The following is a 57,671-nucleotide window of genomic DNA, read 5'->3' as shown; positions in this document are numbered from 1 at the left end:
AGAACTTCATGCATCAGCGGATGAGATAGCAAGGATGGCAGAATGTTTGTATAAATAATCTAATATGTATATATTAGTTATGAATAAGTCTTATGAGGAGGATAAGCAATATGAAAAAAAGAATTGTAGCAACAATGTTATGTCTGATGGTAGGAATAACCGGCTGTAGCAGTGCGACTCCGGATACCAATTCAGGACCGGGTACAGCCGACAATACTCAGTTGGTTGATCCTGCAGAAGAAGCAAGTACTGATAACGCAGAAAGTGACAGTGCTGAGGCAGAGAGCAGTGAGGAAGCAGAAGAAGCCACTGCTACGGAAGAGGCAGCTGATGCAGAAGCTCAGTCCGGTAAATATTCAAACAAAATATTTGAGATCACAATTCCTGATGAACTTAAGGATATTGTCAAGGTTGATGTAACAGATGACAAGATAGACGTTTTTCATAAGGAATCACTTGATGCCGGATTCGGAGGATATGAGGTAGGAATCTGGGCTGTTGCAGATCCGAAAGAGTATGCGGGCGGCCCGTTTACAAAACTCGGTGAGATTTCAAATGAAGATGGTGAAGTCTATGATGTGATAAAATGCATGCCGTCTGAAATTCAGTGGGATTATAACCTTGAAGATGAGCCGGAGGATTTCAAAAAGCTTGACGAAGCCGAAAGTGCTATTCTAAGCTCCATTACAGGTGTTAACGGCTTTACTTATGCTGAAGGCGCAGGAATGAAGGGAGCGGATCTCTATAATACTGTTCTTGCAAAGTATGTGAAGGCTGTTACTGAAGGATGGGATGCAGACAAGCTTGAGAGAGAAAATATTTCTCCTGAATTTTACAATATTGCCATTGCTGATGACGGACAGGGACTTGATGGAATCGGCTATGCTTTTGCGGATGTAAATGTTGACGGAATTGATGAGATGTTTATTGGACCGTTAGATGGCGGAGATAACACCATTGCTTACGACATTTATACAATTGTTGACCACAAGCCTGCCTTTGTAGTATCAGGCGGAGCAAGGAACAGATATTATAACGATGATAATCATTTCATAGCTAATGAATGGTCAGGCGGAGCAGCACAGAGCGGTTTTGATCTGTATGGTATTTCATCCAATGATACAGAGATGATTCTTCAGTACAGCTATAAATATGATGGATACGAAAACGAGAACGAGCCATGGTTTAAGGCATATGAGCCAGATAAATATGAGAGCATCACAGAAAAAGAATTCGATGAAGGTGTTGCAGGTATAACAGATAATTATGTGAAATTCGACTTTACGCCGCTTTCAAAGAATGAGGATGCTAAGGGACTTGCGGAAAATGAAGAGGCTGTAGAAGCATCTGAGGCAAAAATTCCCGCTTATGAATATCCGGGACCGGAAGCATTTTATTCTGTATTATACAAGTACATAATAACTACCTTTTCAGGTGATTATGAAAAGGCTGATGTGGGTATTCCCTGCCCCATTATTGTAGCAGAGGATGAAAGCGATAAAGATGACATAAAGGTCTATGGTGATTTTAAATACTATAATTATGAGCTTAAGGGAGATACTCTTGAAATGGTATCCGGAGGTTCATATCCCGGATGCATGCATTTAAAGAACACTGATGCCGGATATGAAGTAACCGATATTGAACTCGTTGAAGATGGTTCTGACTTTACACCTTCGGCAAAGAAGATTTTCGGGGATCATTACGACGAGTTTATGAAAGTCTATAGTGACGGTGAAAAGCAGGACGAGATAAGAGCTCAGATAATTGCAAATTACGTTGCTGCAAACAAGCTTTCCATAACACAATTTAAGGATTACGGATGGGATCCTGTTAAGCTTCCGGAAGAGAATATTGATAGCTTTTACAGTCAATTGAACTGATTTTGTTTTTAAAATAGGGTCAAAAGGTCATAACTTTCTTTTGACCCTTAAATTATTTTTTTATGAAAACAGCTTTGGACTACGATGTAGGAAATAACCTTTGTTTGATGAAAGGATGCAGATCGGGGTATTGACAGATGAAAATCCACAGAGCAGAGAATTATCAGGAAATGAGCAGGGCAGCAGCCAACATGGTGCTTGACCAGATAAGTAAAAAAAATAACTCTGTCCTTGGACTGGCTACAGGGTCGACACCTATCGGTATGTATGAGTATCTTATAGAACTGTACAATAAAGGCGACATTGATTTTTCTGAAACAAGAACGGTCAATCTTGATGAGTACGTTGGGCTATCAAGGGATAATCCTCAAAGCTATAACTATTTTATGCACGAAAAATTTTTTAGGCATGTAAATATCAGCAAGGAGAATATCTATATCCCCGACGGTGCAGATACTGATACGGAAAAGGTTTGCAAAGACTACGAGAAAATAATAGAAAATATAGGCGGAATAGATCTTCAGATTCTTGGAATAGGGACAGACGGGCATATAGGCTTTAATGAACCCGGAGAAGCCTTTATACCGTCCACTCATGTAGTTACGCTTGCAGAGAGTACCATTATATCCAATAAGAGATTTTTTGATGACAAAAAGGATGTTCCGAAAAAAGCCATAACCATTGGAATTAAGACTATTTTTCAGGCAAAAAAGATTGTCCTTTTAGCTTCCGGATCAGGTAAAGCTGCAATTTTGCAAAAAGCGCTTCTTTGGCCAATAACCCCGGGGATTCCTGCGTCAATACTCCAGCTTCACTCAGATTGCACGATTATCGGAGATGAGGATGCGCTTTATTTACTTTAGAATAAAAAACAACTAAATCAGTATATCTGTAATTGAATAAATTTCCCACTTGTTTTCTTTGCTTCCTGATAATAAAATTTGTAGTGGTTTTAACAAATAACAAGGAATGGAGATGAACATGGCACAGAGAACAGATATACACAAAGTACTCATTATCGGCTCAGGTCCTATCGTTATCGGACAGGCTTGCGAATTTGACTATTCAGGTACTCAGGCGTGCAAGGCACTTAGAAGTCTTGGATATGAGATCGTCCTGGTGAATTCCAATCCGGCTACTATTATGACTGACCCGGAGATGGCTGACAGGACTTATATTGAACCCTTAAATGTTGACCGCGTAGCGGCTGTAATTGAAAAAGAAAGACCGGATGCCCTTTTGCCCAATTTGGGAGGACAATCTGGTCTTAATTTGTGTTCGGAGCTTTATAAGGCAGGTGTGCTTGATAAATATAACGTCAAGGTTATAGGCGTTCAGGTTGATGCCATTGAGCGTGGCGAAGACAGAACAGAGTTCAAGAAGACCATGGATATGCTGGGAATCGAGATGGCGAGATCAAAGGCCTGCTACAGCATCGAAGAGGCACTTGCTGAAGCAGATGAGCTTGGATATCCTGTTGTGCTGCGTCCCGCTTACACCATGGGAGGAGCAGGCGGTGGCCTTGTTTACAATAAAGAAGAACTTCAGACTGTCTGTGCAAGAGGTCTTGCTGCATCCATCATTCATCAGGTTCTTGTTGAGGAGTCAATCCTTGGCTGGGAGGAGCTTGAGCTTGAAGTAGTAAGAGATAAAGACAACAACATGATCACGGTTTGTTTCATTGAAAACGTTGATCCGGTCGGCGTTCATACAGGTGATTCCTTCTGTACTGCGCCTATGCTCACAATAGATGAAGACCTCCAAAAGGAGCTTCAGAGGCAGGCTTATAAGATTGTAGAACATATCGGAGTAATCGGCGGTACAAATGTTCAGTTTGCTCATGATCCGAAGACAGGAAGAATTGTTGTTATTGAGATAAATCCAAGAACTTCAAGATCCTCAGCTCTTGCAAGTAAGGCAACGGGATTCCCGATTGCGCTTGTATCCGCAAAGCTTGCAACAGGTCTTACACTTGCTGAGCTCCCCGATTCCAAGTTCGGTACTCTTGATAAATATGTTCCAAACGGCGACTATGTGGTTGTTAAGTTTGCGCGCTGGGCATTCGAAAAATTCCGTGGCGTAGAAGATAAGCTCGGCACTCAGATGAGAGCGGTCGGAGAAGTTATGTCCATCGGTAAGAATTTCAAAGAGGCATTCCAGAAAGCCATTAGATCTCTTGAAAAAGGCAGATACGGACTTGGCAATGTAAAAAAATATCAGGATATGGATAAGGAAGAGCTCCTTCATCTTTTAAAGGATGCTTCTTCTGAGAGATATTTCCTTATATACGAAGCCTTTAAAAAGGGTGTGACGGTAGATGAGATTTTTGACATCACAAAGGTTAAACATTATTTCCTTAACGAGATAAAAGAGCTTGTTGATGAGGAAACAAATATTGTTAAGGATTTTGCGGGAAGGGTTCCGTCAAAGGACGTGCTCGTAAGGGCAAAGGAAGACGGATTTGCAGATAAATATCTGTCAGAGCTTCTTTGTGTATCCGAGGATGATATAAGAAATACCAGAGAGGAATTCGGACTCCTTGAGAGTTTTGACGGAGTTCATGTATACGGAACAGAAGGAGCAGCCTATTACTACTCAACCTACAAGACGGATGCTACACTGGAAAATCCCAAGGATATGTCTTCCACGAATAGAAAGATCATGATCCTTGGCGGTGGTCCAAACAGGATCGGACAGGGTATTGAATTTGATTACTGCTGTGTACACGCAGCACTTGCACTTAAAAAGCTTGGCTTTGAGACCATTATTGTAAACTGTAATCCCGAGACGGTTTCAACCGACTATGACACATCAGACACACTGTATTTCGAGCCGCTTACTCTTGAGGATGTTCTTCAGATTTATAAAAAGGAGAAGCCTGTTGGAGTTATTGCACAGTTCGGTGGACAGACACCTCTCAATCTTGCTGCAAAGCTTAAGGAAGAGGGCGTAAATATTCTCGGTACTACACCCGAAGTAATTGATCTTGCTGAGGACAGAGACCAGTTCCGTCTGATGATGGAAAAGCTGGAGATTCCCATGGCAGAGTCAGGTATGGCTTCAGATGTTGAGGAAGCAAAGGCAATTGCTGCAAGAATCGGTTATCCCGTTATGGTACGTCCTTCCTTTGTACTTGGAGGAAGAGGAATGGAAATTGTCCGTGATGAGGAAAGCATGGAGGGTTATATGAGGGCAGCAGTCGGAGTAACTCCTGACAGACCTATTCTTATAGACCGATTCCTTCATAATGCACTTGAGTGTGAGGCAGATGCAATAAGTGACGGAGAGAAAGCCTTTGTTCCTGCCGTTATGGAGCACATTGAGCTTGCAGGCATCCATTCCGGAGATTCTGCTTGTATTATTCCTTCCAAGCACATCTCGGAGAAACATTTAAAGACTATCGAGGAGTATACCAGAAAGATAGCAGTAGAGATGAACGTAGTCGGACTCATGAATATGCAGTATGCCATAGAGGATGATACTGTCTATGTACTTGAGGCAAATCCCCGTGCATCCCGTACTGTACCGCTTGTATCAAAGGTATGCGGAATCAGTATGGTTCCTGTAGCGACAGATATCATTACGGCTGAGCTTACCGGAAGAAAATCTCCTGTTCAGGATCTGATTGATTCAGCAAAGGATACAGAGCCAAAGTACTATGGCGTAAAAGAGGCTGTGTTCCCCTTCAATATGTTCCCTGAAGTAGATCCGGTACTCGGACCTGAAATGCGTTCAACAGGTGAGGTACTTGGTCTTGCTAAGACTCCGGGTGAGGCCTTCTTTAAAGCTGAGGAGGCAGCAGGCGCAGCCCTTCCTCTTGAGGGTGCGGTTCTTATTTCTCTAAATTCCGAGGATAAGCCGAATGCTGCTGAAATTGCAGGTGCATTTGCAGAGGAAGGGTTCAAAATCTATGCGACCGGTCAGACCTATGAGGAAATTATAGGTGCCGGAATAGATGCGAATAGAATCCTTAAGAATTATGAGGGTGGCCGTCCTAACGTTGAGGATCTTATAAAGAACGGAGAGGTTCAGCTTGTGATAAATACTCCTATCGGAAAGGGAGCAAAGCATGATGATGCTTACCTTCGCCGCTCCGCAATAAAAGCAAGACTTCCTTACATAACAACCATCGCTGCCGCAAAAGCTGCAGTTCAGGGAATAAAGGAAGTAAAGAAGGGCGGATGCGGAAATATTAAATCCCTTCAGGAATATCACGATGTGATAAGATAATAAGAAATAAATCACTATAATATGGCTCTTGGAACTGCGCTGCGGTTAAACCAAGGGCTATATTTTTGTCTATTTTCCACAAAAAACGTTTTCCAAATACTAAAACTTTGAATAATTGACAGTTTATGCTCCTCAAAACTATAATTTATATCACGTGAGTTAATCGATTAACAGTATTTGATTAATGAAAATGTGGAGGTAGTTATGAGAAGAGGTAAATATGTAGTAAAACGGTTAATGTCCGTTTTACTTGGGGCATCTCTTGCCATGGGAGCACCCGGATCTGCCCTTGTTTCTGTGGCAAGTGAGGCAGAAGGCATGGAGTCTGCAGAGCTTTTTGACGGGGAGACTGATCTCAACCGGGAAGAGAGTGAAAGTGACGAGACTGCGACAGGGGAAAATGAGTCACAGGCAGGGAAAAATGAGACACAGGCTGAATGCTTCGGGGAACAGACAGACAATTTCAAAGAGGAAGAAATACAAAAATTTGAAAATTTAGAAAACCCTGAAAGTGATGAAAAGACAGCAGATGAAGAGAATGCTGATAATACTGCAGAGACACCAGATCAAGGCATAGAAGAAAATGCTGAAACAACATCTGACGTAGACAATTCTGAAGTACCATCATCTGATGCATCTGCAGATAACATGGAAGATACTTCTGCTGTAAAGGAATCTGAGAACAAGGATGATCCGGAAACTGCGGATGCTACTGATGAAGATGCAGAGTCAAAGAAGCAGGCAGCTAAGGATAAGCAAAAGCACGAAAAGGAAAATATCAATAACAGTGCAAGTGTGAATCGTGAATCTATTCATGACGGAACAATTCTCCATGCTTTTTGTTGGAGCTTTAATACTATAAAGGAAAATATGCAGGCAATTGCAGATGCAGGTTTTACAGCAATTCAGACATCACCTGCAAACGCATGCCTTGATACACACCCTGCATTATCACTAAGAGGTGATCTTAACGGAACCGACGGAATGTGGTATTACCACTATCAGCCTACAGACTGGACTCTCGGTAACTATCAGCTCGGAACAAGGCAGGAGTTTATGGAAATGTGTAACGAGGCTGATAAGTACGGGATCGGTATCATTGTGGACATTCTTCCGAACCATACAACACCTACCGACGAAGCCATTTCACAGAATATGATCGATGCTGTCGGCGGATGGGATAATCTTTTTCACAAGGATTATAAAGCTGGAATGGATTACAACAACAGAGGCAGTGTTACCTACAATGCAATGGGCGGCCTATACGATGTTGATACCGAGAACACAGATTTTCAGGATTATTTCTATGCGTATCTTAACGATTGCATCAACTGCGGCGCAGACGGATTCAGAATTGATACGGCGAAGCATATAGCACTTCCTGATGATCCGGTTCCTTCAAACTACTCTGAGGATGCGGGCAGAAATAATTTCTATCCCAATATGGCAGCAGCAATTGATGCATATTCGGAGGAAACAGGAAACGGAAAAAATTATTCTAATCTTTTTGTATACGGAGAGGTCTTACAGGGAGATGGGGACAGACTTGCTGCATACCAGCAGTATATCGGCGGAACAACAGCCAGCAATTACGGAGGAACAATAAGATCTGCAATTGCCGGAAATAATGTTTCGGCAGGTAAGCTTTCCGGATACGGAATTTACGATGAGACCAATTACAAGGCTGACAGTAACAGGCTTGTGACCTGGGTTGAGTCACACGACAACTATATAAACGATGAGTCCTATAAGACACTTGACGATAAGGATACTATTGAAGCATGGGCTGTCATCGCAGCAAGAAAAGACGGAACACCGCTCTTTTTCTCAAGACCGAGAGGAAGCTCAGCTGAAAATCCTTTTGGCGATAATATTATCGGCATAACAGGAAACGATTTATTTAAATCACCTGAAGTTACAGCGGTAAACAAGTTCAGAACATCTATGAAGGGAAAGGGAGAAACTCTTTCAAATCCCGGTGGTGATGTTCATGTACTCATGATCGAAAGAGGAGATGAGAAGGCAGAAGGCGCAGTTCTTGTAAATACTGCATCATACCCTGTTGCAATTAGCGGAGAAACAACACTTGCAGACGGTAACTATGTAAATACCGTTGAAGGAAAAACCGATCTTTTCAGCGTAAAAGAGGGTAAAATCGATGGAATCATTCAGCAGGAATCTGTAGTTGTCCTCACTAAAGCAACTGATGAAGCTTATACGGCAGTTCATTTCAATAATTCAAATAATTGGAAAAACGTACTTGCATACATCGATGACAATGAGACTCCGGTTATAGCACTTAGTGAAAACGACGGATGGTTCAGAATAAACGTAGCTTCAGAAAACTTCAAAATTGCATTTACAGATGGAAATGAGAAGACAGCTTTCTATGATATAGAAGGCGGAAAAGAGTCCTTTGTAACACCTGAAAAGACAGATGTTTTTGAGTCCAAAAAAGATGCGGATACTGCACTCGGACTTGTTACGGATTCGGTATACTTTTTCAACACTGAGCTTTGGGGTGCAACAAATATCTACTCCTGGTTTGATGATCCGTTTGTGCCTGTAACGGGAGAGTGGCCAGGCAAGAATACTTATGATGATGGAGGCTACTGGATAAGAGCTGACTTAAAGCTACCCAAAGAAAGAGCTGATGATAAGTACAACGTAATTTTCAATACAGAAGGAACACAGACTGCAAATATTTCTGTAACAGGTGATAAGAAGTACATTGTTTTAAACGGTAAGAATGATCAGGGACAGTGGAATGTATTACAGTTTGCATCAAAGGCAGAAGCTGAAGATGCACTTGGAATCTCAGCAAACAGTACAACAGTTTATTTCTATAATAAGAATGAATGGGACGAGGTTTACGCGTATACCTGGGAAGCATACTCTTTTGGAGAATGGCCCGGAACTGCCTGTGAAAACGAAGGTGAGGGATGGTGGAAGGTAACTGTTCCTGCCGCTGCAGGTGCAAACTTTAAGATTATTTTCAACAATAACAATAATGGTAAGCAGACAGGTGATCTTGTAATAAGAGACATTAAGAACAGATTTGTTGTGGGTAACAGAATTTACGGTTCGAAGGAAGAAGCACTGAATCCTCCGGATGAAGAAGATTTTGTTGTAACACCTGCATATCCTGAAGGAACACCTGTTACAAGAATCTACTATTATGATGATAATGACTGGGGAAGAGTTGACGCTTATATCTGGGGCGGTGTAGAGAACAAGTATAACGATGCCCTTGGAAAATGGCCCGGAACACGTATGTACAGTGAAAAGAACGGATGGTATTACACCGACGTTCCAACTGAAGCTATGGAGGGCGGAAGCCTTCACTTAATTCTCAACAATATGGGATCTGGTCAGCTTGAAGATAAGATTATCGACGATACAACAAATGTATTTTTCAATACAACAAAAACAATAGGCTATGGGTCCAAAGAACTTGCCATTGAAGGAAAAGATAAGACAGAAGAACCCGGTAAAGAGGATCCTGAGGAGCCCGGTAAAGAGGATCCCGAGGAGCCCGGCACAGAGGAGCCCGGTAAAGAGAATCCTGAGCAGCCCGGCACAGAGGAGCCCGGAAAGGAAGAACCTGAGCAGCCCGGCACAGAGGAACCCGGAAAAGAAGAACCTGAGCAGCCCGGCACAGAGGAGCCTGCAAAAGAAAATCCCGGAACACCGGTAAAAGAGGAAACAAAGGAAACTGTAAACACAAAGCCTGAAGGAACCGCAACTACTCCTGATACACCTTCAAAGGAGGAAAAAGAGAAGCCTTCTGTAACAGTGCCTGAGACTACTCCGGCTAAAGTCGAAACAGAAAAGGCTGTTTCTGTTACAGGAGTTAAACTCGACAAGCACAAGGTAAAGATCGGTAAGACAGGAACATATAAGCTTACCGCTGATATTTTGCCTGCCGATGCTACAGACAAGGAAGTTACCTGGTCTTCAAGCGACAATAGTATTGCCGAGGTTTCTGCAGAAGGACTTATAAAAGCTAAGAAAAAGGGCAGCTGCATAATAACTGTTACAACCAAAGATGGTGGCTTTAAGGATGATTGTAAAGTTACAGTTACCAAAAAGGTAAAGGTAGAAGGAGTAAAACTTAACAAGTCAAAGAAGACTCTGACTGAAGGAAAAACCTTTGCTCTTAAGGCAACGCTTAAACCTAAAAAAGCTACTATAAGTGATGTAAAATGGAGCAGTAGTGACAAAAATGTTGCCACAGTTGATGAGAACGGTGTGGTCACAGCAGTTTCTAAGGGTACTGCAACAATTACCGTAACAACAGTGGAAGGCAATTACAAAGCAACCTGTAAAATTTCTGTAAAAAAGCCTAAGACCAAAAAGATAAAAAAGACTAATACCCAAAAGGTAAAAAAGGCTAAGAAAAAATAAATAAAACAATGTCTGTACGTGTTGGACATTTGTTGGACACGTACGGATATACTAATTTGTGTAAAGCAAAGCGGCCTTGGCAAAACAAGGATTGACGCTGGGAGGAGCTGTTTGAAAATAGTTTGTTTCAGATGAATCTTTGGAATAGCCAAGGACCCGTATGTTGCAATACCATACAAACTCCTATAATTTTTTCCATATCTTCTTAAATCCAAATTTCTAAAAGGTGGTAAAAGACCGCTTCGATTGACATGTCTCTCTCATTCCGGAAACATGTCATTCGTAAGCGGCCTTTTATTCGTGTAGAGAAATAACCGTGTTTGCTGCTTTGATGAAGCTTTAAACGTGGTAGAGAAGTCTTTTTGAATAGGTATTACGGTAGGCAGTCGGAGAAAGACCCGTCACTTTTTTAAAGCTCCGCGAAAAGTTGTGCATATCTGAGAAACCTAGTGAAGCGGCAATCTCAGAAATGGTTTTATCGGTATCAGTGAGTAAATAGCTGGCTGTTTCTATTTTCTGAGACATAATGAACTGCTTTAGGGAACTTCCGCTTACAACGCTGAAAAGATGCGAGAGATATTTGGGGCTGTAACCGAAAGCATCCGCAATATCCCTGATCTTGATGTTCTCTGAGATATTCCGCCTTATATAATCAGCGATATCGGAATAGATCTGATTATTGCCTATGGGGTCAAGATTTCTTGGTATTTCTGAAATCAGCTGCCCGAAAAGCTCAGCTACAATTGAAGTTATCGCAGCGTTTAAAGTTATGTCCGGGTAGTTGTTCCTTTCAAGATCCTGAAGCTGCTTCATTTGTACTACCATCTTCTCAAGTCTGGGGACGGGCGCAGTTTGAGGTATAAGAAAACAGCCTGCCCTCTCATAAACATAAGCTTCATCCTGAGTAATTCTTGCAGGCAAGGTTTTCATATCAACCGTGAAATGTGACCAATAGAAGGAGCAATACGCTTTTTTGAAGCCGCTTCTTTTACTTTTACTTGGAGGAAGAATGAGATATTCTCCTGCGGATACCGTAAAATCTTCATCCATATATCGAAGAAACAATGTGCCCTCTGTTACAACTATCAGCTCATAGTCAATAAGCAGAGGCAGATTTTCATGCTTCCAATCAGAGGAAAGAGCGACAAACTTTCCTGATCTTAAATAACGAAAAAGCTGTTCTCTTGGAAATACAATTAGTTTATTCTGAACTTTTTTTGGTTTTGCTTTAGTCATTGCTCGATAATCTCCACATATGTAAATGCCTGTTTTCCGGCTCATTATACTATATAAAAGTGAAAAATGACACATAAGATGGAATAATGACACATAAAACAGAAAAATATTACACCTATTACGAAAATCGCCGATAATATCGGGATGTAATGAATGGAAAAATGACACTTATTCTATCTATATACTATTTTTATGTCTTTGGCAAAATGCTAATCTTTTTGCAGAAAACAAAACTAATGAAAGGCAAAAATATCATGAATAATTATTATATGACAGTACCTCTTTCATCTGTGGAGCTGACAGACAGATATTGTGATGAGGCATTTAATATTGAAGTTAACAACATGCTGCTTCTTAATCCGGACAGATTACTCGCAGGCTTTTGGGAAGTGGCAGGCCGTATAGCCGGTTTGGATGAAGCATCCATAAACACCCTTATGAAGGGAGAAAAACGATATGGCGGAAACTGGGAGGATGGTCTTATAGGAGGACATACCCTTGGACACTACATTACCGCATTGGCTCAGGCTTTTGCTAGTCCCGCCCTTGATGATGAAAAAAGGAAAAAGGTATCAGAGAGACTCGACTATATTCTTGATGCATTGAAGGAATGTCAGAAGCTTGTTAAAGGAACCGGAGAGGAAGGCTTTATTTTCGGAGCGGCACTTCCGACAAAGGAATTTCGTGATAACCCGGTTCTTCAGTTTGATAACGTGGAGCAGGGCTTTGATCATCCTTTTGAAAAGGCATGGGTTCCGTGGTATACAACCCATAAAATATTAAGCGGTTTAAATGCTTCTTTTAAAATTGCAGGTAAAAATATCGGACTGGAAGTCGCAAATGACTTTGGAATGTGGATTGCAAGAAGAGCTCTGTCATGGTCAGAAGAAATAAACAGGACTGTTCTCGGAATAGAATACGGCGGAATGAATGACTGTCTCTACGAGCTTTATCAGATAAATGAAGATTTAAAGAAAAAGGGCAGCAGTTTGTATCATTGTGATTTTGAAATGTTTAAGGCTGCAGCTCATCGCTTTGATGAGATTCCCCTCTTTGAGAAGGTGCTTTTGTCCGGTAAAAATACTCTTAACAATTTTCATGCAAATACAACAATTCCCAAGTTTGTGGGAGCTCTTGCAAGATATGAGACGGATGCCGGGGAAACGAAGTATTTGGAATATGCTGAGAGCTTCTTCGACATGGTTGTTTCAAAACATACATATGTTACAGGAGGAAACAGTGAGGATGAGCACTTCGGTGAGGATGATATTCTTGACGGTGAACGGACAAACGTTAATAACGAAACCTGTAATACCTACAATATGCTGAAATTTTCAAGAAGACTTTTTGCCGAGACGGGAAAAAAGAAATACCTTGATTACGCTGAGAGAACTTTTATAAACGCAATTCTTGCTTCACAAAACCATGAAACAGGTTTTACCACATATTTTCAGCCTATGGCTACAGGTTATCAGAAGGTGTTCAATACTCTGGACGGTAATTTCTGGTGTTGTACAGGAACAGGTTATGAGAACTTTACCAAGCTGCAGGACGGCATCTATTTTGAAAATGAAAAAGAGCTGATCATTGCTTTATACATTTCTTCTGAATATAAAACGGAAGACTATGATATAGCTGTAAGTTGTGACTTTTCATCTTCTCCCGATGTCAGAATTAATGTAGCTCCTCGTGAAGGTAAAAAAATTACAAAGGATCTGTGCCTGAGTATTCCTACATGGGTAAAAGACGCACCTGAAGTAAAGAAGCAGGGTGAAATTCTGAAGATAGAAGAAAGAGGAGGATTTTTGATTATTCCGGCGAATATGTTAGAGGATGGATGCGAACTCTCAGTAAGCTTACCTATGGGGATCACCTGTCATAATCTACAGGACGGAAAGGATACCTATGCATTTATGTACGGACCATATGTGCTTTCTGCAAGGCTTGGAGTAGCAAAAATGAAGACCAGAGGACATGGAATTTCTGTTGTTGTAGCTGATAGGAAGGCTGTGGATACAGATGAAGTGGTTATTACTTCCGAAAAGAGTGTAGATGATTTTATCATGAATATAGAGTCTTATCTTGTAAAGAGAGATGGCGAGATGGAATTTGATCTTAAAGGAACCGACAGAGAGCTTGTGTTCACAACCCATTATAATCAGTACAGAGAAAGCTACGGCATTTATTGGAAATTTAAAACAGTGTAGAAGGATGCATTCTTAGGAAATCTTAACATTTAATAACTTAAACTTCGCACAGTGGAAACCAGGCTGAGCTTGCAGCCATCTGCCACTCACACCCTCAGACCATATACTCATTTTCACCGTCAATTGGCGAAAAGCATTCATCAGGCTCTTTGTTTTTTCTTTATTTCATGCGTGGTGCAAAACTCAAGGCTGTTTGCAAAAGCCACTAACGTTCTTTAGACTTTTTGGCAAGTGATCCTGAGCTTTGAATTTTCTTATGCTCGCATAACAGATTTCAAGTGCATGCGTGATAATTAGCGAAGAATGAGCGATTTTTTATCACGCATGCACAATCAAAGAAATCTGTGTGAGCATTAGAAAATTCAAGCGAGAGAATATCGCAGCGAAAAGTCTAAAGAATGTAAGTGGCTTTAAGCAAACATCTTTCAAACATGTTGCCCACGCATGATAAAAAACAAAGAGCCTTATGAATTTCGCCAGATGACGGTTCATCTGAGTATATGGTCTGAGGGTGATGGTGGCAGATGGCTGCAAGCTCAGCCCTTCTTTTCGTGCGAAGTTTAAGTTAATAAAAAATTGCAAAATACAGACAAGAGGATGGTAAATTTTTGACTTAAAAAGTTAAAAATTTACCATCCTCTTTTGTTATAATTAAGTGAACAGGGATTATGTTGTTATTGCAAAATGGTGAAAAAAGCCTGGGGGGTCTTATGGAGCTATACTATAGCATGGTTGCTAATATTGGATTTCTTGTTCTTATAGCCAATGTTTTAGTCAGAATTCCCGTAATCACACAGATGATCTGTGAAGACAAAGACGATACCTTTATTTCGAAGATTGTGCTTGGTACAATCTTTGGCGGCTTTTGCATTTTTTCAACATGTACCGGTGCCCAGGTTCAGGGTGCCATACCTAACACCAGAGTTCTGGGTGCCCTTGCGGGAGGTATGCTTTTTGGACCGACTGTAGGAATTCTTGCCGGTTTTATCGGGGCGGTTCAACGCTATCTGTTTGACATAAATGGTGTTACATCCTTCGCATGCGCACTTTCGACTTTTATGGAAGGCGTTCTCGGTGCTGTGATATACAGCTTTTTCCGTAAAAAGAACATAGACTTTGAATGGTATTTTCTTGTGGTGATCACAGCTGCCTGCGAGTGCCTTCACATGGTAAACCTTTTGATTTTTGTGCATCCCTTTGACCTTTCACTTTCCATAGTAAAGATTATTGCTCTCCCCATGGTGGTATTTAACGCTATAGGGATGGTACTGTTTTTCTCTGTTTTTGAGGATATTTATACGAGGCAGAATTTGATTGCAGCTGACAAGATGAGGCTTGCGCTCAGCATTGCCGATGCCTGTATCCTGAATATAAGAAAAAGCAGCGTAACAGATGAAGATTTTATGGAAATGGAAAAAACAATCGGAGGCTTTTCAAGATGCAGGGATGTTTTCTTTTTGCCCTACAATAGGAAAAACAGACTCCTTGAAAGTGAGTACGAATTTTCGGATTCCTTTATTGATAATATGGAAGAACGTTGCTCAACGGAGATAACTTATAGAAAGGGTAAAGGTCTTTTGGGGATCAGACAGTCCCTTGTGGCATCGGGGGCGAAGGTTACCATGGGAAGCGAGACCTGGGGATATCTGGTGCTTGTATTTGAAAGAAGATACTCCTCACCTGAAGCAGCTGAATGTCTTGTCTCTGCACTTGCTAAATTTTTCACCACAAACTATGAAGCCTATCAGGTAGAATATCAGAAGAAGATGAGAGAGCGTGCGGAATTCAGAGTTTTGCAGTCTCAGATAAATCCTCATTTTCTGTTTAACAGTTTAAATACCATATCCTGTTTTTGCAGGGAAAAGCCTGATTATGCAAGGGAACTGCTGCTCGCACTTAGTGTCTATTTCAGACATAATCTTAATTCCAGTAATGATTACATGATTGACATAGCTGCCGAATTTGAGCAGGTCGATGCTTATCTTATGCTTGAAAAGGCACGCTTTGAGGAACGGCTCCGGATTGAAAAGCATATTGAGGATGACATTCATGTGCAGGTTCCCACACTTATTCTTCAGCCCATAGTGGAGAATGCAATAAAGCATGGCGCAATGAAACGTGAGGTTGGAAAAGTCAAGATAGAAGCAGGCATGGAGGGTGAGGAGCTTGTAATAAAAATATCCGATAACGGGCATGGAATACCGGAGCAGGTACTCCGCGCTTTCAATGATAAATCGACAAAAGGTAAATACGGCCTTTTGAATGTTGACGGAAGGCTTCGAAGCATTTACGGAGAAAAATACGGGCTGGTAATTGATTCATCTACAGAGGGAACAACGGTAACTATACGGATTCCACCCAAAACATTACTGTAAATTAAGGCTGAAAAACAGACGAATGAGGATTCTTTAATATGACACGAATTTTAATTGCCGATGATGAAAGACCTGCAAGAAGTGAGCTCAGGTTTTTACTCGAAAAAATAATTAAGGAACTTAACAGACCGGATGCGGAGATCATGGAAGCCGGAAGCGGAGCTGCTGCTATGGAACTGGCAAATAAGTATACCTTCGATATCTGTTTTCTGGACATAGAGCTTGGAGATATGAAGGGAACAAAGCTTGCGGAGCTGGTAAAACAGAAGGAAGCTGAAACGGCTATTGTTTTTGTGACTGCTTATGAAAGCTATGCCTTAAGTGCTTTTGAGCTTGATGCCGTAGACTATGTAATGAAGCCCTTTGATGAAGAGCGCATTAAAAAAACTACATCTAAGCTCATGAAGAGAAATATAGGTGCAAAAAAGATGCCGGGACCTTTTGCTCTTCCCGCAGGTGATCATATGGAAGTTGTGATCGCAGACAGTATAAGTTATATAGAAGCGGTACATAAAGGTGCAAAGGTTCACTGTCATAAGGAGGTATATTTTTCAGGAGATCCTCTTATAGATTGGGAGAAAAAGCTTGTGAGTGCCGGTGATCAGTTTGTGAGAGTGCATAAAAGTTTTATCGTGAACCTTAACGCCTGCGAAGCGCTTGTTCCCGATTATAATAATGGCTACGCCTGTAAGTTGAAGGAATGTGATGTGACGATTCCTATAAGCAGAAACATGATTCACGAAATAAGGGAGCATTTTTGCATGTAATTCAGTACCATTTTTTTGCATTTGAATACCGGATCATTGTCACCAAAATTCATTGGTTTATACTTGAAAGTAGGGAAGGAAGAACTTCCTAAAAGGGTTATGGAACTGTGGGCTGACCTTGGGAATCCAATTCAAATGGAATTCTCTTTGGTCTAAGTAAGTAGGAGGGGATTAATATGATAAGCTTTTTTGTATGTCTAATCGTGTTAGTTGCAGGTTATTTTATTTACGGAGGAATTGTAGATAAAATTTATGGGCCTGATGACCGGCAGACTCCGGCTGTAAGAATCAATGATGGTGTTGATTTTGTAGTAATGCCCAGATGGAAACTGTTCCTTATTCAGCTTCTTAATATAGCAGGTCTTGGCCCCATCTATGGTGCTCTTGCCGGAGCTCAGTGGGGAACATCGGTATTTCTTTGGATTACTCTCGGTACTATCCTTGCAGGTGGGGTACATGATTTTTCGGTAGGTTTTATGAGTATGCGTCATGACGGTGCCAGTGTATCAGAGCTGACCGGTATGTATCTCGGAAATATCATGAAGACCATAATGCGTATTTTCAGCGTAGTTCTCCTTGTTATGGTCGGTACTGTCTTTGCGGTAGGCCCCGCAGGTCTTATTGCACTTCTTATCGGTAATCAGGGCGGAAGCGGACTTTTGACAAACACCACATTCTGGCTTGCTCTTATTCTTGTTTACTATTTTATTGCAACCTTTGTTCCGATAGATAAGATCATCGGAAAACTTTATCCGGTATTCGGAATTTGCCTTATTGTTATGGCGGTTGGCGTTGCAATCGGAATTTTTACACATGGATATTCAATTCCGGAAATTGAACTATCAAACCTTCATCCCAGTAGCACACCTATATGGCCTATGATGTTCGTATCGGTTGCCTGCGGTGCTATTTCAGGATTCCATGCAACACAGTCACCTCTTATGGCTCGTTGCTGCAAGACTGAAAAAGAAAGTCACATGGTATTCTACGGTGCAATGGTTTGTGAAGGAATAATCGCTCTTGTATGGGCTGCAGCAGGTAGCGCAGTTTATGCAAGAACCGGTGGACTTACAGCAGGGCTTACGGATATGCTTGCAAACGGTCAGGCAGCATGCGTATATGATATCTGCACAAAGACAATGGGCGGCTTTGGTATTGTTCTTGCTATGCTCGGCGTTATCGCTTGCCCTATAACATCAGGTGATACAGCATTCCGTTCAGCAAGACTGGTTATCGCAGACTGGTTTAAGGTTGATCAGAAGCCTTACCTTAAGAGACTTTACCTTTGCATACCGCTTCTTCTTGCAGGTGCATTCATCAGTCAGTTAAATTACAGCGTTGTTTGGAGATACTTTAGCTGGTCCAACCAGACACTTGCTATGATAGCTCTTTGGACAGCATCAATGTATCTTTATAAAAATGCAAGCAACTATTGGATTACAGCTGCTCCCGCAACCTTTATGTCAGCAGTTTCGGTCACATATTTCTTCTGTGCACCCGAGTGCCTGCATCTTCCTGTAACTATTGCTTACCCTGTGGGAATTATTGCTGCTATTGCATTCCTTGGAATATTTTTATTCAGTACAAGAAAGACGGAGATAACAGACAAAAAAAAAGATAACAGACACGGACATTTACATACAGCATAAAGAAAAGTTTTAGATTTTTCACAATAATGTTTTAGCCCCAAGATATCCATTTGGGAATGCTTGTTTTCGTCTACGGTGTGATTTCCATAAATTCAAAAACAGATAAATGCCTCATTTCATGTTGTTCAGAGCAATCGGCATTTATCTGTTTTTTTCATTTTGAAAATCATCGTCTCGTCCGAGAGCTGCGCATCCCCCAATGGACACCTTTGTGGCTGGACTGTCTTTGAAAAGCCTGTATAACACAGAAACCAGGCTTCGAAAAGTCCTTTTTTACAGACGAGTAATACAAAACTTCAAAAAATAGTATAATTATTATAATAGTAGGATACTTTATCAAAAATGTAATTGCTTTTTTCATAAGGGTGGTTTGAAAGAATGATACAGAAAATAAGAGAAGAGCTTTTTGCTTTAGAGGACATAAAATACAGGGATTTTCAGGTGGGACTTATACCAGGTAAAACCATTGAAACTATGATAGGAGTGAGGACACCTGCTCTTAGGAAGCTTGCAAAGGACCTTGCAAAAAAGGAAGATGTAACAGTATTTCTACGCAATCTCCCGCATAAGTATTTTGATGAGGACCAGCTGCATGCATTTATCATTTCTGAAATTAAGGACTATGATACCTGCATAAATGAAGTGGAGCTTTTTTTACCATATGTAGATAATTGGGCTACCTGCGATCAGATGTCACCAAAGATATTTAAAAAGCATAAAACCGAGCTTCTTGATAATATCAAAGCCTGGATAAGATCTGATAAAACCTACACCGTCAGATTCGCTATCGGTATGCTGATGCAGCATTATCTTGATGAAGACTTTTCGCCGCAATATCCGGAAATGGTTGCAGCGGTAAAGTCCGATGAATATTACATAAACATGATGATAGCCTGGTACTTTGCAACAGCGCTTGCTAAGCAGTACGACGAAATTCTTCCTTTCATCACGGAAAAACGCCTTGGTACCTGGACTCACAACAAGACAATTCAAAAGGCTGTGGAGAGCTATCGCATAACTCCGGAACAGAAGGAATACCTTAGGACGCTCAAAATAAAGGGGGAATCTCACTGAAGAAGTTGAAGAACATAGTAAAATATTCTTAATATGGTTTTGGGAAGAGGGGATGATTAGAATGATTGAGACAGGATGGATATCTATATTACCGTCAATTATAGCAATTGCCTTAGCGCTTATCACAAAAGAGGTTTACTCTTCACTCCTTGCAGGGATTATTACAGCACTTGTTTTATATATTCCAAGAAAGATATTGAAGCCCAAAGAATTTGTTGAGACTATAGTAACCGGCATTGAAAGTATCATACCGCCGATGCTTATACTCATTCTGTCCTGGAGTCTTGGCGGAGTATGCCGTCAGATGATAGGAACCGGAGAGTTTATATCGGGATTTGTATCAGGAGCAAATATTTCCTTGAACCAGTTGCCACTATTTGTTTTTGTGATTGCTGCACTCATGTCATTTTCAATGGGTACGTCATGGGGAACCTTTGGTATACTTATTCCTATTGTGTCAATGATTTGCCAGACTTCAAACGGAAATGCGATGCTAATTCCAACTCTTGGAGCAACGCTGGCAGGATCTGTGTATGGAGACCACTGCTCACCTATATCTGATACTACTATTCTTTCCTCAACAGGAGCTATGTGCAATCATATAAGGCACGTGGAAACCCAGCTACCATATGCAACGTTGGTTGCTGCTTCATGTGCGGTAGGATATTTTGTTAACGGATTTTTTAATCAGCCATGGGTCGGACTACTATCCGGTGCCGCAGTGCTGCTTTTAGCATTAATAATATTTATCCGGACATCATCACGCAGAATATTTGAATATTGATTTACATAAAGGGCAGTTGTTCTTGAAACAGAACAATTGCTCTTTTTCTATGCCCAAAAACGGGTGCAACTATATTCAATTCACAGGAGGACACAGAATGAACTACGAAGAGTTCAAGGAAAATCTTGCAAATGATGTTAAGGAGCAGATGGAGGCTAGATCAGGCTCCGAGGTTACAGTTGAAACAAGAACAGTAGAGAAGATGAATGAGACTTATGATGCGCTCACAGTTAAACCCGAGGATAGCATCATCGGTGTACACCTAAATATCACAAAACTTTATGAGGAATATGAGAATGGAAAAGGAAGAAATATATAAAGGTGGGAATTGAAGAGCTCGTAATTCCAAAATGCAGACCATGCTGCGAATAGTAGGATTTGGTGATAATGAAGGCTCTGGCTTTCCTGCAGTTTTCTTTACGACTCAGTTAAAAAAAGTGGCGATAAAAAAGTAACGATAAAATCTATTTAGAATAAAGAGAGAATACTAGAATTTTAAAGGAGCACGGAGAAAGCAAAACAGTTGATATAGCTAATGAATTAGGGCTAGGTATATTGCGTACAAGAAAGCTACTGTCAGAGATGGACCATGTATTATAAAGACAGTTCAGATATGAAAAAGGTCGTTTCGTGATGAGATCATAGTTTTTCTTATGTATTTATGATACGAATAACTTGGAGGTTTATTGCCTTATGAAGATAGCAGTATGTGATGATGAAGAAAAAATAAGAAACATTATAATGTCGGATTTGAAATTATCATTCCCGGATGATGAGATTATAAGCTTTGGTAATGGAGAAGATGTACTGAGAGCTGTAGAACAAGATGGTTATATGCCTAATATTATTCTCCCGGATATTATGATGCCCGGGGTGTCCGGAATGGATGTCGCCAGGAAACTTCGTGATATTAGTGATGATGTTGTTATCATTTTTATAACAGGGGAAAAGCAATATGTATTTGATGCTTTTGATGTGAGAGCTTTCCATTTTCTTGTAAAGCCATTCTCAAATGAGAAGTTGGTAAGCGTGATAAAGGCTGCAAAAGAGGAAATAGCCAAAGCCACACTAAAACCTCAAAAGAAGTATGTGATGCTAAATTCACGAGGCAGTCATATAAGACTATGCGTTTCTGACATTATCTTTGCAGAAGTGTATGGTGCCAGGATAATCGTACACACAAGAACCGATGAAATTGAGTATTATGGACATCTTTCAGAACTGGAAAAGCTTGTAGGTGATGGCTTTTTCAGGACCCATAGAGGGTATCTTGTAAATTTGCGATTCGTAAAGAAGTACGATGCAGGAAAGTGCTATATGGCTAAGGGTGAAGCACTTATTTCAAAACAAAACTATAAGGTTTTTGTAAAAGCTTTGATAGATTACAACAAAAAGAGAGCGGAGTAAGCAGCTTTTCCATAATTTATAGAGGTTAAGAGAATAAATGATTACAGAAGCTATGTGGGATCAGAACTTCCATTATTTAATACAAGGAGGTGTGTGTAATGGCTTTAACAAATGTTATGACTCAGTCTCTTATATCTGCCAGTACATCCATGAAACAGATACAGCTTCAGCAGGGAGTGAAAAAGCAGATGGATGGTAAAGCCGGTGTTTTGGATGCTGAGATCAAGAGAGATGAGGCATCCGGCGCGGATACCACAAAAAAGAAAGAAGTCACAGCTAAAGGCTTTGTACAAAGACAACTGCGATACCATCATAGGGAACATGGATTCACAGCTCTTTCTCGGTGGTACCGAGCAGACTACTCTTAAGGACCTCAGCCAGATGCTGGGAAAAGAAACTATCGACATGTACAACACCGGTGAGAGCCGCGGCAATAATCCATCCTATTCCATGAACTACCAGAAGACCGGAAAAGAGCTTATGACCATGGATGAGCTTGCTGTTATGGATGGCGGCAAATGCATCCTGCAGCTTCGCGGAGTAAGGCCATTTCTTTCTGATAAATATGATGTTACTCAGCATCCTCATTATAAGCTGACTTATGTAAATGAGTTTTTGAAGAAGTCCGTAAAGATCTTCTAAATACCATTAAAATTTAAAAATCCCACACCCTTAAAAGTATATAAGAGTGTGGGATGTTTTTTCATAAAAGCAGGCAGATTATGCCGATATCAGCATATGGCGTATAGAGACCGCTTGGCACGAAGTCATTTTTCATTATTTTTGAACATGCTGCAGTGATGTGGCGAGGTCTTTTTGCATAAAAATGTGTATAGAAACAAAAAGTCACTCATAAAAGCGCGAAGAGTACATAGTGTTTCTAAGATTTTACCAACAGTGTCGGAAAATTTGATCTGTATCGAACAAAAATGCGGAATCCGCAAAAATGTCGATTAGAGTGTTGAATAAGCTATTCCTATGATGTAAAATTCTATTGAACAAAAATGCGGATTCCGCATTTTTGTTCAATAAGTAATGGGTGGAACAATATGGAAATACGTAGAGATATATATTTGAATAAGCTTATTTCAAAAAAACATAACGGACTAATTAAGGTTGTAACAGGTATGCGAAGATGTGGGAAATCGTACCTTTTATTTAATATTTTTAAAGAGTATCTGGTAAATGAAGGAGTTAATGAAAACCATATTATTGAGATTGCATTTGACTCTTTTGAGAATAGAAAGTATCGAGATCCTGAAGTTTTATTTCCATATCTGATGGAAAAAATCGCTGATAATGAAATGTATTACGTTTTATTAGATGAAGTTCAGATGCTCGATGATTTTGAATCAGTTCTTAATAGCCTCGGAAGAAAGAAAAATGTGGATGTATATGTAACGGGAAGTAATGCCAAGTTTCTGTCAAAAGATATTATTACTGAATTTCGTGGACGTGGGGATGAAGTTCATATGTATCCGTTAACATATAGTGAATTTATGAGTGTATATGACGGTGACAAACAGGAAGGCTGGAGGGATTATGTGCTGTTCGGTGGGATACCGCTTGTGCTAGGCTTTGAAACGGCTGATCAAAAATCTGATTTTTTAAAATCTCTATTTGAGGAAACCTATATTTCTGATATTACTGGAAGAAATAATATACGAAATAAGGCAGAGTTAGAAGAACTTCTGAACATTTTATCCTCAGCAATTGGATCGCTTACGAATCCAAGCAAGTTATCTGCGACTTTTAAAAGTGTTAAAAACAAGACTATAAGCAAAGAAACCATAATCAAATATATAGATTACCTTAAAGATTCATTTCTTATTGATAGTGCAATTCGATATGACATCAAGGGTAAAAAATACATTAGTACTCCATCGAAGTATTATTTTACCGATATGGGACTTAGAAATGCGAGACTTAATTTTAGACAGGTGGAGGAGACTCATGCAATGGAAAACATTATATTTAATGAATTAAAAGTTCGTGGATATAATGTGGACGTTGGTGTTGTCGTGATGAATGAAGTTGACAAAAATGGTAAGAAGATCCGAAAACAGTTGGAAGTGGATTTTGTCTGCAACAAAGGTTCAAAGAGATTTTATATTCAATCAGCCTATGCGTTGCCTGATAAAGAAAAGATGGAACAGGAACAACGCTCATTAGTGAATACAGGCGATGGATTTAAAAAAATTATAATTACAAAGGATGCTGTGGCACCGCTTTATAATGATGAAGGCATATTGGTAATGAGTGTTTATGATTTTCTTCTAAATCCAGATAGCATGGAAATCTAAATGAATGTATCTGAATAAAAAAATAGCATCCATAGGCGTAGTTTCATATAAACAAGATTAAAACACCAGAACTTTGAGCCATATAATGGACCACAAACCGTCCCCTAGGTCCATTTGTGTGTGATTCGTTGACGGGAATAATGAATAGCATTATAATATATGAACAGAAAAGTTATGTCGGGCGCAGCTCCTGGCTTCTCCGCTGCGGAGACGTTAAATATGAGCAGAATAAATATAGCTGCATAATTAAAGGGTTCTGGCGACAGAACCCTTTAATTATGCAAAAAGGTGGAAAATGTTTAGTTGGGATGAATTAAAAGAATTAACTATCAAGTAAGTAGAGGAGATATATACTTAGCAGATCTTGGTGAAAATATCGGATCTGTGCAGAGAGGTGAACGTCCTGTTGTAATAGTACAAAATAATAAAGGAAATAAGTATTCACCTAAGATAGGCGTTTTTGGGGCGTAGAAACTAAAAATTCGGCATTATCACGCGGGTAGTCCTAGGGCTACTAATTTCACCAACTTTTTACATAAAGAGCAGTTGTTCTTAAACAAGAATGACAGCTCTTTATCTTTTATGAGAAACATGAACTCCATAATAGAGAGATGCATATCAGTGGCAAGTTTTTACAGGGTCACGATAACCAGGTAAATGACCCGATAAATGACCCGATAAAATTGGAAAAAAGGGGGCAGCAAATTATAGATTTGCTTCGTCAGAGATCTGATATGACAAGAAAAGAGATGGGAGACAAACTTGGCTGCTCTGAAGCTACTGTTAAAAGAGAACTACAAAAGCTGATTGAAAAGGGCGTAGTCAAGAGAGTGGGCTCAAATAAAAAAGGTGAATGGATTTTAGTAAATTTTAAATAACGAATGCAATTAAATGCTGGAAAGACAGGTAATACAAGGTGAAATAAATAATTTATTTAAACGCAGAGTTTTTTAATAATAATTTCAGAGATATTTACTTATGAGAATTTTCGGAATTTAGTAAAATAGTTGTGACAATCTAGTTAACATAAACCATTTATCTCAGGAGGTAATTATCAATGAATAAAAAATCTGCTTTTGAAGTATACCTGTCTGCGGTTTTTAAATGGGGTATTACTGCACTGGTATCGGCCTGTATGTTTGCTACAGCAATGTTCATAGTAGAAAAGACAATTGGCTTTTATCAGGTTATCCCTTGGATCGCAGTAATAATTTTCGGTATCATGGATGTGTGTTTCTTTATTACAGGAATGCTGATTCTTAAGTCTTCATTTGATGAAGATGGATATTTAAAAGATGGAAAACTTCAAATAGGAAAGATTTTCTGCTCAGTTGTTCTTATCCTTCAGTGGAACTACATTATTTACATGGTTCCGACCAGAACATTCTGGGGATTTTTATGTTTCTTCCTGATACTTATCGGATTCTTTATGGATATTAAGCTACTGTCCGTTACCGGCAGTATTTGTATTGTTTCTATGTTTGTTGCATGGTTTGTCAGAGGCACAGCTCTTTTGCCAGTAAAAGACGAACTCTTTATTACAGATGTAATCATGTGTGTTGTAGGCCTTGTGCTTTCGTTAGCCGGCCTTGTAATGTTCTTATTCTTTGTTTCACACTTTTTGATTACTGCCAAAAAGGATGAGCTTGAAGAGAACAACAGGCGTGTTACAGGTGTTATGGATGCTGTTCGTTCAATATCTTCCAAGATGGTAACTGCAGGAGCAACTCTTTTGGATATCTCATCAAGTGAGAGCGCTTCAGCAGAAGAGCTATCAGCAACAAGTGATGAGCTTGTTAAAAACAGTAATATTCTTGGTAATAAAGCAGATGAGAGTATGGCAAACTTGTCAGAGCTTAATGATTGCGCAAGCATTGTAGAAGAAAATGTTGAGACTGTTGAGAAGACATCTGACAACCTTCTTAAGAAGTCAAAAGAAAATGAGAAATCATTAAATGATCTTCAGGGAATAAATTCTGAAGTTTCTGATTCTATGGCAGTTACAACAGATATTGCAGACAGACTTCTAAAGGCAGTAGAAGAAATTGGAACAACGCTTGAACTTATTCAGGGAATTTCGTCATCAACAAGCCTTCTTGCTCTTAATGCTTCAATTGAGGCCGCAAGAGCGGGTGATGCTGGAAAGGGATTTGCTGTTGTAGCAACTGAAGTTGGTAAGCTTGCAGAAGACACGCAGAGCTCACTTAAGGACGTTGGTGCAATAATTGAAAGAGTTCAGAAGAACGTAGAAGAGATTACAGGACAGGTTGAGATAAATGCCAATAAGCTTGCTGAACAGAATGAACAGTTTAAGACAGTATTTGGCGACATAAGTGAAATGACTACAATGTTGAATGATTCGGTTAATGCAATTGAAGAGATGAATGAGGCACATAAACGCCAGTCAGAAATCATCAAAAAAACTGTTGAGATTAACCGGAATATCGCAGAGAGTATCAGAAGTGAGAACGAGCAGTTTGTGGCTATCAGTACCATGGCTGGAAATAATGCTACAAATACTGAGCATGTTGCACAGCAGGCTAGTGCAATCAATGACATGGTTGATGAGATTAATCGTCTTCTAAATAATTAAAAAGATGTGAGTGTCAAAAGACTGTGCCTTCTAAAAAAGAGGGCACAGTCTTTTTTTATTTAATAGGAAATTTCGCCTTGGCGGCGAAACCTTGAATTAAAAGGCCCGGCAAGACCGGGCCACGCAAAGCGGAGGTATGTTGGTTATGAATTACCAATCTACCTCATCAAAGAATTCATCATCTTCATGCATAAAGTAATCCATATCGAGAAGGTCTTCATCGTCCATCTCGCGGATTTCATTCGCCGACATGCCTTCCGGCGGATTCTGGATGTATTTCTCTCTAAGCTTTGCTATTAGTTCTTTACTAGCCATGGCTGTTCCTCCTGTAGCATGATTTTATCATGCGCAGGAATACGAGGGAACAATGCCGATTTTTGTAGACGGAGCTCTGCTCTTGGGACGGCATTTTCCCATTGTCTTTTCGTATAAGTCTTCGAGAGAAACACGTTTGTGGTTGAAGCGCAACTCAAGAAATTTCATGGTGCTGTTGCATTTGGGACAACTTAATGGATCATATCCGAATGCTGACAGGATACCTGAACGCCATTGAAGGAATGATTTAAAGAATGGCTTTTTGGAAGGATGAATCAGACGGTAAAGTTTTTTGTCTGACTCCCTATGACGACCATACACGCCATAATAACGTATCATCTTAAAGTCTTTTTCTGGTATGTGCTGTATAAGACGTTTGATGAATTCCATTGAAGGTATGGTCTCGGTGACAAGGACTTCGTCCTCATGTCTGTTGTAGTGGAAAGTAACAGTATCATGCTCTTTATCATAAGAGTCAATTCTTGAGAGCCCGATTACAGGACGACCAAGATATCTGCCTATATATTTAGCAACAGTACGTCTGTCAGCGAGAGTGGGTTTGCCATAGACATAGAAGCCTTCTTTCTGATTTTTGTAGGAGAGAGCTTTTTCTTTTTTAAACAATGCTTTCTTATTGGGATCAGTAATACGATCTTCCATTAGATTCAGAAGAGCAGTCTGAAAAGCATGGCGCATATAGGGGTAACTGAAGAACTTTACTTTGCGCCAGAAGCCGGTGTCTCCAACACCACCTTCAGATATGAGGCAGTGGATATGAGGATTCCATTCCAAAGGACGACCAAATGTGTGAAGAACAAGGATGTAACCAGGTGTAAAGTTCTGACTCTTGTTGATTTTGTAGAACATCCGGTTAATAACACTGCTGGTAGCTTCAAAAAGACAATTAAGAAGGTCACGATCTTCGAGAAAGTAATGGCGTAATTCTTTTGATATGGTGAATACGCAGTGACGGTGCTGACAGTTTATGAGCTTAAATGACATAGCCTGAGCACGCTTTTGTGAATACATGGCACCACATGTAGGGCAGAATCTAGAATGACAACGAAAGGGAACAAATTTGAGAGTACCACAATCAGGGCAGCCGTACATGGCGCCGCCATAGGCAGGATCCCCGCAATTGATCATCTTATCGATGTTTTCCATTTCGGTCTTGCGGGGGTGAAGAGTATATTGAATTTCTTCATAATGATCGCGGAATAAATCTTGTAGAGTATTTCGTTTCATAAATTCATTATGAATGAGTTGAGGCAAAAAACAACCCCACCCCTCATGAGTGAGGGGCAGGGGAGTTGAGGTGCCGTAGGCACTTTTTTTATTATGGGTCGTGACCCAGTTGAGCTCGCGAAGCGTGCGAAATATCAACCACCCGCTATGCGGGTGCGCGGTGTTTGTTATACAAAAAAATCACCTTTCCGTTATAATTTTGGATGTTCAAGCCTAAATTATAACGAAAGGAAAGGTGATTTTAATGGCCAATAAGGCAAATAGTTTAGCACACACTAAATGGATGTGTAAGTACCACATAGTGTTCACACCAAAGTATAGGAGAAAAATAATCTATAATCAATACAAGGCAAGTATAAGAGATATCTTGAAACAGCTTTGTGCTTATAAGGGAGTAGAGATTATAGAAGGACACTTAATGCCAGATCACGTACATATGCTGGTTAGTATTCCACCAAAGCTTAGCGTATCACAGTTTATGGGATATCTAAAAGGAAAGAGTGCGCTGATGATATTTGATCAGCACGCAAATTTGAAATATAAGTTTGGAAACAGACATTTCTGGGCAGAGGGATACTATGTAAGTACAGTGGGACTTAATGAGGCGACAATAAAGAAGTACATTCAGGAACAAGAAAAACATGATATAGCAATGGATAAACTGAGTGTGAAAGAGTATGAGGACCCCTTCAAGGGGTAGCCGGTATTACAAGCGCCCTTTCAAGGGCTGCGACGAGTCAAAGGCGTTAAAGGCTTGAACAAAGTGAAAGCCAGCGTCTTTAGGCGCTGGCCGGTAACTGCCCCTTATAGGGGCGAGCAAACCACCCGTTGGACGGGTGGTTATGATTTAATACAAAGAATTCATCATCTTCGTGCATAAAGTAAGAAAATTTTCACTGACATTTTTAAAATTCATCCCGTATAATTGAGGATGAGTTATTTAACTTATACATTCTTGAACATAAAGTTCAAGAATGCATCAACCAAGCCAATTTAAATCGACTTCGTCGATGGGGCTTGGTTGACTCCTGAATCATATTCTCACGAAACCCGCAGTAAATGCGTGTTTCTGAAATTTCATTTAAGATGTCATACTTAGTAAATTCGCCGGAGGAACGAGATTCATGAAATTTGCTATGTTACTGTGGAGTTTTGGATTTTTTGAATAACTGACATATCTTTTAAATAACAGAATCAATGTAGCAAAGGAGATTATAGATATGGAATTTAATAAAGTTATTCAGAAGAGAGAGTCTGTTCGTAAGTACAGCGATACAAAGCCAACAGAAGATCAAGTGAAATATATTCTAGAAGCGGGGCGCTTAGCACCAACAGCTTTTAATAAACAACCACAACGAGTGTATATACTAAAAAGTGGAGAAGCTCTTCAGAGGATGGACAGTGTTCATCCATGCCGTTATGGAGCACCGATGGTAATTCTAGTATGTTCCGATAAAAATGCTGCAAGTAATTTTCAGGGTGGAAATAGCTATTTGACAGATGGTGTTATTGCAGCAACACATATGATGCTGGCAGCAACAGATATAGGATTGGATACATGTTGGGCTGGAGTGAATGATGTTCTTAAAACACAGAAGGTTTTTGACCTGCCAGAAAACATCTATCCTATTTGTTTCCTGGATTTGGGATTTCGCGCTAGCGATTTCAAAGGTGTATCTAGCGATAAAAAAAGGAATCCAATTGATTCAATGGTAACTATTTTATAAAAAATTGCGGCGTAGCCTTAGGGCGATTGTAAAGCAGGAGTCATAACCTGCCGCCGTATTTACTCCTGAAGAGGAGTATAGCGGAAAATTCCGCGTTAATTAATGCAGCGCTGTGCCGGAAAAGTCACTGCATGTTTTTACAAATCTGTCCTGACATGGTAATATATATTCGCTGTGTCAGGGCTATTTTTATGTCATAATGTGTCATAACGCATAATTGGTACAAAAATGGTGCCCGGCGTGGTACTCGGTACAATAAGCTGAGATAACAAATGGCTTAAATAAAACATTTTTTAGAAGGAGATATATAGAAAATGAAACTAGGAATCGAGGCAACTAGCCCATTTCACGTGTTGTCACGCCTGGTTACATATCTTCATTTTTCTTAACAATTCCCAAATCTTACTTTTACATAATTTCACGTAAATTCACGTGAAGTAGGAAATGCTGGTACATAGCTGGCACAAATTTGGTACATAGAAGCGTCCCTACGCCATTAAAGCTTGGTAAGCCTAGGAGTGATAGCTTCACCCGGGGTTTTGATTTTTGGAGCAGTTATCTCAAACGAGGTAGCTGTTTTTTTACACATGATATAAGCAATACTGTATAATTAAATTTGCTTGATAGGAATATTTGGAGACGAGATATGAGCAACCTTATTAAAATTGATAATGAATATAAAGACTGGATTACAGAAGTATCAAAGCGTTTTAGACAGACCCAGCTAAAAGCTGCTGTGAAAACTAATAGTGATATGCTCAGGTTCTATTGGTCTCTTGGTAGGGATATTGTTGGATTGAGCGAAAAAAATAATTACGGATCTGGCTTTTATAAAACAATTAGTGAGGATCTTAAAGATATCTTTCCAGATATTAAATCGTTTTCGCCTACAAATCTTAAATATATGAGATATTTTTATGAGATGTATCCAGAAATATTAAATCGTCCTCAACTTGGGGACGATTCTGAAAATGAATTAAATCGTCCCCAGGCTGGGGACGATTTGGAAAATGCAATATTTTTTATTCCTTGGGGGCATAACAAAGTTATCATAGATAAGTGTAAAGGAGATTCCGCAAAGGCACTGTTCTATGTGAAGAAAACATTGGAAAACAATTGGTCAACCTATTGGCGTATCCAGTTACGAATTATCAAAGTTGATTCCAGAAGAATTTAAAGGAAGTATGCCAACGATTGAAGAAATTGAAGCAGAGTTTGGAAATATTGATTGGGCTTAGGATTAGACAATGTAAGAAATAAGGCTCACGTTTAAATGAGACTAAATTTTGCAACTGTATCCAGATGAAATTATCCCTCAACTTGAGGGATAATTTGAGAGTAGTTACACCAAATTTTTTGAAATAAAAAGCTTACATAGAGCAGTTATCTCAAACGAGGTAGCTGCTTTTTTTGCGCTCATTTTGAGCCTGAAACTATTTACTTTCAGAAGGAGGTAGGCGATGAACTACGAAGAATTCAAAGACAGGGTAGTAGAAGATGTAAGAAGAGAGTTAGAGACAAGAACCGGAAAATCCTACGATGTGCAGGCACACACTGTAGAGAAGATGAATGAGAACTACGATGAAGAAGATGAACGATGAGAGATATCACAAAAAGTAAATGTTCTAGGTGCGTATTCTGTGATGGATACGCACCGAATACAATTATCATAATATGGAGCATTTGTTAACGAATACGTATGATATATTTTGTTATAAGGTTTAAGGCAGATGAATAATTTCTGCTGTAACAGAATCATTTCAGAAATGAAAAAGGTCGTTTCGTGATGAGATCATAGTTTTTCTTATGTATTTATGATACGAATAACTTGGAGGATTATTGCCTTATGAAGATAGCAGTATGTGATGATGAAGAAAAAATAAGAAACATAATAATGTCGGATCTGAAATTATCATTTCCGGATGATGAGATTATAAGCTTTGGCAATGGAGAAGATGTACTGAGAGCTATAGAACAAGATGGTTATATGCCTAATATTATTCTCCTGGATATTATGATGCCCGGGGTGTCCGGAATGGATGTTGCTAGGAAACTTCGTGATATTAGTGATGATGTTGTTATCATTTTTATAACAGGGGAAAAGCAATATGTATTTGATGCTTTTGATGTGAGAGCTTTCCATTTTCTTGTAAAGCCATTCTCAAATGAGAAGTTGGTAAGCGTGATAAAGGCTGCAAAAGAGGAAATAGCCAAAGCTACATTAAAGCCTCAAAAGAAGTATGTGATGTTGAACTCACGAGGCAGTCATATAAGACTATGCGCTTCTGACATTATATTTGCAGAAGTGTATGGGGCCAGGATAATCGTACACACAAGAACCGATGAAATTGAGTATTATGGACATCTTTCAGAACTGGAAAAGCTTGTAGGTGATGGCTTTTTCAGGACTCATAGAGGGTATCTTGTAAATTTGCAATTCGTAAAGAAGTATGATGCAGGAAAGTGCTATATGTCTAAGGGGGAAGCACTTATTTCAAAACAAAACTATAAGGTTTTTGTAAAAGCTTTGATAGATTACAACAAAAAGAGAGCGGAGTAAGCAGCTTTTCCATAATTTATAGAGGTTAAGAGAATAAATGATTACAGAAGCTATGTGGGATCAGGTAAATCAGATATCAATGATTGCAAATGTATTGTTAAATGCGGTACTTGTGTCAGTATTTTACATACCATTTATGAGAAAAAGAGTACGTGCTGTTATACTCGGAGCGGTTTATGCAATGGCGATGTCTATACTATATTTTACTACCATAAATTTTTCAGGTGTGACTGCTTATGCTCTTGGCTGTGCTGCAGTATGTATTATCTCCGCTATAACGGAGAGGATAAATATACCGCAGAAAATTTTTTTATCAATAACTATGTATTTGCTTTTGTGGATATCAATGGAACTGGCAATCTTACCATGGAACTTAATATGTTCTGTGACATTTTTGAATCCTAAAGTGGTAGGGGATTTACAGCAGATTATGCTTTATGGTTTGGCACAAGCTATTCATGCTGTAATAAGATGTGCTTTGTTGGTTATAGGAATACATCTGATTAAAACGATGTACAGCCGTAAAAAAGAACTTATGGAATGGAGAGAATTAGCTTTTTTATCAGCAACGTACATAACAATAATAGTATCTTACTGGATATGTACATTTATGGAAGAAGCTTTTGAAAAAGCTTCGGGTGAATATTTCTGGAATAGATATCCTGTATATCATGAAATGCGTGCATTATTTGGTGTGGTAGCTTTTCTCACTATGATTGCAGTGATCTATTTTTATCAAAAGATTAAGTCTTCTGAGGAAGAAGTACTGCAAAACTCTCTTGTAAACAGTCAGATTGACGAGTTGTCAGGGCATGTTCATTCAATGGAGAAAGTTTATTCAGATATTCGTGGGATAAGGCATGATACTAATAACCATATCATGGTACTTGGTAATCTAATAAAAGAAAACAATAGTGATCAGGCTTTACAATACTTACATGACTGGTCTGAGGATTTTCATGCTGTAGATATAAATGCAAAGACCGGAAATCCTGTCACTGATATAGTGATTTCAGAGAAGCGGAGACAGGCTGAGGATGTTGGAATACGATTTGTAGATGATTTTCACTATCCGAAAGAAGGTAAAGTGGAATCCATAGATGTGGGTGTTATCCTGAATAATGCTCTTTCAAATGCTATAAGGGCTGCAGAAAACCTGGATAAATCTTTCGTGGAGATAAAATCCTGGCGTAGTGGTGATATGTTCATGATCCAAGTCAAGAACAGCTATAACGGACTGTTGCGGTCTTCTGATGAGAACGGACTTATGGAAACATCGAAGACAGATCGTGATAAGCATGGTTTTGGCTTGAAAAATATGCGAAGGATTACAGAAAAGTATTATGGAACTACCCAGCTTGAACAGGAGGGAGACGTGGTTATATTCACTGCAATGATGGTTATTTGAGTCCATTCATGATTGAAAAAGGTCGTTTCATGAAAAATCTATAAGGTTTTTTTATTAACTTTCCGAAGCCTTTGATAGAGCTGAGAGGACTTGGCGAAGTATTTTTGAGCCTAGTCCGAACGTCTTCCGGCGAGCAAAGCGAGAGCGGAAGTTCAATATTTTATTCCATATTATGTACAAGGATGCTAGTCGCACTTAGCGAGCATCGCGAGCTTAGTAAGACTGTATGCGTAGCGAAGCGAAGGAGGTAAGTAAGATGGCTTTAACAAATGTTATGACTCAGTCTCTTATATCTGCCAGTACATCCATGAAACAGATACAGCTTCAGCAGGGAGTGAAAAAGCAGATGGATGGTAAGGCCGGTGTTTTGGATGCTGAGATCAAGAGAGATGAGGCATCCGGCGCGGATACCACAAAAAAGAAAGAAGAACTGGCTGAAACTCAGAAAAGATCTGAAGACATAGCAAATAACAATATGGAGCAGATTGCTGAGACTAATAAGGAAATGCAGAAAGCCAGGAAAGCTGATGCGATCGAGCAAAAAGAGAATGAAAGAGCTGAAGCAGCGCGTGAAAAGAAGAGAGCTGAGAGAAGGTGGCAGGAACAGCATCTTCAGGAGGCTGCATCAGAAAGAAGAGCGGAAGAAGCAGACAGAGTTGCAAATGCACAAGCAAGGGCATCCGGATTCTCAGACGAAGAAAATGCAAAGGCACAGCAGATCGATGTCGGTGGCGTGAAAGTTTCCGTTGTTTCAGAGTCCACGCACAATACAAAGGTTCCGCATATTGATGAAAAGATTGCAAAATCAACAGGAACAGAGGTGTCTGCAGCAGAAGGCGTCAGTGTGAGTATTGATGTAAAGACCTGACATAGATTTTTAAATTAAGAAATCAAGCTAAGTACTCACGGAAGAGTATGGGGTTATGCAAGGATGGCAACTTATAAAATATACAGTAAATGAGGATCGTTATACCCTTTGCATCACCCTATATGCAGATAGTGTATTTGGTGTAGATGTATGTATTATGGGCAGAATGATCCTTTTTGTTGCACTTGGCGGATTTGCTAACACATGTGTTGCTCTAAGCACATAAAGAACATGTGCTAAGACCAACAGCAAGTAAGACTGTATGCGTAGCGAAGCAAGGAGGCGGTAGGCTATGTATGGATATGAGTTACAAATTAGAGGAAATACTGAATATTACTCAAAGCGCTTATATGACCTTAATGGTAACCATGTAGGGACTATCTCTATGTCCAGGCCAAGGAAAACGAGTAACAGCTCTAAAAAGAAGAGACCTGCTATGTATAGCTTCAAGCAGGTTTCAGCACAGGTATTAAGTGCCAAGACTTCCGCAAAAGCTGCTCAGGTTTCAATCGGGATCAGGATGAAAATCGGGAACCTTCAGAAGAAGCTGAAAACCGGAGAATACGATGATGAAGAGATTCTGAGGGCAATCCTGCATGCGGAAATGGTTCAACGTGCCTGTGAGAAGAAAAAGAAGAACCTGAAAATGGAAGAAACTGCTGAGCAGAATATGGACGAAGAATTGCCTTCTGAGCAAGAAAATCCTTTAGAAAAAGTTCAGTCGGATGAGGAAATAAGGGAACTTGAACAGGAAGAGTTCGAAGCTCTTATGGAAAAGCTGGAAATGTCTGCTGAGGAGATGTATGAAGAGGCTGAGGAAACGGCTCAGCTAGATCAGGAGCTAGATGAGATGGCTGAGGCACTTTCAGGAGCCATGGAGCCGCAGGATCTTGAACAGCTAAAGGCTAAACACAGATCTGATGAAGCAAGGGATATCATGAAGGCTGACTTAAAATATCTAAAGGCAATGTTTTAAAGACTTCAGGCAGAAAAAGAGAATTTGGGGAAATCGTCAGTTTCATCAGGTTTTGATAGTGGTGTTTCGCTATCACTTGGCGGAGATGAGATGCCCGTGATGGTACAGGACTCTGGAATGACAGAAGTAGGTGGCATGGTTGATGCAGAAATATAGCTTTTTTATAACTAAATGATTAACGGATGTTAATAAAGGAGGTATTTGTTATGAGTACAGGATTAGTAGGAAACATTCAGAATACTGATTATTCAGTCATGAACACAGAAAACTATAGTTCTGAAAATGGAAAGAAAACTGACAGTGTTCAGGAAGTAGCAAGCGAGAATAAAGAATCTGCGGCAGTTTACGAGAAGATGGCTGAAAAGGATGCAGGGTTATATAGCATAAATAAGAAGTCACCTGCAGACAGAGCAGCAATAATTCAGCAGATGAAACAGGCTGAAGAGGATCAGAGAAACAAGCTTCTGGAAATTGTCAGGAAAACATTGGAAGGTCAGGTTTCAGCTTTTGGAAAGGCAACAGATGACAGCTTTTGGAAAAGATTGGCTGGTGGCAATTTCAAGGTAGATGCAGCAACTAAAGCTCAGGCACAAAAGGATATTTCTGAAGATGGATATTATGGTGTAAAGCAGACTTCTCAGAGACTTTTTGACTTTGCATCAGCTCTTGCAGGCGATGATGTAGAGAAAATGAAAAAGATGCAGAAGGCTATGGAAAAGGGATTCAATCTGGCTACAGGTGCATGGGGGAGAGAGCTTCCATCCATATGTAATGAAACATTGAAGGCAGCAAACAAGCTTTTTGATGATTATTATAAGTCGAAGGAAGAGGAGACTGCAGCTACTACAGCAAATGCTACAGAGCAATGACATTTTGGAGGGTCTGTATATGAACATAAACGTACAGGGCTTAAATTTGTTTGATAATTTTTCTTCCAAAGCTGAGCAGAACCGAATGGAGAGGCAGCAAAAACGTGATAATCAGATTGCGTTTATCGAAAACCAAAAGCATAATCTCAAAAATATACAGTCTGAGTCCATTGAAGATATCAAGAAGAAACTTCAAATGATTGAAGACTATGATAATCAGATAGCTGCGGTTAAAGCGGAATACAACCATGAACAGGTATTTCATATGCTTGATGAGGCATGGGAGACCGGAGAAAAGATTGCTGAAGCAGCCAAGAAAGCAGCACCCAAGACACCCGAAGAACGCAAAGAAGAGCTTATCGAAGAAGCAACAGGAGCCACGAAGAGCGATGGACTTCTTGCGGATGTTATGGATAACCTTGAAGAAATGGATGAAAACATGGAGTCAGTTGAATCTGCTGAAAATATACCAGGAGAAGATAAGTTGATTGCTGAAGAAATGGAAAATGAGCAAAGCCTTGAGGGGAAGACTTTAACAGAACAACAGAGGCTGGAAGAACTAATGATGCACAGAAAAAGGATAGACATTAAGGTCTGAGACCTGGAATATGTTGGATACAAGCTCTTTCATGAAATTTTCAATTTTCATAAAGAGATTGCATCTACAGTGAAGCAAAGGAGGGCAAGGAGATGTCAACGATAAGAGACTCATTAAGTGGTAGTTATTATGATAAATCTGATTATGATTTCAGCGATTATAATCAGAATGCAAGCTCTTTTTTATCGGGGCTAAATATAAATACCAGCACAAGTGCAACAAGCCCTTTTAGTGTTTCTGATTATGCTATGCTCCGAAATGGCTCGTACAAAAAGCTTGTGAAAGCATACTATGCCAAGCAGAAAGCAGAAAATGCTGCTGCAGGTAAGGACTCGCATGCAAAGCTTACTTCTATGGCAAGTAATGCAGGCACATTGACGAAAGCTGCGCAAAATCTGATGAAGGACTCTCTTTGGCAAAAAAAGCAGAAGACTACTAAAAATGAGGAAACAGGTGAAGAGACAGTAACTGAAGAGTACGATTGGGATAGTATCAGCAAGGCTGTTAAGAGCTTTGTGGATAGTTACAACCGAACATTGGATGGTGCTGCAGAGTCAAATACCAAAGATGTGCTACGTTCTGCTACATGGATGATTAAAACAACTGAAGTAAATGAGGACCTATTAAACAAGGTGGGCATAAGTGTAGGAGCCAATAATAAGCTTGAAGTGGATGAGGATAAGCTTAAGAGTTCAGATATAAAAACACTAAAGACACTTTTCACCGGGTATAATTCGTTTGCATCAAAGATGAGTGACAAAGGAAGAGCCATTACTAATGCTGCAGCAAGAGGTGGCGGAACATATAATAGCCAAGGAAGATATTCGGATGCACTTTCATCACTGTTGCCTTCAACTGTTGATAAGAAGGAATAAGATCATTGAACCATATGGTGATCAGGAGGGTAGCTGTTAAATAATTAATCAGAAGGCTGGGGTAAGTGTGACTGTTCCCCAGCTTTTTCTGTATTAATAAAAATATAGGCTGTTACGCATATTTATCCATAAATGGCTATGGTCACAGGAAAATTCGTGATACTTGTTATTAAAGGGAACTATACTGAAATTTTAGTAACTCTATTGGTGACTACTGTAAGCAGATATAATCAAAAGTATATGTAATATTGACTATTATAAGGGGCGGATGTACGATATAAGTGTAAAAACCTATTACATGCAAACGATAGGAGGAACACTTTTCATGGTTGATATGAATATGATGATTGCAGGCAATATACTTGCACTGCTTAAGAAACAGAATAAAAAACAGACAGATCTTGCAGAAGCACTTGGGACAAATAAGCAGACGGTGAATAAGATGCTGAATGGTGCACGCATGATTAATGCCATTGAACTTAAGTCTATAGCTGAATATCTTGGCGTAAGGATGGAGGAGCTCACAAGGATAACCCCTGGATACGAGGATACTGATATTGTCCATGCTTTTATGGGCAAAGTTCAGTCTGAAGAGGCAAGACAGGCACTGAAAATAGCTGATGAACTTTCAGATATGATTCTTTTCCACAAGAGAGTACGTGAAAATGGAAATGCCATGATGCAGCCTTGGGGGAATGACTAATGGGGAATATATTAGAAGAAAGCCTGTTTGGCAAGCAGCCTAAACAGTTTGAGAGCATAAATGCTTTGGCAAAGGCTTTTTCTGTAAATTATTGTGGAAGCACGATTATCCGTGATTCCATATTTAGCATTGCTGAAAACTATGCCAGAAAAAGGGAATTAACGCTGGAAGTGCTCAGATATCCTTTTAAGGATGATGAATTATGGGCATTTACCTTTGTAAAAAAGGGAACAATATTTCTTTGCATCAATTCCGGCTTGGCTCTTTGTAAACAGATATTTGCTGTTGCTCATGAGCTGTACCACATTCACTGCTATGCTGAAGATATAGACCCTAGTACCATAGCAAGCGGCTCATTATTGGATTCAAAAACTGCGGATGATACTGCGAAATCTCAGGAGGATCTTGAGGCAAACGCTTTTGCTGGATTACTCCTGATGCCTGACGGAATATTGGATGAGCAGATCAAACTATATGGTATTGCTGCGGATAAGATATCTGTTGATGATGTCCTTATCTTGATGGAATTGTTTGCACTTCCGTACAAGGCGGTGGTACTGAGGCTTGTTGAGAACCATGATATTTCAAATAGTAAAGCCAAAGAACTACTGGAATGTGACTCTGATTATGTTTTAGAAAGAATTAAACTTACGGGTAAAGCTTTAAAATGGCAACAAAATAGTAAGGATCTTTCATATCTTGGAAGTCTCCTTGATGATATGGAGTACAACAAAGAACAGGAACTTCTGACAGAAAGCCGTGAGAAATCGGATATGGAGTATTTGGAAAAAATCAGAAAGGGCTTTCTCGCGGAAGGCTAAGAGGTGGGCATTTGATGAAAGAGAAATATGCTCTTCTTGATACTGATTTTATTTCCAAGACGCATTTGATCCGTAAGGATGAAGAGAATAAGCTAATTGATCGTATAACGGAGATGCCGAGGTATCGCTTCTATTGTCATGAACAGATAAAAACAGAACTCCAAAGGCATAATATTGCAGGCTCTCCTGAGTGGCTTGAGAAAAAGATATCATCTGGAGTGGTTCATTGTATTACAGACGAAGAGATTGTTGATGAACTAAAGGTTATATACTCAGATTCAGCAGTGGCCATGTATTCCAATATGTTGAAAAATGGGTGTGAGGCATATAGAAGCGGATATTTTGAAGAACAGTTTAAGAGACTCCAGGGTGTTGATTATATGAAGACTACAAAAGAACAGTTTTTGAAGGAGCTTTCGGAAGACTGTGACGATATAGGACCTGGTAATAATCTCGGAGAGCTTAAAAGTTATGTCCTTCTTCAGACGCTTAGTATAAAATTTGGCGAGCAGATATATGTCTTTCGTTCGGATGATAGAAATGCTCGAAATGGAATAGTAAGTCTTGGAGGTGCAAGGTGCATCAGTGTGTTATCATCGTTTATGCGGCTTAATGTGGATGCTAACATGACAAGAGAAGAGGCGCAGCCGTATTTGGACTCGTATCTTGAAGAAAGCCGGAAGAATAAACAGACCACTTTTAGAGTTCATGACACATCAAAAGGAATGCGATATTGCAGAGTGCCTTGCGAACAGGTCATAGATGAAATGTATGCCGGTAAATTTGATGTGTTGCTGAATGGTAATCTAAGATATAAGGAATAGGATTATATAAAAAATGAAGGGCAGTGTTCTGCACGATAACAAGTATTTGATGTTGTGATATCATAGAAGCATGCGTTTTGGTAATGAAAATGCATGCTTTTTTGCGCATTAAAAGATTATCGTGTGAAAATGATGTTAAAACACGCCTTTGGAATATGACACAAAAGATGTTATTAGGTGAGGAGCTATGGAACAGATTCTTATTGTTGAGGACGATATAACTTTAAATCAGGGGCTATGTAAGGCTTTAAAAGAAAATGACAGGCAGATTGTGTCTTGTGAGAGCATAAGTGAAGCAAAAGAACAGCTGTCTCTTGGTACAGTCTCTTTTGTACTTTTGGATATCAATCTTCCGGATGGAAGTGGATTGGACCTGTTAAAGGAAATAAAAGGAAAAACACCCAATGTACCGGTAATTCTGTTAACTGCTAATGATACGGATAAGGATATTGTTACAGGACTTGAGCAAGGCGCTGATGATTATATTACAAAGCCTTTCTCCCTTGCTGTTCTGCGTGCAAGAGTAAATACTCAGCTGCGAAAGACTAATCATGGAAATGAGTCAGGTGTATTTGCTGATGGTATTTATGCGTTTGACTATAATAACATGGCTTTTTCTGTAAATGGTAAAATTGTGGAACTATCGAAAACAGAGCAGCGTCTGTTAAGAGCACTGACAGACAATGCAGGGATGACCGTAAAAAGAGAAAACCTGATAGACAGACTCTGGACTGATGGGGCTGAATATGTTGATGAGAATGCATTATCTGTTACTGTAAAAAGGCTCAGGGATAAGCTTTCTGCGCAGGAAAAGATTAAAACAGTATATGGGATAGGCTATAGCTGGGTGAAATAGAATGGATAAACTTATTTTTGTAATCGGCATTTGCCTTATGATTGTCGCCTGCATAGCAATCGTAATTAACAGAGTAAAAACCAGGAAATTATTTGACTCCCTGGAAAGCATGATTCATACGGCTATGAATGGGGAGTTTTCTCCGGAGCATTTTGATGAGGGGCGGTTATCTAAACTGGAGTCGGAACTGTCGGATTTTTTAAGCGCATCTTCCATCTCTGCACAGAACGTTAAGGATGAACGTGATAAGATAAAGTCCCTTATTTCTGATATTTCCCATCAGACCAAAACGCCAATCTCAAATCTTATCCTGTATAGTGAATTGCTTGAGAGTGCTGATCTTACCGGGGATGATAAATCAAACGTCGAAGCTATACATTCACAGGCAGAAAAACTAAGGTTCCTGATAGACAGTCTTGTAAAACTTTCAAGGCTGGAAAACGGGATTCTGTCACTTGAGACTGATAATGAAGATCTTAATCCATTATTACAGGATGTTGCCATGCAGCTTCGGGAAAAGGCTGAGGCTAAGAACTTAAAACTGGAGATTGAAGATACTGATGCAAGGGCACTTATTGATAAGAAATGGACGCAGGAAGCAATTGTAAATATTGTAGATAATGCTATCAAGTATACTGATCAGGGAAGTATTACTATCAATACAAAGGATTACGAAATGTTTGTCTGTGTAGATATCAGTGACACCGGCATAGGTATTCCTGAGGAAGAATCAGCAAAAGTATTCCAGCGTTTTTATCGCGGAAGCAATGTGAAATCGAAGGAAGGTGTTGGGATTGGCCTACATCTTGCCAGAGAGATAATATCAGGTGAAGGAGGCTACATTAAGTTAAGCTCTAAGCTGGGAGAAGGAACTACGTTCTCTGTTTTCCTCCCGAAAAAGTGAAATATGACAAAACTGTAAGATTTAAAGTAATGTCTTGAAAGATTCTGGAAAGATTTGTATGTGATAATCATCTGTAGAGGAGATCGGTATGCTCCTTTACAGGTGATTTTGTTTTGGGAGGCTCAGAATGGAAATATTACGTGTATCAGATCTGAAAAAGACATATGGAAAAGGTGATACAGCAGTAGAGGCACTAAAAGGGATTAACCTTTCGGTACAAAAGGGAGAGTTTATTGCAATAGTAGGTACATCCGGAAGCGGTAAATCAACTTTGCTGCATATGCTTGGAGGGCTTGACCGCCCAACTTCAGGATCTGTTTCAATCGATGGAAAAGATATTTTTACTTTAAAAGATGAAGAACTGACCATATTCCGCAGAAGGAAGATTGGCTTTGTATTCCAGTCTTTTAACCTTGTACCGGTTCTTTCTGTATATGAGAACATTGTGCTGCCGATAGAACTTGATGGTAATGTCCCTGACAAGGAGTTCGTGGATCAGATTATTGATACCTTGGGGCTCACAGAAAAGAGGAATGCTTATCCTAATCAGCTTTCCGGAGGACAGCAACAGCGTGTTGCAATTGCAAGAGCGTTATCTTCAGCACCGCAGGTCATTCTGGCAGACGAGCCCACAGGAAACCTTGATTCAAAGACAAGCCAGGATGTATTGGGGCTTCTTAAGGTCATTGGGGAGAAGTATTCACAGACCATCATCATGATTACGCATAATGATGAGATTGCCCAGATGGCTGACCGGATTATAAGGATTGAAGACGGCCTTATAGTGTCAAAAGAGGTGTGAGGTATGAGGAACGACAGAAGGATGAAGGGACCAAGGGTCAATAATAGGAAAGTTATAAGAAAAATAGCATTAAAAACAGTAAAAGCGAATCATAGAAAAAGTATGGTGGTCATAGCTGCGATTGCGCTTTGTACATTTATGTTTACAGCTCTTTTCACAATTGGAGGAAGCATAGTATCAAAATTTCAGGAATCAACTGCAAGACAATCGGGAGGTACATCTGATGCAAGTATTAAGAACCTCACTAAGGATGAATATAACAGGATTGCAGCTGATTCCAAGCTGAAAGAAGTATCAAAGAGAGTATACGTTGGGAACGTGGTGAACACAGAGCTTTTAAAACTGTATACTGAGGCAAACTATTGCGATGAAACAAGTGCTAAAAAGGGGTTCTGTTATCCTGAAGTAGGGTATCTTCCGGTAAAAGAGGACGAAATTGCAGTCAGCAGCCTGATCTTGCAGGCTTTTGGGATGGATGCGAGAAATACTTCTGAATATGAATTATTGATTGGGAGTATTCTTCCTCTGCAGATTGAAACCGGGAAAGGTGTTATAGAAAAAGAATTCAGGATTTCAGGAATATACACCGGTGACAGGATATCCATGGCTCAAATGGTATTGGTATCTAAGGCATTTCAGGACAAATATTCTCCGACACCGACGGTTTCGTTTTATGAAGATGGTTTCATGGGAACTGTGGATGATCTTTATGGAAGAATTTGCGCAGATATAGACTTTTATTTTCCGTTTGATGTCAGTGGCCAGACATATAAAACTGTTGTAAGGAATGGACTTCCGGATAATGCAGAGATTGGTGTTAACTGGGCATCATCAGTGGGAACAATGGACCTTACTACTGTTTTACTGATGATAACAATGCTTGCAACATTTTTTGTTTCGGGATATCTCATCATCAGCAACGTATACAGGATAAATATTTATACTGACATACGCTCATATGGGCTTCTTAAAACAGTTGGAACCAGTAGCAGACAACTTAGAAATATAGTGAAATGGCAGTCTGTTTATCATGCTGTGCCCGGGATTATCATGGGCATGATAGGAGGATTGATTGTTGGCAGCCTGCTTCTTCCTCTTGTCATGAGCCAGCTTGTATTCTCGGAAACAACTGACAATAAGGCTGTGATCAATGTCTGGGTATTGGCTTTTTCAATTCTCTTTTCCTATATCACAGTAAGGTTATCGGTAAGGAAAGCAGTTAGGCTTGCATCAAAGGTAACACCTATAGAAGCCCTCAGATATACTGAGAATGTCAGCGCCTGCAAAACAAAGAAGCATAATGGGAAGTTTACTCCTGTGAGTTTTGCTTTAAGGAATGTTTTTAGGGAAAAGAAACGCTGCTTTTATGTTGTGCTCTCCCTTGCACTGTCGCTGGTTGTGTTAAACAGCGTATATACGATGATCATCGGATTTGACGAGAGTAAATATATATCTAATTATGTCAAAACGGACTTTTCAGTTGCAGATGCAATAACAGATAATCTTGGAGCAACCGGGCAGACTTATGACGGGGTTACCGATTCCTTTATCAGTGAACTTAAGAAGCAGGATGGGATTCTGGGCATAGGAAATATATATGCTGAACAGTATTGCTATCAGGAACTGGGGGACAGGGATTTTGCTCGTTTCAAGGAAAGGCTTCTTGACAATGAAAATGTAGATACATGGATGAGAGATGGGGCTTCATATGCTGCCGGTGATGGAGAAATCGAATATCTGAGTGAGAGCACTGGAACGGTTGCCAAAGTTTATGGAATGGATGATTATGCTGTCCGTAATCTGGATTTTGTTCAGGGAAAATATGATACAGATAAATTTAAGACCGGTAAATATATCATCGTAAACGAGTATAATAACGGAGGCGATAAAGAGAGTAACCTTGTTCCATATTTTCTGCCGGGTGAGACCATTGCTGTAAATAACAATGCCGGAGAGACAAGAGAATATGAAGTTTTGGCAACAGTAAGCATCCCTTTTTCTATGAGAATACAGTACTATACGGATATGGACGTTAATTATGTTCTACCGTCAGAAGAATTTCTGGATTTCTTTGGAGACAGAACACCTATGAGGACACTCGTTGATACTACTGATGAAGCGGAACCTGTTATAGAAAAATGGATGGCGGATTATACAAGTAATGCCGAGCCATCACTAAAATATTCATCAAGAGCTGTATACAGAAAAGAATTTGATGGACTGATAGGTATGTTCAAGGTTGTAGGCGGACTTTTGACATCAGTGCTTGCACTTATAGGTATTCTGAACCTGATAAATACCCTTGTGACATCAGTGCTTTCAAGAAGACTTGAACTTGCCATGCTTGAGGCTGTTGGTATGACAAAACGCATCCAGAGGACAAGTATCTGTTTTGAGGGCATCGTATATGGTGGACTGGCATTGATTTTTGGAATGATTCTTAGCAGCGTATTTTCGGTTCTTTTAGTAAAGAGTATAGGAACGGAGATGTGGTTTTATACATATAGATTTACCCTGATGCCGATCATGATTGTGACACCTGTTATGCTAATTGTAACGGTGATCATTCCGGTGGTGATCTATAGCAGAACTATGAAGGAGACTGTAGTTGAGCGATTGAGGTTAGCGGATGCCTGAAAATGTGTTAACATATTTTCTAAGGTGTCAAAGCTGAAATTTTAGTGGCTAAAAGGCATAGAAAAACTTCTGCGATGTCTCAAAGCACATAAAAGGCAGGATAGATATTCTTATGCACTTTTATCACTGTAGCCGCGAACCCATAATTAAGAAGAAATAATGTCCACTCATGACATAAAACTGACCATTCATAACATTGACCTATAGAGAGTGCTGGCATAATGTTATGATTAAAATATAGTTGAAATTCAAAAAGCTTACATGAAGAATCATGTTAAGCTTTTTGTTATGTCTATGGAGATAACTTTGTTGTTAACGGCATTATGATTGTTAGTTTTGATGATATGGATGTGATAGACAATAAAAGAGGAAAGTGGGTTCACACATTATGGGAAAAATGTGTTTTGCAATCTGTGATGATGAAAAAGCAGTACGAGAATTACTTTACGGATGGCTTTCCGGAAGTGTGTATAACGCGGAAATAAAGGAGTATTCATCAGCTGAAGACCTCATAAAGGACATAGATTCAGGAACAAAAATAGATGTGCTTTTTCTTGATATAGCTATGGGTGGTACTGATGGAATTGAGGCAGCAAAAGCTCTGGGGGAAAGAATTGAAGGGAGTGGTCGAAGTATCAGGGCTTCAAGACCACTTATCATATTTGTCACAGGTATTCCAGACAGAATGGGAGATGCTTTTGGTGTAAGGGCATATGGTTATCTTCTTAAACCAATATCCAAAGCCGCATTTGAGTCTGAACTTCGAAGAGCAGTGGAAGAACTGAAAAAAATGGATGCCCAGCTGATATGTGAAGCTGCATATGAAGCGGATACAGGAGAACAATACACAACAATCCAGACAGGTGGAATAACAATCCAGATAGCCATCAAGGATATTTTGTATATAGAAAGTAATGGCAGGAAAACTACTGTACATCTCAAAGGCAAAAACTATGAAGTGTATAAAAGAATGTCAGAATTTGAAAATGAACTAGGAAAAGAGTTTTTCAGAATACATAGAGGATATCTTGTGAATTTGAACCATATCAGAGGGTACACAAGGACAGAAGCCATTATGGGCAGCGGAGATTCTATAATTATTTCCAAATATAAATATGCAGATTTTGTTAAAGCATATATGGATCATATTTTGTGACGAGGTACTTGGTGTATATGTCAGAAGTGCAAATTAGGATAATAGAAGAATTTTATGGAGTATCAATAATACTGATACGAGGCATATTTTTGTATTATTTCATTCGCCTGTTTATAAAAAAAGAGGTTTTGAACAGGGTAAAAAGGATTGTGTTATCAGCAGTAATTACGATAGAAGCATTATGTCTGTATTCTCTTCCCTTCCCTGTAAAAGGGCTATTTACCATAATAAGTGTTCTGACAATCATTGCCATATTCTATTTCTATGACAAAAAGGCAATGCCACATATGCTTTTTGTGTTTTTTCTCTGGCAGAACATATATTATGTCTGGCACTTGATCAATACAGCAGCTTCTAATTCAGTAACAGACAAAGTCATAGGAAGTATAGACTATTCGCTGGAGGGAGCGATAGAAGAACTGTGGCTCAGGATGTTTTTGCTGATGATGGCTCAAGTAATATTTATGACTGTACTATTGTGGCTGGAATTTTTATTAATAAAAAGGATTTGTCCAGAACAGTATGATATGACCTGGACGGAAGCAGTCTATCTTTCAATCTACTCTGCGGTATCTTATTTTATCTCATACATGATTGTAGATGTTATGGTCGTTCCCATGCAAAAGGAAGTATTTGTTTTGCTGGACGAAAAGAGAAGTCTTAGATATACTCTGCCAATTCTTGCAGTGCTTATCTTTATAGGTGAATTATCAGCCATAGCAACCTGGCAGCGGTATAGGCGATTAAAGGAAGAAGATCTTTTGCTTCAGGAACAGGTGCAGGAGCAGGAGTTTCTGAGAAAAAAGATAGAATTTACTGAAAAACATCACGATCAGATCAGGACTCTGCGTCATGATATGGCAGGAAAGCTGATGATTTTAAAGAGTTTTATCGAGAATAATCGCTATCAGGATGCAAGTGATTTTTTAAGTGAAATGGATATAGAGCTGAATGCCAGTGGGGTGAAATATTCTACAGGTAATCCGGTTACTGATGTTGTAATAAATGAAGCGGCAACTCAGGCAGAAAAGCAGGGATGTACCTTTGAGTGTGAGTTTTCTTACCCTGAGGATAAGAGTATCAGTGCTATGGATATGGCTATTGTACTCAATAACCTTTTAGATAATGCATTGGAAGCGGTGGCATTGGTATCGGAAAAAGAACGATTTATTAAGCTGTACGGGACTTCAAAAGATAACTTTTATCTGATAAAAGCAGAAAATTCCTATGATGGAACTGTTATACGGGACAAAGATAGCTCAATAGTTAGCAGGAAAAAGGAAAAAACAGATAATGGGCAGTATGGTATTGGGCTAAAAAGTGTAAAAAACATCGCAGAAAAATATCTCGGCGGAGTCAAAGTGGAGACTGGAAATAATACTTTTATCGTTACGGTAATGCTGCAGTCAAAAGAAAAATGACTATTCATTACATTAAACTGTCCGTTCGTTACAATCCTATTTAATTGTCTCATTTCATGGACGATACTTGAAATAGCAAAGGAAAAAGCTCCTTGTGAGGAGGTGATCGCATGAATTTTGGGATGGATTATGTAGGCGCGCTAATGAGCAGGATCGGTGGTGCCGGCTCAGTTTGGAGTGGCTATGGAACGGGATCCGTAAGAAAAAGTGGAAGACAACAGCTTACCAAAGGTCAGGCTGTTGCACAGGCAAGCTATGCGGATACTTTTATGAAAATGTCCAGGGCAGAAAGACGAGAGGCTGTTGAATCAGGCACTCGAAAAAATACTGGAGCTTTTTCATCAGGCAGGTATGGAAACGCTGGAAATATCCGTTCAACGGGAAACAGCAATCTGTATAACAAGCTTTATGGTAGTTCTGCCAGAGCAAACAGTTCAGTGCTTGAGGGCGGTGTAAAGGCTGAGGCAGCCGGGAAGGCACTTGGCAGCGATTATATCTACAATGATAAAAATACTGATGAGCTGTATAACAGTGCAAAGAATCTTGTTGATGGATATAATGACATAGTTTCGCAGGCAAAGAACAGCACAGCTACAATTATCGGAACCAGAGCCACTGCCATGAAAAATGATGCTGCCGGCAATAAAAATGCTCTTAGTGAAATTGGTATCAGCTATAACAGCAAAAATGGAACACTAAGCATTGATGAAAAGAAATTTAAGGCAGCTGATAAGGATAAAGTCAAAAACCTGCTTGGACGGGAAGGTTCATTTGGTCAGAGAATCCGTTCTAATTCTACACTGATTCAGAGTGTGGCTGCGACAGCTGTAAGGAATAGTACAACCAGTGCTTATGGCAGCAATGGATTGTATGGGACCAACAGCCTTTATGGATTGATGAGTAGTTATGGGTTAGGAAGCAGCTATGGGCTTACCGGGAACTATGGACTTTCATCATTTTTAGGAAACTGGCTGGCGTAAGGGAAAACTACATAGATTAAAGCTACGGAAAGCGCTTTTTGAGCAGAGCACTTAGTGAGGTATTGCCGAACTTAGTGCGAGCCATGCAAGTTCACTTAGTGAGGTTTTTTCGAACTTAGTGAAGCTTGCAGTGAGATATTTGACAGAAGCTTAAGGAGGGCTCTATATGCGAATTGATCAGAGTGAAATAAACAGTGCAGCTTCAAGGTATTATGATAAACAGTACGGCCAAACTGGAAAAGGCAGCAACATGGGATTTGTTGGTCTCGTCGATAAAACAACTGAGACTGAAACGACAACCTATGAAGCCAAGGGAACAGTCAAAACTACAGATGGTAGAAGCATTGATGTTAATATGAACGCCTCTATGGAACGATGCAAAGTGTCAGAAGTTTTTGTACCGATGGCTTCCCCTTTAGATGCGCTGTTTGATCCACTTATCATAAATACAGGATCCGACACTGCAGAGCTTAGTGATAAGAAATTCAAATTTGACCTGGATGCTGATGGAAAAGAGGATGAGATATCTACGCTTGGTGAAGGAAGCGGGTTCCTTACACTGGATAAAAATGGAGATGGCAAGATTAACGATGGAAATGAGCTTTTTGGAGTGAAAAGTGGTGATGGCTTCAAGGATCTTGCAGAATATGACATAGATGGAAATGGATGGATAGATGAAAATGATGAGGTTTTTGATCAGCTCAAAGTGTGGTACAAGACTGAAAGCGGTGATGAATTAAAGAGTCTTAAGGATGCAGGTGTCGGAGCGATTTTCCTTGGAGCAGAAGAAACAGAATTCAGAATGGATGGTGCAGATCAGGTTCTTGACGGAAAGATCCGGAAAACAGGCATGTTCCTAAAAGAGAACGGGGGAGCAGGGACTATTCAGCATGTGGATATGGCTATAAAAGGACGCGAGGCTGAGCTATTATCGGATGAAGAAAAGCTAGACCAGTTGATGGAACAGATAAGAAATCAGAGTACTCAGAATCGACAGAGAAACAATAATAATACTAACGCGCAGAGGAGAGCTCAAAAAGCTGCCAGACAAAAGAAGCAGCTTGAAGAGTATTACAATAAAAAGGATTATCAGAAACAATTGACTGAGGAAGCTATTGAGCGTCGGGAAATGCTGCAGGAGCGAAATAAACTTGCCTGACAATTGATAATAGTAATCCATTCATGACATAAAAAGGTCCATTCATGAAATATGCATTGATTATCATGCAGCAATGTGATAGAAACTTACTGTTGCTTTTGTAGGGGACAAGATAAACGAAATAATTAAGAAATGGAAGATAATTCAAGGTGGCTGAGATGCCCGGATTGTGATGCGAAGACGAGAACTAAAGTTAATGAAGATACAGTTCTTATTCGTTTTCCACTTTATTGTCACAAGTGTAAGAAAACAATAATTGTAAATGTTATAGAATTCAAGATAGAAAAAAGCGCCGAGCCAGGCACATGAAAATGTGGAGAGCCTGCTTTTCCTTAACCGGAGAAGTAGGCTCTTTTTTATTTAATAGGAAATTTCGCCTTGGCGGCGAAACCTTGAATTAAAAGGCCCGGCAAGACCGGGCCACGCAAAGCGGAGGTATGTTGGTTATGAATTACCAATCTACCTCATCAAAGAATTCATCATCTTCATGCATAAAGTAATCCATATCGAGAAGGTCTTCATCGTCCATCTCGCGGATTTCATTCGCCGACATGCCTTCCGGCGGATTCTGGATGTATTTCTCTCTAAGCTTTGCTATTAGTTCTTTACTAGCCATGGCTGTTCCTCCTGTAGCATGATTTTATCATGCGCAGGAATACGAGGGAACAATGCCGATTTTTGTAGACGGAGCTCTGCTCTTGGGACGGCATTTTCCCATTGTCTTTTCGTATAAGTCTTCGAGAGAAACACGTTTGTGGTTGAAGCGCAACTCGAGAAATTTCATGGTGCTGTTGCATTTGGGACAACTTAATGGATCATATCCGAATGCTGACAGGATACATGAACGCCATTGAAGGAATGATTTAAAGAATGGCTTTTTGGAAGGATGAATCAGACGGTAAAGTTTTTTGTCTGACTCCCTATGACGACCATACACGCCATAATAACGTATCATCTTAAAGTCTTTTTCTGGTATGTGCTGTATAAGACGTTTGATGAATTCCATTGAAGGTAACGTGGAGCTCATTTGACGGAGGCTGATATGGTTGAAAAAATGGGTGTTCTATGTTATTTTTATACACGCGTGATGATGCTTCTTTTAATATGAAGGAGTATTATTTTGGGCAAAGATTTAAGAGGCCGAGAGATCGGTGAAGGTATTGTGCAAAGAAAGGATGGGTTATATTCAGCCAGATTTACGAATAAGAGTGGAAAAAGAGTAGAAAAATATTTTGATGGTGTAGTAGATGCGAAAAAGTGGATAACAATCAGTAAACTTGAGGATGAAAAACATTCTGACACAGCTATTGAATATAATATGACTGTAGACGAGTGGTTTTTGTACTGGATAAAGACTTTTAAGCAGGGGCTATCACCCAATACAATAAGAAACTATAGAGAACGTTACTATAATAATGTTCAAAGCTATATTGGGAAAATGCTTCTGATTGATGTTAAACCTATGCATTGTCAGCAGATTTTCAATGAAATGCAGACGGAATATGCAATATCCACAGTTTATCAGACATATATATGTATTGGCTCTATGTTTAAATCGGCTTTGATGAATGATCTGATAGTTAAGCATCCGCTGGACGCCGTCAACTTTAAGATGAAAAAAGTAAAGGTGCCTCGAAGAGTATTGACGATAGACGAGCAGGAAAGATTTCTTGAGTTCGCAGACAAGAATCATAATGCAAAACAGTTTAGGCTACTTTTGCAGACTGGGCTTAGAACCGGAGAATTGATAGGCCTTACCTGGGACAGCTTTGATATTGAAAATCGGACCATTACAATTGATAAGGCTTTAGAGTACAGACATGAGCGTGGTTATTGGAGAGCTGGTCCTCCGAAAACAATGGCAGGATTTAGAACAATTCCGCTTACAGAAGAAGCTTTTGAGATTTTATATGGCTTATATCAAAAAAGAAGTACTAGAAAAGAGTCCATGGCACTATCTCAAGTGTTGACTTTCATTGATCCGAGGACAGGGCTTGATAGAGAAGTTTGCATGAAGGACTTGATATTTGTTAACTTTCGTACAGGTGAGCCAATTAAGAATTCTACTTACGATACCAACCTATATAAGATATGTGACAAGGCAGGAATAAAACCTTTTTGTATGCACGCATTAAGACACACATTTGCAACCAGATGTATTGAGAGAGGAGTCAATCCGAAATCTCTTCAAAAGATTTTGGGACATGCTCAGCTATCCACTACGATGGATACTTATGTACATGTGACTGATGATTCTTTACTTCTTGCGATAAGACAGTTTGAGGCTGCTGTATAGCCTTTATAATTTGGCTTAAAAGTTGGGAAGTAAAAAATAATCAAAACTTATCATTTCTGGTGTAAAATGGTGTATATTTCATTATTCTAGATAGAAAGAATCCCGTAAATACGGGCTGGAGGTAATAAAAAATGAAATTAGGAATCGTCGGGCTTCCGAACGTCGGAAAAAGTACCCTTTTCAATTCGCTTACAAACGCAGGAGCACTTGCTGCTAACTATCCCTTTGCAACAATCGATCCTAATGTAGGAATCGTTGCAGTTCCGGATAAGAGACTGCAGCTGCTCGGAGATTTGTATCATTCAAAGAAGGTAACACCTGCTACAATCGAGTTCGTTGATATCGCAGGACTCGTTAAGGGAGCATCTAAGGGCGAAGGCCTTGGAAACCAGTTCCTTGCAAATATTCGTGAGACAGATGCAATTGTTCATGTTGTAAGATGTTTTGATGACCCTAACGTAGTACATGTTGACGGTAGTGTTGATCCCGCAAGAGATATTGAGACAATAAATCTTGAGCTTGTTTTTGCTGACCTTGAAGTTCTTGAGAGAAGAATAGCCAAGACCACCAAGGCTGCCAGAATGGATAAGACAGCAGCAAAAGAGCTTGAACTTCTTAATAAGATTAAGACTGTTCTTGAAAACGGTAAAATGGCAAGAGAACTTGAGCTTGATGATGAGGATGAGAAGGCGCTTATGAATACATATGATCTTCTTACCTGGAAACCCGTAATATACGCGGCTAATGTCCTTGAGGATGATCTTGCGGATGATGGTGCTTCCAATAAATATGTTGCTGCTGTTCGCGAGCTTGCATCAAAATCGGGCAGTGAAGTCTTTGTGATCAGTGCTCAGATTGAAGCTGAGATTTCAGAACTTGAAGCTGATGAAAAGGCTGAATTCCTTGAGAGCCTCGGTCTTACAGAGTCAGGTCTTGATAAGCTTATTGCAGCAAGCTACAGAACACTCGGACTTATGAGCTTCCTTACATCCGGTGAGGACGAGACAAGAGCCTGGACCATCAAGATTGGAACAAAGGCTCCTCAGGCTGCCGGCAAGATCCACACTGATTTTGAGAGAGGTTTCATTAAGGCAGAGGTTATCAATTATGAAGATCTTCTTCGCGAGGGCTCTCTTTCTGCAGCAAGAGAAAAAGGACTTGTCCGCATGGAAGGTAAAGAGTATGTGGTACAGGACGGAGATGTAATTCTGTTCCGCTTTAATGTTTAAATAAAATTTTTTTGAATTTCAGATTTTTATAAATGAATAATTATTCATGAATAAAAGGCCTCGGGTTAGTCCCGGGGCTTTTTATAATTTGAGCTGAGCACTTAGTGAGATGTTTACAATTTTATTATGTATATTTTATTGTTTCATAATACAAAAATATTCTATTTTTCGGTAAAATATAACTGAAATTGGAAAAATGTGCTATAAGTGCGCAAACAGTCTGTCTAAAGAAGACGGGGAAAGAACATGTCTAATGCAAAAAAGCCGCTTGGCAAAAGCATTACAATTGGATGTCTGTGCTTTATAATCCTGCTCTGTATTGTTCTTGGGATTATGAATTACGTAGGGTATAAGAATGCTCTATACAAGGGGTATAGGGCTTATATTACTGATGTCCTTAAATATACAGCGAGCTTTATTGATAATGACGATCTGAAAAATTGTGTTGATACCGGTAAAGAAAGTGAAAAGTTTTATGAGCTGAGAGATGTAATGGACAGAGAAATGGAGGAACTCACCATTCATTATCTTTATATTATAAAGCCGCTTAATACAGAGACTACAGGCAATGTTATGAGCGTTCTTTCAGCAGAAAACTATAAAGACAGAAACAGTGGTGATGACGATCTTCTATGGCTTGGGTGGATTTCGGATGATGAGTTTGATGTCCCCACGGTTAAGACCTTTTTTAGGATCATGAATAGTGATGGTATCACATTTTTCGAGGAGAAGACGGAATGGAGTACCGATTATACAGGCGCTATGGCTCTTCGTACATCTTCGGGTGAACCCTATGCGGTTTTGGCAGTAGATATGGAAATAGATGAAATTAACAAGGACATCATTTCGTTTACTATAGAGAACACAATGGTCATCCTTTTTATCGGTGTATTATTCATGATGGGCTTTGTTTTTTGGGCACAGAAGAATATTACTGTTCCTATAACAAAGCTTGAAAACAGTGTCGTATCGTTTGCCAGCAGCAGTCATGGGCAGAGAGATTCGAATGCACTTAAATTCGTAGATCCCGATATTCATACCCATAATGAGGTGGAGACTCTGGCGAAGGCTGTCCGAAGCATGACGGAGGACATGAGGGAATACGTAAAGGGAATTGCAACTGCCGAGGAGAGAGCAGCTGATATGAACGAGCTTGCACATAAGGATTCGCTCACCGGCATAAGGAACAAGAATGCTTATAAACAGGAAGTGGAAATTCTCCAGGAGGAAATTGACAGCGGCAAAGCCAGATTTGGCATAGTAATGATCGATCTCAATTTCCTTAAAGTCATAAATGATACTTATGGTCATGAAAAGGGAGATAATGCAATTAAAAAGCTTTCGGCAATAGTATGCGATGTCTTTTCCCACTCGCCGGTATTCAGAGTGGGCGGCGACGAATTTACGGTAATCCTCAAGGATGCGGATTATTACAATGTTCTTAATCTTATAGATGTTTTTAATGAAAAAATGATCATGATGGCAAATGATGATGAACTTAAGCCTTGGGAAAAGATATCGGCAGCAATAGGCTATGCCATTTATGACAGACAAACAGATAAAGATGTGGACAGTGTTTTTGACAGGGCCGATGCGAATATGTATAAAGCCAAGAAGGGCATGAAAGCTACAAGAGAGGGATAATATATAAAAACTTTTTAATAAAATTTTATAATTGTCTTTAAACACATTTGTTAACTATATCTAGGGCTGTAAAAAGGAAATAGAACTATATATTGTATCAGCAAAGCCTCCCACTTTTTGTGGGAGGCTTTTTTGGCGAAATATAGCCTTTTATCGCCCTTCTGAAAGGTTGTTAAAAAGAAAAAAATGGTATATTATACATTTAGGTGGTAAAAAGTGTCACAAAGTGGTGACAAAGTGGTAACAAGTGGTAGATTATTATGGGAAAGGCGTACAAAGGCGAATATAGCCATTCAATCGATGCAAAAGGACGACTTATCATCCCGGCCAAGTTTCGCGATCTGCTGGGAGAGCAGTTCGTTGTAACGAAGGGCTTTGATGGGTGTTTATTTGCGTTCGATCAGGAAGGCTGGGACGCTTTTGAGGACAAGCTGAAAAATCTTCCCATGGACATTCCCGGAGCAAGACAGCTTAGCCGATTTTTTATGGCAGGAGCCGATGATGTAGAGCTCGACAAACAGGGAAGAATACTACTTAAAGCAGGCTGGCTCACCCACGCATCAATAGAAAAAGAAGCAATAGTGGCAGGTGTCGGCAACCGTGTCGAAATCTGGAGCAAAGAGAAGTGGGAGGAAGCTACAAGCTTTGATGACATTGACAGTATCGCTGAGAAGATGAGTGCATACGGACTCAGTATTTAGTAAAAAACGATAACGAAGCCTTAACTTATAAATGGGGATGAAATGGAATTTAAACATTACTCAGTGCTCCTTAAAGAGGTGCTTGAAAATCTGAATATAGATCCCGATGGGATTTACGTTGACGGGACACTGGGCGGAGCGGGCCATTCTTCCCGTATAGCAGAGAGGCTTTCAGATAAAGGAAGACTGTACGGGATCGACCAGGACGAGGATGCTATAAAAGCAGCAACCGAGCGACTTAAGCCTTTTGGGGAAAAGGCGGTGATAATCCGTGATAATTATGAAAACGCTGTGGAGCGATTAAAGGAACTTGGAGTTACAAGTGTAAACGGAATACTTCTTGATTTGGGAGTTTCATCCTTTCAGCTTGATAACGAGGAGAGAGGATTTACCTACAGATTCGACACTCCTTTGGACATGAGAATGGACCAGAGGCAGGAACTTACAGCGGGAACAATAGTAAATGAGTTTTCCGAAATGGAGATATTCCATATCATAAGAAATTATGGTGAGGACAAATTTGCAAAGAATATTGCAAAACATATTGTTGCAAGAAGAAGTGAAAAAAAGATAGAGACAACCTTTGAACTCAATGAGATCATCAAGGCAGCAATACCGGCAAGGATGAGAGAAAAAGGAGGACATCCGTCAAAGAGAACCTTCCAGGCACTGAGAATTGCCTGTAACAGAGAACTTGATGTTCTTGAAAATTCACTGGACGGAATGATTGATTTTCTTGCACCGGGAGGACGTATTTGCGTTATTACCTTCCACTCTCTTGAGGACAGAATTGTAAAAAATAACTTCAGAAAAAATGAAAATCCCTGTACATGTCCGCCGGAGATTCCTATCTGCGTATGCGGTAAAAAATCCAAGGGAAAGGTTATTACAAGAAAACCGATTCTGCCATCTGAGAGCGAACTGTCTGAGAATTCACGAAGCGCCAGTGCAAAGCTCAGGGTATTTGAAAAAAGTTGTTCCTAAGGAATTCCATTAAAGCGGTTTCCTTAGGCTTATATACGAGGGAATATTATGGAAAAAAATTATGTTTACGGAAACACAGCAAGACAATTGAATGCACCTGCAGGATACCGCAGAGAAATGCCCCTTCATGTGCAGAAGAGAGCACAGGCTAAAAGAAGAGAGCATAGAATGAGTTTTGGATATTTGGTATTTTTGTCA

Annotated in this window: 54 protein-coding genes and 1 pseudogene (2 of these 55 cut by a window edge); 50 read left to right on the top strand and 5 right to left on the bottom strand. The window is 39.7% G+C overall.

Annotated elements, in window-relative coordinates; genetic code table 11:
- The 5 genes from BV60_RS24110 to BV60_RS22080 all read left to right on the top strand — a co-directional run.
- On the top strand, positions 1–58 hold the 3' end of the coding sequence (locus tag BV60_RS24110; RefSeq protein WP_029322328.1) for a methyl-accepting chemotaxis protein. 1,364 nt of this gene lie to the left of the window's left edge; only the last 58 of its 1,422 coding nucleotides appear in the window; its start codon lies beyond the left edge, outside the window; the stop codon is at positions 56–58.
- A 52-nt stretch (positions 59–110) separates the two neighbouring features.
- Positions 111–1,883, top strand: coding sequence for a hypothetical protein (locus BV60_RS0112735; RefSeq protein WP_029322326.1), 1,773 nt, complete (start codon positions 111–113; stop codon positions 1,881–1,883).
- Between the two features lie 137 nt (positions 1,884–2,020).
- The gene (gene nagB, locus BV60_RS0112730) at positions 2,021–2,746 is read left to right on the top strand and encodes a glucosamine-6-phosphate deaminase (protein WP_029322324.1); all 726 of its coding nucleotides are present in this window, start codon (positions 2,021–2,023) and stop codon (positions 2,744–2,746) included.
- Between the two features lie 118 nt (positions 2,747–2,864).
- Positions 2,865–6,113, top strand: a complete 3,249-nt coding sequence (carB, locus tag BV60_RS0112725) for a carbamoyl-phosphate synthase large subunit (protein ID WP_029322322.1) — start codon at positions 2,865–2,867, stop codon at positions 6,111–6,113.
- A gap of 204 nt (positions 6,114–6,317) precedes the next feature.
- The gene (locus tag BV60_RS22080) at positions 6,318–10,520 is read left to right on the top strand and encodes a starch-binding protein (RefSeq protein ID WP_051656712.1); all 4,203 of its coding nucleotides are present in this window, start codon (positions 6,318–6,320) and stop codon (positions 10,518–10,520) included.
- 339 nt (positions 10,521–10,859) lie between these two features.
- Here the strand turns inward: BV60_RS22080 and BV60_RS0112715 are convergent, their stop codons facing one another.
- Positions 10,860–11,756: a helix-turn-helix domain-containing protein gene (locus BV60_RS0112715; RefSeq protein ID WP_051656711.1), complete on the bottom strand. Its 897-nt coding sequence runs from the start codon at positions 11,754–11,756 to the stop codon at positions 10,860–10,862.
- A gap of 254 nt (positions 11,757–12,010) precedes the next feature.
- Between BV60_RS0112715 and BV60_RS0112710 the strand changes: the two genes are divergently transcribed.
- The 14 genes and pseudogenes from BV60_RS0112710 to BV60_RS0112650 all read left to right on the top strand — a co-directional run bounded on the left by BV60_RS0112710 (position 12,011) and on the right by BV60_RS0112650 (position 26,915).
- A complete protein-coding gene (locus tag BV60_RS0112710; protein ID WP_197029559.1) occupies positions 12,011–13,963 on the top strand; it encodes a beta-L-arabinofuranosidase domain-containing protein in 1,953 nt (650 codons plus the stop codon).
- Between the two features lie 710 nt (positions 13,964–14,673).
- Positions 14,674–16,338, top strand: coding sequence for a LytS/YhcK type 5TM receptor domain-containing protein (locus BV60_RS0112705; protein ID WP_029322316.1), 1,665 nt, complete (start codon positions 14,674–14,676; stop codon positions 16,336–16,338).
- Positions 16,339–16,376: 38 nt separating this feature from the next.
- Positions 16,377–17,105: a LytR/AlgR family response regulator transcription factor gene (locus BV60_RS0112700; RefSeq protein WP_029322314.1), complete on the top strand. Its 729-nt coding sequence runs from the start codon at positions 16,377–16,379 to the stop codon at positions 17,103–17,105.
- A gap of 176 nt (positions 17,106–17,281) precedes the next feature.
- The gene (locus tag BV60_RS0112695) at positions 17,282–18,754 is read left to right on the top strand and encodes a carbon starvation CstA family protein (protein ID WP_051656709.1); all 1,473 of its coding nucleotides are present in this window, start codon (positions 17,282–17,284) and stop codon (positions 18,752–18,754) included.
- 378 nt (positions 18,755–19,132) lie between these two features.
- Positions 19,133–19,828 (top strand): DNA alkylation repair protein, encoded by a 696-nt coding sequence (locus BV60_RS0112690; protein ID WP_029322311.1) that lies wholly within the window; start codon positions 19,133–19,135, stop codon positions 19,826–19,828.
- A gap of 61 nt (positions 19,829–19,889) precedes the next feature.
- Entirely contained in the window at positions 19,890–20,612 is a 723-nt protein-coding gene (locus tag BV60_RS0112685) for a Na+/H+ antiporter NhaC family protein (protein WP_051656708.1), read from the top strand.
- 97 nt (positions 20,613–20,709) lie between these two features.
- Positions 20,710–20,931: a DUF5688 family protein gene (locus tag BV60_RS0112680; protein ID WP_029322308.1), complete on the top strand. Its 222-nt coding sequence runs from the start codon at positions 20,710–20,712 to the stop codon at positions 20,929–20,931.
- 374 nt (positions 20,932–21,305) lie between these two features.
- Positions 21,306–22,019, top strand: a complete 714-nt coding sequence (locus tag BV60_RS0112675; RefSeq protein ID WP_029322306.1) for a LytR/AlgR family response regulator transcription factor — start codon at positions 21,306–21,308, stop codon at positions 22,017–22,019.
- Positions 22,020–22,117: 98 nt separating this feature from the next.
- Positions 22,118–22,387, top strand: a complete 270-nt coding sequence (locus tag BV60_RS23850; protein WP_051656707.1) for a hypothetical protein — start codon at positions 22,118–22,120, stop codon at positions 22,385–22,387.
- Positions 22,287–22,619, top strand: a pseudogene (locus tag BV60_RS22765) (type IV secretory system conjugative DNA transfer family protein); the annotation flags it as partial. The gene BV60_RS23850 and the pseudogene BV60_RS22765, both read left to right, overlap by 101 nt.
- Before the next feature lie 449 nt (positions 22,620–23,068).
- Positions 23,069–24,322 carry an ATP-binding protein gene (locus BV60_RS0112660; protein WP_029322302.1) on the top strand — a complete coding sequence of 418 codons (1,254 nt, stop codon included), beginning with the start codon at positions 23,069–23,071 and terminating at the stop codon, positions 24,320–24,322.
- Positions 24,323–24,634: 312 nt separating this feature from the next.
- Positions 24,635–24,793: a type II toxin-antitoxin system PemK/MazF family toxin gene (locus tag BV60_RS23845; RefSeq protein ID WP_442856314.1), complete on the top strand. Its 159-nt coding sequence runs from the start codon at positions 24,635–24,637 to the stop codon at positions 24,791–24,793.
- Between the two features lie 140 nt (positions 24,794–24,933).
- Entirely contained in the window at positions 24,934–25,200 is a 267-nt protein-coding gene (locus BV60_RS24040; RefSeq protein ID WP_029322300.1) for a DeoR family transcriptional regulator, read from the top strand.
- Between the two features lie 179 nt (positions 25,201–25,379).
- On the top strand, positions 25,380–26,915 hold the full coding sequence (locus tag BV60_RS0112650; protein WP_029322298.1) for a methyl-accepting chemotaxis protein: 1,536 nt from the start codon (positions 25,380–25,382) through the stop codon (positions 26,913–26,915).
- 150 nt (positions 26,916–27,065) lie between these two features.
- Here BV60_RS0112650 and BV60_RS23515 read toward each other — a convergent pair whose 3' ends face one another.
- Together BV60_RS23515 and BV60_RS21145 are read right to left on the bottom strand one after the other, a co-directional pair.
- The gene (locus BV60_RS23515; protein WP_170832732.1) at positions 27,066–27,230 is read right to left on the bottom strand and encodes a hypothetical protein; all 165 of its coding nucleotides are present in this window, start codon (positions 27,228–27,230) and stop codon (positions 27,066–27,068) included.
- Between the two features lie 27 nt (positions 27,231–27,257).
- Entirely contained in the window at positions 27,258–28,475 is a 1,218-nt protein-coding gene (locus BV60_RS21145; RefSeq protein ID WP_051656875.1) for an IS91 family transposase, read from the bottom strand.
- A gap of 244 nt (positions 28,476–28,719) precedes the next feature.
- Here BV60_RS21145 and tnpA point away from each other — a divergent pair, with 244 nt between their 5' ends.
- The 25 genes from tnpA (at position 28,720) to BV60_RS22755 (ending at position 50,928) form a co-directional block, all read left to right on the top strand.
- Positions 28,720–29,175, top strand: coding sequence for an IS200/IS605 family transposase (gene tnpA, locus BV60_RS0112635; protein ID WP_026529146.1), 456 nt, complete (start codon positions 28,720–28,722; stop codon positions 29,173–29,175).
- 520 nt (positions 29,176–29,695) lie between these two features.
- Positions 29,696–30,202, top strand: coding sequence for a nitroreductase family protein (locus BV60_RS0112630; RefSeq protein WP_026490262.1), 507 nt, complete (start codon positions 29,696–29,698; stop codon positions 30,200–30,202).
- A gap of 646 nt (positions 30,203–30,848) precedes the next feature.
- On the top strand, positions 30,849–31,379 hold the full coding sequence (locus BV60_RS0112625) for a DUF1016 N-terminal domain-containing protein (RefSeq protein ID WP_051656705.1): 531 nt from the start codon (positions 30,849–30,851) through the stop codon (positions 31,377–31,379).
- 283 nt (positions 31,380–31,662) lie between these two features.
- Entirely contained in the window at positions 31,663–31,803 is a 141-nt protein-coding gene (locus tag BV60_RS23200; RefSeq protein ID WP_156036081.1) for a hypothetical protein, read from the top strand.
- Between the two features lie 245 nt (positions 31,804–32,048).
- Entirely contained in the window at positions 32,049–32,762 is a 714-nt protein-coding gene (locus tag BV60_RS0112615; RefSeq protein ID WP_029322292.1) for a LytR/AlgR family response regulator transcription factor, read from the top strand.
- Between the two features lie 37 nt (positions 32,763–32,799).
- Positions 32,800–34,170, top strand: coding sequence for a sensor histidine kinase (locus BV60_RS0112610; RefSeq protein ID WP_029322290.1), 1,371 nt, complete (start codon positions 32,800–32,802; stop codon positions 34,168–34,170).
- A 256-nt stretch (positions 34,171–34,426) separates the two neighbouring features.
- On the top strand, positions 34,427–35,038 hold the full coding sequence (locus BV60_RS0112605; protein WP_029322289.1) for a hypothetical protein: 612 nt from the start codon (positions 34,427–34,429) through the stop codon (positions 35,036–35,038).
- 55 nt (positions 35,039–35,093) lie between these two features.
- Positions 35,094–35,264 carry a hypothetical protein gene (locus tag BV60_RS23195; RefSeq protein ID WP_022761705.1) on the top strand — a complete coding sequence of 57 codons (171 nt, stop codon included), beginning with the start codon at positions 35,094–35,096 and terminating at the stop codon, positions 35,262–35,264.
- A 66-nt stretch (positions 35,265–35,330) separates the two neighbouring features.
- Positions 35,331–36,014, top strand: a complete 684-nt coding sequence (locus BV60_RS0112595) for a hypothetical protein (RefSeq protein ID WP_029322287.1) — start codon at positions 35,331–35,333, stop codon at positions 36,012–36,014.
- A 24-nt stretch (positions 36,015–36,038) separates the two neighbouring features.
- Entirely contained in the window at positions 36,039–36,170 is a 132-nt protein-coding gene (locus BV60_RS24035; RefSeq protein ID WP_255358118.1) for a hypothetical protein, read from the top strand.
- A 50-nt stretch (positions 36,171–36,220) separates the two neighbouring features.
- Positions 36,221–36,883 carry a hypothetical protein gene (locus BV60_RS0112585; protein WP_029322285.1) on the top strand — a complete coding sequence of 221 codons (663 nt, stop codon included), beginning with the start codon at positions 36,221–36,223 and terminating at the stop codon, positions 36,881–36,883.
- Positions 36,884–36,902: 19 nt separating this feature from the next.
- Positions 36,903–37,481, top strand: coding sequence for a hypothetical protein (locus tag BV60_RS0112580; RefSeq protein ID WP_029322283.1), 579 nt, complete (start codon positions 36,903–36,905; stop codon positions 37,479–37,481).
- A 92-nt stretch (positions 37,482–37,573) separates the two neighbouring features.
- Positions 37,574–38,356, top strand: a complete 783-nt coding sequence (locus BV60_RS23835; RefSeq protein WP_242840980.1) for a hypothetical protein — start codon at positions 37,574–37,576, stop codon at positions 38,354–38,356.
- A gap of 325 nt (positions 38,357–38,681) precedes the next feature.
- Complete coding sequence (locus tag BV60_RS0112570) at positions 38,682–39,059, top strand: helix-turn-helix domain-containing protein (protein WP_022763194.1); 378 nt, start codon at positions 38,682–38,684, stop codon at positions 39,057–39,059.
- On the top strand, positions 39,059–39,880 hold the full coding sequence (locus BV60_RS0112565; protein ID WP_029322272.1) for an ImmA/IrrE family metallo-endopeptidase: 822 nt from the start codon (positions 39,059–39,061) through the stop codon (positions 39,878–39,880). Before BV60_RS0112570 ends, BV60_RS0112565 begins: the two co-directional genes overlap by 1 nt.
- 14 nt (positions 39,881–39,894) lie before the next feature.
- Positions 39,895–40,704 carry a hypothetical protein gene (locus tag BV60_RS0112560; protein ID WP_029322270.1) on the top strand — a complete coding sequence of 270 codons (810 nt, stop codon included), beginning with the start codon at positions 39,895–39,897 and terminating at the stop codon, positions 40,702–40,704.
- Positions 40,705–40,891: 187 nt separating this feature from the next.
- Complete coding sequence (locus BV60_RS0112555; RefSeq protein WP_029322268.1) at positions 40,892–41,560, top strand: response regulator transcription factor; 669 nt, start codon at positions 40,892–40,894, stop codon at positions 41,558–41,560.
- A 1-nt stretch (position 41,561) separates the two neighbouring features.
- Positions 41,562–42,464: a sensor histidine kinase gene (locus BV60_RS0112550; RefSeq protein WP_029322267.1), complete on the top strand. Its 903-nt coding sequence runs from the start codon at positions 41,562–41,564 to the stop codon at positions 42,462–42,464.
- A 127-nt stretch (positions 42,465–42,591) separates the two neighbouring features.
- On the top strand, positions 42,592–43,266 hold the full coding sequence (locus BV60_RS0112545) for an ABC transporter ATP-binding protein (protein WP_026511854.1): 675 nt from the start codon (positions 42,592–42,594) through the stop codon (positions 43,264–43,266).
- 3 nt (positions 43,267–43,269) lie between these two features.
- Positions 43,270–45,903: an ABC transporter permease gene (locus BV60_RS0112540; RefSeq protein WP_029322265.1), complete on the top strand. Its 2,634-nt coding sequence runs from the start codon at positions 43,270–43,272 to the stop codon at positions 45,901–45,903.
- A 388-nt stretch (positions 45,904–46,291) separates the two neighbouring features.
- On the top strand, positions 46,292–47,059 hold the full coding sequence (locus tag BV60_RS0112535) for a LytR/AlgR family response regulator transcription factor (protein WP_051656704.1): 768 nt from the start codon (positions 46,292–46,294) through the stop codon (positions 47,057–47,059).
- Between the two features lie 128 nt (positions 47,060–47,187).
- Complete coding sequence (locus tag BV60_RS0112530) at positions 47,188–48,480, top strand: sensor histidine kinase (RefSeq protein WP_197029558.1); 1,293 nt, start codon at positions 47,188–47,190, stop codon at positions 48,478–48,480.
- Positions 48,481–48,590: 110 nt separating this feature from the next.
- Positions 48,591–49,460 (top strand): flagellar filament capping protein FliD, encoded by an 870-nt coding sequence (fliD, locus tag BV60_RS0112525; RefSeq protein WP_029322261.1) that lies wholly within the window; start codon positions 48,591–48,593, stop codon positions 49,458–49,460.
- A 166-nt stretch (positions 49,461–49,626) separates the two neighbouring features.
- A complete protein-coding gene (locus BV60_RS22065; protein WP_051656703.1) occupies positions 49,627–50,619 on the top strand; it encodes a hypothetical protein in 993 nt (330 codons plus the stop codon).
- Between the two features lie 132 nt (positions 50,620–50,751).
- The gene (locus BV60_RS22755) at positions 50,752–50,928 is read left to right on the top strand and encodes a cysteine-rich KTR domain-containing protein (protein WP_081846673.1); all 177 of its coding nucleotides are present in this window, start codon (positions 50,752–50,754) and stop codon (positions 50,926–50,928) included.
- A 142-nt stretch (positions 50,929–51,070) separates the two neighbouring features.
- On the opposite strand, the gene BV60_RS23510 is transcribed toward BV60_RS22755, so the two are convergent.
- Together BV60_RS23510 and BV60_RS22750 are read right to left on the bottom strand one after the other, a co-directional pair.
- Positions 51,071–51,235: a hypothetical protein gene (locus BV60_RS23510; RefSeq protein WP_170832732.1), complete on the bottom strand. Its 165-nt coding sequence runs from the start codon at positions 51,233–51,235 to the stop codon at positions 51,071–51,073.
- Between the two features lie 27 nt (positions 51,236–51,262).
- Complete coding sequence (locus BV60_RS22750; RefSeq protein WP_081846672.1) at positions 51,263–51,646, bottom strand: transposase; 384 nt, start codon at positions 51,644–51,646, stop codon at positions 51,263–51,265.
- Between the two features lie 93 nt (positions 51,647–51,739).
- On the opposite strand from BV60_RS22750, the gene BV60_RS0112505 reads away from it, so the two are divergent.
- From BV60_RS0112505 to BV60_RS0112480, 6 genes are all read left to right on the top strand, one after another.
- Positions 51,740–52,915 (top strand): tyrosine-type recombinase/integrase, encoded by a 1,176-nt coding sequence (locus BV60_RS0112505; protein WP_029322258.1) that lies wholly within the window; start codon positions 51,740–51,742, stop codon positions 52,913–52,915.
- Positions 52,916–53,046: 131 nt separating this feature from the next.
- Positions 53,047–54,144 carry a redox-regulated ATPase YchF gene (gene ychF / locus BV60_RS0112500; RefSeq protein ID WP_029322257.1) on the top strand — a complete coding sequence of 366 codons (1,098 nt, stop codon included), beginning with the start codon at positions 53,047–53,049 and terminating at the stop codon, positions 54,142–54,144.
- Between the two features lie 246 nt (positions 54,145–54,390).
- Entirely contained in the window at positions 54,391–55,788 is a 1,398-nt protein-coding gene (locus BV60_RS22060; protein WP_029322255.1) for a GGDEF domain-containing protein, read from the top strand.
- Between the two features lie 260 nt (positions 55,789–56,048).
- Positions 56,049–56,489, top strand: coding sequence for a division/cell wall cluster transcriptional repressor MraZ (mraZ, locus tag BV60_RS0112490; RefSeq protein WP_029322254.1), 441 nt, complete (start codon positions 56,049–56,051; stop codon positions 56,487–56,489).
- A gap of 42 nt (positions 56,490–56,531) precedes the next feature.
- Positions 56,532–57,473, top strand: a complete 942-nt coding sequence (gene rsmH, locus BV60_RS0112485) for a 16S rRNA (cytosine(1402)-N(4))-methyltransferase RsmH (RefSeq protein ID WP_029322252.1) — start codon at positions 56,532–56,534, stop codon at positions 57,471–57,473.
- A gap of 48 nt (positions 57,474–57,521) precedes the next feature.
- A protein-coding gene (locus BV60_RS0112480; RefSeq protein ID WP_029322250.1) for a hypothetical protein crosses the window boundary here: on the top strand, positions 57,522–57,671 show its 5' portion. 294 nt of this gene lie beyond the right edge of the window; 150 of the gene's 444 nt are visible here — the first part of the coding sequence; the start codon lies at positions 57,522–57,524; its stop codon lies beyond the right edge, outside the window.

This window comes from Butyrivibrio sp. AE3004 (assembly GCF_000703165.1).
Taxonomy (GTDB): domain Bacteria; phylum Bacillota; class Clostridia; order Lachnospirales; family Lachnospiraceae; genus Butyrivibrio.
Note: the sequence above shows the minus strand (reverse complement) of the source record. Positions and strands in the feature narration are given on the sequence as shown.

Coding starts and splice junctions, on each gene's coding strand:
- fliD (WP_029322261.1), top strand. CDS start 48,591: ATGAATTTTGGGATGGATTATGTAGGCGCGCTAATGAGCAGGATCGGT.
- BV60_RS0112545 (WP_026511854.1), top strand. CDS start 42,592: ATGGAAATATTACGTGTATCAGATCTGAAAAAGACATATGGAAAAGGT.
- nagB (WP_029322324.1), top strand. CDS start 2,021: ATGAAAATCCACAGAGCAGAGAATTATCAGGAAATGAGCAGGGCAGCA.
- BV60_RS23510 (WP_170832732.1), bottom strand. CDS start 51,235: ATGGCTAGTAAAGAACTAATAGCAAAGCTTAGAGAGAAATACATCCAG.
- BV60_RS0112615 (WP_029322292.1), top strand. CDS start 32,049: ATGAAGATAGCAGTATGTGATGATGAAGAAAAAATAAGAAACATAATA.
- BV60_RS0112675 (WP_029322306.1), top strand. CDS start 21,306: ATGAAGATAGCAGTATGTGATGATGAAGAAAAAATAAGAAACATTATA.
- BV60_RS0112630 (WP_026490262.1), top strand. CDS start 29,696: ATGGAATTTAATAAAGTTATTCAGAAGAGAGAGTCTGTTCGTAAGTAC.
- BV60_RS0112570 (WP_022763194.1), top strand. CDS start 38,682: ATGGTTGATATGAATATGATGATTGCAGGCAATATACTTGCACTGCTT.
- BV60_RS0112705 (WP_029322316.1), top strand. CDS start 14,674: ATGGAGCTATACTATAGCATGGTTGCTAATATTGGATTTCTTGTTCTT.
- BV60_RS0112715 (WP_051656711.1), bottom strand. CDS start 11,756: ATGACTAAAGCAAAACCAAAAAAAGTTCAGAATAAACTAATTGTATTT.
- BV60_RS23515 (WP_170832732.1), bottom strand. CDS start 27,230: ATGGCTAGTAAAGAACTAATAGCAAAGCTTAGAGAGAAATACATCCAG.
- BV60_RS0112535 (WP_051656704.1), top strand. CDS start 46,292: ATGGGAAAAATGTGTTTTGCAATCTGTGATGATGAAAAAGCAGTACGA.
- BV60_RS0112565 (WP_029322272.1), top strand. CDS start 39,059: ATGGGGAATATATTAGAAGAAAGCCTGTTTGGCAAGCAGCCTAAACAG.
- BV60_RS0112700 (WP_029322314.1), top strand. CDS start 16,377: ATGACACGAATTTTAATTGCCGATGATGAAAGACCTGCAAGAAGTGAG.
- BV60_RS0112695 (WP_051656709.1), top strand. CDS start 17,282: ATGATAAGCTTTTTTGTATGTCTAATCGTGTTAGTTGCAGGTTATTTT.
- BV60_RS23195 (WP_022761705.1), top strand. CDS start 35,094: ATGCAAGGATGGCAACTTATAAAATATACAGTAAATGAGGATCGTTAT.
- carB (WP_029322322.1), top strand. CDS start 2,865: ATGGCACAGAGAACAGATATACACAAAGTACTCATTATCGGCTCAGGT.
- BV60_RS22060 (WP_029322255.1), top strand. CDS start 54,391: ATGTCTAATGCAAAAAAGCCGCTTGGCAAAAGCATTACAATTGGATGT.
- BV60_RS0112690 (WP_029322311.1), top strand. CDS start 19,133: ATGATACAGAAAATAAGAGAAGAGCTTTTTGCTTTAGAGGACATAAAA.
- BV60_RS23850 (WP_051656707.1), top strand. CDS start 22,118: ATGGCTTTAACAAATGTTATGACTCAGTCTCTTATATCTGCCAGTACA.
- mraZ (WP_029322254.1), top strand. CDS start 56,049: ATGGGAAAGGCGTACAAAGGCGAATATAGCCATTCAATCGATGCAAAA.
- BV60_RS23200 (WP_156036081.1), top strand. CDS start 31,663: ATGAACTACGAAGAATTCAAAGACAGGGTAGTAGAAGATGTAAGAAGA.
- BV60_RS0112555 (WP_029322268.1), top strand. CDS start 40,892: ATGGAACAGATTCTTATTGTTGAGGACGATATAACTTTAAATCAGGGG.
- BV60_RS0112605 (WP_029322289.1), top strand. CDS start 34,427: ATGGCTTTAACAAATGTTATGACTCAGTCTCTTATATCTGCCAGTACA.
- BV60_RS0112680 (WP_029322308.1), top strand. CDS start 20,710: ATGAACTACGAAGAGTTCAAGGAAAATCTTGCAAATGATGTTAAGGAG.
- BV60_RS22065 (WP_051656703.1), top strand. CDS start 49,627: ATGCGAATTGATCAGAGTGAAATAAACAGTGCAGCTTCAAGGTATTAT.
- BV60_RS0112595 (WP_029322287.1), top strand. CDS start 35,331: ATGTATGGATATGAGTTACAAATTAGAGGAAATACTGAATATTACTCA.
- BV60_RS0112585 (WP_029322285.1), top strand. CDS start 36,221: ATGAGTACAGGATTAGTAGGAAACATTCAGAATACTGATTATTCAGTC.
- BV60_RS0112650 (WP_029322298.1), top strand. CDS start 25,380: ATGAATAAAAAATCTGCTTTTGAAGTATACCTGTCTGCGGTTTTTAAA.
- tnpA (WP_026529146.1), top strand. CDS start 28,720: ATGGCCAATAAGGCAAATAGTTTAGCACACACTAAATGGATGTGTAAG.
- BV60_RS0112735 (WP_029322326.1), top strand. CDS start 111: ATGAAAAAAAGAATTGTAGCAACAATGTTATGTCTGATGGTAGGAATA.
- BV60_RS0112660 (WP_029322302.1), top strand. CDS start 23,069: ATGGAAATACGTAGAGATATATATTTGAATAAGCTTATTTCAAAAAAA.
- rsmH (WP_029322252.1), top strand. CDS start 56,532: ATGGAATTTAAACATTACTCAGTGCTCCTTAAAGAGGTGCTTGAAAAT.
- BV60_RS0112610 (WP_029322290.1), top strand. CDS start 32,800: ATGATTACAGAAGCTATGTGGGATCAGGTAAATCAGATATCAATGATT.
- BV60_RS0112550 (WP_029322267.1), top strand. CDS start 41,562: ATGGATAAACTTATTTTTGTAATCGGCATTTGCCTTATGATTGTCGCC.
- BV60_RS0112560 (WP_029322270.1), top strand. CDS start 39,895: ATGAAAGAGAAATATGCTCTTCTTGATACTGATTTTATTTCCAAGACG.
- BV60_RS23835 (WP_242840980.1), top strand. CDS start 37,574: ATGTCAACGATAAGAGACTCATTAAGTGGTAGTTATTATGATAAATCT.
- BV60_RS22080 (WP_051656712.1), top strand. CDS start 6,318: ATGAGAAGAGGTAAATATGTAGTAAAACGGTTAATGTCCGTTTTACTT.
- BV60_RS0112710 (WP_197029559.1), top strand. CDS start 12,011: ATGAATAATTATTATATGACAGTACCTCTTTCATCTGTGGAGCTGACA.
- ychF (WP_029322257.1), top strand. CDS start 53,047: ATGAAATTAGGAATCGTCGGGCTTCCGAACGTCGGAAAAAGTACCCTT.
- BV60_RS0112580 (WP_029322283.1), top strand. CDS start 36,903: ATGAACATAAACGTACAGGGCTTAAATTTGTTTGATAATTTTTCTTCC.
- BV60_RS0112625 (WP_051656705.1), top strand. CDS start 30,849: ATGAGCAACCTTATTAAAATTGATAATGAATATAAAGACTGGATTACA.
- BV60_RS22755 (WP_081846673.1), top strand. CDS start 50,752: ATGGAAGATAATTCAAGGTGGCTGAGATGCCCGGATTGTGATGCGAAG.
- BV60_RS21145 (WP_051656875.1), bottom strand. CDS start 28,475: ATGAAACGAAATACTCTACAAGATTTATTCCGCGATCATTATGAAGAA.
- BV60_RS0112685 (WP_051656708.1), top strand. CDS start 19,890: ATGATTGAGACAGGATGGATATCTATATTACCGTCAATTATAGCAATT.
- BV60_RS24040 (WP_029322300.1), top strand. CDS start 24,934: ATGCATATCAGTGGCAAGTTTTTACAGGGTCACGATAACCAGGTAAAT.
- BV60_RS0112540 (WP_029322265.1), top strand. CDS start 43,270: ATGAGGAACGACAGAAGGATGAAGGGACCAAGGGTCAATAATAGGAAA.
- BV60_RS22750 (WP_081846672.1), bottom strand. CDS start 51,646: ATGAGCTCCACGTTACCTTCAATGGAATTCATCAAACGTCTTATACAG.